At 63.1% G+C, this 48,760-nt stretch carries 42 protein-coding genes and 4 pseudogenes; 33 read left to right on the top strand and 13 right to left on the bottom strand.

What is annotated here, in order from left to right:
• From CAG31_RS28805 to CAG31_RS26790, 12 genes and pseudogenes are all read left to right on the top strand, one after another.
• Window positions 1–694: RHS repeat-associated core domain-containing protein (locus CAG31_RS28805; protein ID WP_256578079.1), on the top strand; the 694-nt coding region annotated here is incomplete at its 5' end.
• Window positions 691–1,311: a hypothetical protein gene (locus CAG31_RS26835; RefSeq protein ID WP_085586762.1), complete on the top strand. Its 621-nt coding sequence runs from the start codon at window positions 691–693 to the stop codon at window positions 1,309–1,311. The genes CAG31_RS28805 and CAG31_RS26835, both read left to right, overlap by 4 nt.
• 91 nt (window positions 1,312–1,402) lie before the next feature.
• Window positions 1,403–1,940, top strand: a pseudogene (locus tag CAG31_RS29135) (RHS repeat-associated core domain-containing protein); the annotation flags it as partial.
• Between the two features lie 889 nt (window positions 1,941–2,829).
• Window positions 2,830–3,648: pseudogene (locus tag CAG31_RS28800) on the top strand (RHS repeat-associated core domain-containing protein); the annotation flags it as partial.
• Between the two features lies 1 nt (window position 3,649).
• Window positions 3,650–4,012: a hypothetical protein gene (locus CAG31_RS28340; RefSeq protein ID WP_139831439.1), complete on the top strand. Its 363-nt coding sequence runs from the start codon at window positions 3,650–3,652 to the stop codon at window positions 4,010–4,012.
• Window positions 4,013–4,065: 53 nt separating this feature from the next.
• Window positions 4,066–4,491 (top strand): annotated as a pseudogene (locus CAG31_RS28610) (RHS repeat-associated core domain-containing protein); the annotation flags it as partial.
• A gap of 248 nt (window positions 4,492–4,739) precedes the next feature.
• Window positions 4,740–5,054 carry a hypothetical protein gene (locus CAG31_RS28605; protein ID WP_218189835.1) on the top strand — a complete coding sequence of 105 codons (315 nt, stop codon included), beginning with the start codon at window positions 4,740–4,742 and terminating at the stop codon, window positions 5,052–5,054.
• Complete coding sequence (locus CAG31_RS26810; protein ID WP_085586760.1) at window positions 5,051–5,521, top strand: hypothetical protein; 471 nt, start codon at window positions 5,051–5,053, stop codon at window positions 5,519–5,521. Before CAG31_RS28605 ends, CAG31_RS26810 begins: the two co-directional genes overlap by 4 nt.
• A gap of 159 nt (window positions 5,522–5,680) precedes the next feature.
• Complete coding sequence (locus CAG31_RS26805; protein ID WP_085586765.1) at window positions 5,681–5,902, top strand: hypothetical protein; 222 nt, start codon at window positions 5,681–5,683, stop codon at window positions 5,900–5,902.
• 215 nt (window positions 5,903–6,117) lie between these two features.
• Entirely contained in the window at window positions 6,118–6,543 is a 426-nt protein-coding gene (locus CAG31_RS28540) for a hypothetical protein (RefSeq protein ID WP_085586759.1), read from the top strand.
• A 46-nt stretch (window positions 6,544–6,589) separates the two neighbouring features.
• A pseudogene (locus CAG31_RS26795) lies at window positions 6,590–7,072 on the top strand (RHS repeat domain-containing protein); the annotation flags it as partial.
• Between the two features lie 5 nt (window positions 7,073–7,077).
• Window positions 7,078–7,704, top strand: a complete 627-nt coding sequence (locus CAG31_RS26790) for a hypothetical protein (protein WP_256575597.1) — start codon at window positions 7,078–7,080, stop codon at window positions 7,702–7,704.
• Window positions 7,705–7,760: 56 nt separating this feature from the next.
• Here the strand turns inward: CAG31_RS26790 and CAG31_RS26785 are convergent, their stop codons facing one another.
• Window positions 7,761–8,735 carry a tetratricopeptide repeat protein gene (locus CAG31_RS26785; protein WP_085586758.1) on the bottom strand — a complete coding sequence of 325 codons (975 nt, stop codon included), beginning with the start codon at window positions 8,733–8,735 and terminating at the stop codon, window positions 7,761–7,763.
• 52 nt (window positions 8,736–8,787) lie between these two features.
• Window positions 8,788–9,603 (bottom strand): VanW family protein, encoded by an 816-nt coding sequence (locus tag CAG31_RS26780; protein ID WP_085586757.1) that lies wholly within the window; start codon window positions 9,601–9,603, stop codon window positions 8,788–8,790.
• A gap of 231 nt (window positions 9,604–9,834) precedes the next feature.
• Here CAG31_RS26780 and CAG31_RS26775 point away from each other — a divergent pair, with 231 nt between their 5' ends.
• Window positions 9,835–10,656, top strand: coding sequence for a glycosyltransferase (locus CAG31_RS26775; RefSeq protein WP_085586764.1), 822 nt, complete (start codon window positions 9,835–9,837; stop codon window positions 10,654–10,656).
• A 330-nt stretch (window positions 10,657–10,986) separates the two neighbouring features.
• On the opposite strand, the gene CAG31_RS26770 is transcribed toward CAG31_RS26775, so the two are convergent.
• The 5 genes from CAG31_RS26770 to CAG31_RS26750 form a co-directional block, all read right to left on the bottom strand.
• Window positions 10,987–11,571 (bottom strand): hypothetical protein, encoded by a 585-nt coding sequence (locus CAG31_RS26770; protein ID WP_085586756.1) that lies wholly within the window; start codon window positions 11,569–11,571, stop codon window positions 10,987–10,989.
• A 179-nt stretch (window positions 11,572–11,750) separates the two neighbouring features.
• Window positions 11,751–12,821: a lipocalin-like domain-containing protein gene (locus tag CAG31_RS26765; protein WP_085586755.1), complete on the bottom strand. Its 1,071-nt coding sequence runs from the start codon at window positions 12,819–12,821 to the stop codon at window positions 11,751–11,753.
• Window positions 12,811–15,282, bottom strand: a complete 2,472-nt coding sequence (locus CAG31_RS26760) for an FtsX-like permease family protein (RefSeq protein WP_085586754.1) — start codon at window positions 15,280–15,282, stop codon at window positions 12,811–12,813. The genes CAG31_RS26765 and CAG31_RS26760 overlap by 11 nt, the downstream gene beginning before the upstream one ends.
• The gene (locus CAG31_RS26755) at window positions 15,279–15,932 is read right to left on the bottom strand and encodes an ABC transporter ATP-binding protein (protein ID WP_085586753.1); all 654 of its coding nucleotides are present in this window, start codon (window positions 15,930–15,932) and stop codon (window positions 15,279–15,281) included. Before CAG31_RS26755 ends, CAG31_RS26760 begins: the two co-directional genes overlap by 4 nt.
• A gap of 185 nt (window positions 15,933–16,117) precedes the next feature.
• On the bottom strand, window positions 16,118–17,815 hold the full coding sequence (locus CAG31_RS26750) for a sulfatase-like hydrolase/transferase (RefSeq protein WP_085586752.1): 1,698 nt from the start codon (window positions 17,813–17,815) through the stop codon (window positions 16,118–16,120).
• A 389-nt stretch (window positions 17,816–18,204) separates the two neighbouring features.
• Between CAG31_RS26750 and CAG31_RS26745 the strand changes: the two genes are divergently transcribed.
• The 19 genes from CAG31_RS26745 (at window position 18,205) to CAG31_RS26655 (ending at window position 37,679) form a co-directional block, all read left to right on the top strand.
• Complete coding sequence (locus CAG31_RS26745) at window positions 18,205–19,557, top strand: UDP-glucose/GDP-mannose dehydrogenase family protein (RefSeq protein WP_085586751.1); 1,353 nt, start codon at window positions 18,205–18,207, stop codon at window positions 19,555–19,557.
• Window positions 19,554–20,591, top strand: coding sequence for an NAD-dependent epimerase (locus CAG31_RS26740; RefSeq protein WP_085586750.1), 1,038 nt, complete (start codon window positions 19,554–19,556; stop codon window positions 20,589–20,591). The genes CAG31_RS26745 and CAG31_RS26740 overlap by 4 nt, the downstream gene beginning before the upstream one ends.
• A gap of 18 nt (window positions 20,592–20,609) precedes the next feature.
• A complete protein-coding gene (locus CAG31_RS26735; RefSeq protein ID WP_085586749.1) occupies window positions 20,610–21,356 on the top strand; it encodes a sugar transferase in 747 nt (248 codons plus the stop codon).
• The gene (locus CAG31_RS26730) at window positions 21,356–22,003 is read left to right on the top strand and encodes a CpsD/CapB family tyrosine-protein kinase (RefSeq protein ID WP_085586748.1); all 648 of its coding nucleotides are present in this window, start codon (window positions 21,356–21,358) and stop codon (window positions 22,001–22,003) included. Before CAG31_RS26735 ends, CAG31_RS26730 begins: the two co-directional genes overlap by 1 nt.
• 21 nt (window positions 22,004–22,024) lie before the next feature.
• On the top strand, window positions 22,025–23,047 hold the full coding sequence (locus CAG31_RS26725; protein ID WP_085586747.1) for a polysaccharide biosynthesis/export family protein: 1,023 nt from the start codon (window positions 22,025–22,027) through the stop codon (window positions 23,045–23,047).
• 17 nt (window positions 23,048–23,064) lie between these two features.
• A complete protein-coding gene (locus CAG31_RS26720) occupies window positions 23,065–24,657 on the top strand; it encodes a Wzz/FepE/Etk N-terminal domain-containing protein (RefSeq protein WP_085586746.1) in 1,593 nt (530 codons plus the stop codon).
• Window positions 24,654–25,748: a glycosyltransferase family 4 protein gene (locus CAG31_RS26715; protein WP_085586745.1), complete on the top strand. Its 1,095-nt coding sequence runs from the start codon at window positions 24,654–24,656 to the stop codon at window positions 25,746–25,748. The genes CAG31_RS26720 and CAG31_RS26715 overlap by 4 nt, the downstream gene beginning before the upstream one ends.
• Window positions 25,745–27,115: an O-antigen ligase gene (locus CAG31_RS26710; protein WP_085586744.1), complete on the top strand. Its 1,371-nt coding sequence runs from the start codon at window positions 25,745–25,747 to the stop codon at window positions 27,113–27,115. The genes CAG31_RS26715 and CAG31_RS26710 overlap by 4 nt, the downstream gene beginning before the upstream one ends.
• Window positions 27,112–28,080, top strand: coding sequence for a glycosyltransferase (locus CAG31_RS26705; protein WP_085586743.1), 969 nt, complete (start codon window positions 27,112–27,114; stop codon window positions 28,078–28,080). The genes CAG31_RS26710 and CAG31_RS26705 overlap by 4 nt, the downstream gene beginning before the upstream one ends.
• Entirely contained in the window at window positions 28,073–29,209 is a 1,137-nt protein-coding gene (locus CAG31_RS26700; RefSeq protein WP_085586742.1) for a glycosyltransferase, read from the top strand. Before CAG31_RS26705 ends, CAG31_RS26700 begins: the two co-directional genes overlap by 8 nt.
• 16 nt (window positions 29,210–29,225) lie before the next feature.
• Entirely contained in the window at window positions 29,226–30,227 is a 1,002-nt protein-coding gene (locus CAG31_RS26695) for a polysaccharide deacetylase family protein (protein ID WP_085586741.1), read from the top strand.
• Window positions 30,224–31,528: a lipopolysaccharide biosynthesis protein gene (locus tag CAG31_RS26690; RefSeq protein WP_085586763.1), complete on the top strand. Its 1,305-nt coding sequence runs from the start codon at window positions 30,224–30,226 to the stop codon at window positions 31,526–31,528. The genes CAG31_RS26695 and CAG31_RS26690 overlap by 4 nt, the downstream gene beginning before the upstream one ends.
• Window positions 31,525–33,444, top strand: a complete 1,920-nt coding sequence (locus tag CAG31_RS26685; protein ID WP_085586740.1) for a hypothetical protein — start codon at window positions 31,525–31,527, stop codon at window positions 33,442–33,444. Before CAG31_RS26690 ends, CAG31_RS26685 begins: the two co-directional genes overlap by 4 nt.
• Window positions 33,445–33,512: 68 nt before the next feature.
• Complete coding sequence (locus CAG31_RS26680) at window positions 33,513–34,202, top strand: GNAT family N-acetyltransferase (RefSeq protein WP_085586739.1); 690 nt, start codon at window positions 33,513–33,515, stop codon at window positions 34,200–34,202.
• A gap of 4 nt (window positions 34,203–34,206) precedes the next feature.
• A complete protein-coding gene (locus CAG31_RS26675; RefSeq protein ID WP_085586738.1) occupies window positions 34,207–35,391 on the top strand; it encodes a GNAT family N-acetyltransferase in 1,185 nt (394 codons plus the stop codon).
• A complete protein-coding gene (locus CAG31_RS26670; protein WP_085586737.1) occupies window positions 35,363–36,154 on the top strand; it encodes a ChbG/HpnK family deacetylase in 792 nt (263 codons plus the stop codon). The genes CAG31_RS26675 and CAG31_RS26670 overlap by 29 nt, the downstream gene beginning before the upstream one ends.
• A gap of 114 nt (window positions 36,155–36,268) precedes the next feature.
• A complete protein-coding gene (locus CAG31_RS26665) occupies window positions 36,269–36,961 on the top strand; it encodes a GNAT family N-acetyltransferase (RefSeq protein WP_085586736.1) in 693 nt (230 codons plus the stop codon).
• Window positions 36,962–37,074: 113 nt separating this feature from the next.
• A complete protein-coding gene (locus CAG31_RS26660) occupies window positions 37,075–37,368 on the top strand; it encodes a type II toxin-antitoxin system RelE/ParE family toxin (RefSeq protein ID WP_085586735.1) in 294 nt (97 codons plus the stop codon).
• 2 nt (window positions 37,369–37,370) lie between these two features.
• Complete coding sequence (locus CAG31_RS26655; RefSeq protein WP_085586734.1) at window positions 37,371–37,679, top strand: addiction module antidote protein; 309 nt, start codon at window positions 37,371–37,373, stop codon at window positions 37,677–37,679.
• 180 nt (window positions 37,680–37,859) lie between these two features.
• On the opposite strand, the gene CAG31_RS26650 is transcribed toward CAG31_RS26655, so the two are convergent.
• Complete coding sequence (locus tag CAG31_RS26650; RefSeq protein ID WP_085586733.1) at window positions 37,860–38,666, bottom strand: class I SAM-dependent methyltransferase; 807 nt, start codon at window positions 38,664–38,666, stop codon at window positions 37,860–37,862.
• Between the two features lie 137 nt (window positions 38,667–38,803).
• Here CAG31_RS26650 and CAG31_RS26645 point away from each other — a divergent pair, with 137 nt between their 5' ends.
• Window positions 38,804–39,151 carry a hypothetical protein gene (locus CAG31_RS26645; protein WP_085586732.1) on the top strand — a complete coding sequence of 116 codons (348 nt, stop codon included), beginning with the start codon at window positions 38,804–38,806 and terminating at the stop codon, window positions 39,149–39,151.
• A gap of 436 nt (window positions 39,152–39,587) precedes the next feature.
• On the opposite strand, the gene CAG31_RS26640 is transcribed toward CAG31_RS26645, so the two are convergent.
• The 5 genes from CAG31_RS26640 to CAG31_RS26620 all read right to left on the bottom strand — a co-directional run bounded on the left by CAG31_RS26640 (window position 39,588) and on the right by CAG31_RS26620 (window position 48,111).
• The gene (locus CAG31_RS26640; RefSeq protein ID WP_085586731.1) at window positions 39,588–41,015 is read right to left on the bottom strand and encodes a sigma-54 dependent transcriptional regulator; all 1,428 of its coding nucleotides are present in this window, start codon (window positions 41,013–41,015) and stop codon (window positions 39,588–39,590) included.
• Window positions 40,984–42,477, bottom strand: a complete 1,494-nt coding sequence (locus CAG31_RS26635) for a HAMP domain-containing sensor histidine kinase (protein WP_085586730.1) — start codon at window positions 42,475–42,477, stop codon at window positions 40,984–40,986. The genes CAG31_RS26640 and CAG31_RS26635 overlap by 32 nt, the downstream gene beginning before the upstream one ends.
• 104 nt (window positions 42,478–42,581) lie before the next feature.
• On the bottom strand, window positions 42,582–43,673 hold the full coding sequence (locus CAG31_RS26630; RefSeq protein WP_256575596.1) for an SCO family protein: 1,092 nt from the start codon (window positions 43,671–43,673) through the stop codon (window positions 42,582–42,584).
• Between the two features lie 17 nt (window positions 43,674–43,690).
• Window positions 43,691–46,495 carry a multicopper oxidase domain-containing protein gene (locus tag CAG31_RS26625; protein ID WP_085586728.1) on the bottom strand — a complete coding sequence of 935 codons (2,805 nt, stop codon included), beginning with the start codon at window positions 46,493–46,495 and terminating at the stop codon, window positions 43,691–43,693.
• A 167-nt stretch (window positions 46,496–46,662) separates the two neighbouring features.
• Entirely contained in the window at window positions 46,663–48,111 is a 1,449-nt protein-coding gene (locus CAG31_RS26620) for a sensor histidine kinase (protein ID WP_085586727.1), read from the bottom strand.
• Window positions 48,112–48,760: the final 649 nt, after the last annotated feature.

The following is a 48,760-nucleotide window of genomic DNA, read 5'->3' as shown; positions in this document are numbered from 1 at the left end:
CATGTGGTCGGCCAAGTACCGCGCCTACGGCAACCTCGCCGCCCTCGACGTGGCCGAAATCGACAACCCGCTGCGCTTCCAGGGCCAGTACTTCGACGCGGAGACGGGCCTACACTACAACCGCCATCGCTACTACAATCCGGGGACTGGACGGTTTTTGACGCCGGATCCGATCAAGCTGGCGGGTGGGTTGAACAACTACCAATATGTAACCAACCCCACAGGCTGGGTGGATCCTCTGGGACTAAACCAATGTCCTGGGGCATCCCGCAAATTTTTAGACAAACCGGCAGATGCTGATGGATCACTCAACATTGGGGCAGGAACAAACCCAATTGAAGGCTACTACAACATTGATATTGACCCTAAAGCACCTGGTGTCCACGCTGGAGATGCAACCGACTTATCAGGCATAAAGTCTGGATCGCAAAGCCACATCAACATGGATAACCCATACGGATTTGATCCTTTAAACTCAGAAATATTAAGAGTACTGTCTGAAAATGGACAAATAACCATCACTGGCAGCGCATATGCAAATAAATACATAAAAAAATCCCTGAGAAACATCGAAGAGCTAGGACTTAAAATCGTCTCGCACACAAAAGTTGATCCAAAAGGGTTCAAAACTGTCAGCGGCGAACAAATAGGATCAAAAACACTCGATCAATTTGTAATCGAGAGGGCAAAATGATTTTTTCAATTGATATTACAGAAGCTTTTGGCGCGCTCGATTTCGACAACGCCGGTGGAATTGTATCCTACATAGACATCCTGCCAACCGAAAACTTAAGCAAACAACTGAGTCTTACCCTATCAAATTTCGTTCTCAATCTGATCGACGAGCCCGTTACAAATTCGATAAATAGGCAAGATCCAGATTTCACTAAGCACATGACCGAAGATGGTTTCCTTATAATAAACAATGCAATCATCAACTTCAAAGAAACAAAAGGATACGAAAAACTACTGCGACTATCAAATCAAGATCATGGATATCTGATTCACGAGCGCCATGGTCAAACATTCAACTCCGGAGATAGAATCTACGACATCGGAGGAAGATCCTGCTCGACCCCCGAGCTACTAATCAACTTCGCCATCATTTCACCAAAATCTATATCACTTGAGTTCGACTCATCGAGCCACACATATATAGAAAACTACACCAAACTCAATGAATCCCTTATAACAATAAATTCAAGAGCAAAACCAGCCCAACCACCACTCACTGGACTGTTCGACACATCATTCAGCAACGTACATACCCGCAGCAACTTCGAAGCAGGCTACCGAACCTATATAAAATAAATAGCGAAGATGGCGATGCCACTATGTGAAATTTTCACGTGAACACTTTCCCTCGTCCAACGAACAAGACGATGGCTCCCTGCAGGTCAACCCGGACGGGAGCACCGCCAGCTACAGGTACGACGCCTTCGGCCGCCGCATTGAGAAGACCGTCGACGGCCACACCACCGAGTTCCTCTGGCAAGGCGAACGCCTGATCGCCGAAAGCGCCGACAACCGCTACCGCAGCTACATCTACGAACCGGGCAGCTTCCGCCCGCTGGCGATGCTCGACGGCGAAGGCCCGCGCCGGGCCACGCCGTTCTACTACCAGCTCGACCACCTCGGCACCCCGCAGGAACTCACCGACTACAGCGGCGAGATCATGTGGTCGGCCAGATACCGCGCCTACGGCAACCTCGCCGCCCTCGACGTGGCCGAAATCGACAACCCGCTGCGCTTCCAGGGCCAGTACTTCGACGCGAAGACAGGCCTACACTACAACCGCCATCGCTACTACAATCCGGGGACTGGACGGTTCCTGACGCCGGATCCGATCAAGCTGGCGGGTGGGTTGAACAACTACCAGTACGTGCCTAACCCTACGGGGTGGGTGGATCCGTTGGGGTTGAATGGGTGTCCAGGTTCTGAAGACAAGAAACCCTCCAAGAATCCTTCCGAGAGTACAAGAGCCAATACGGGAGAGTCGACACCTCCAGATATTGAATGGTCAAGCCCAAGCGTCAAGAGAGCTTCTGCGCAACTTGATAGCGGGGCCAAAGATGTAACCGTTAACAGCCGTGCGGAGGCAGAGGAATTGTTCAGAGGAAAGTATGCAGGTCAAGGGTATAGAAATGCCGAAGCCTTCAACTCTGTAACTGCAAAAGACTACTTCCAAACGCCTCAAGGAAAAGAATCATATTACCATTGGGACGACACACCAGTCTCCGACATCGAGACTAGGAAAGTTTACATGGCAAACCATAGCCCGACAGACCCACACGCAGCTATGCCACACCTTCAACTACATCCAAAAGATGGAAAAGTCATTCGAATCTACTGGCCAAACCAATTTGAGGGTCAAAAATGAGTGCCGATCTTACGATCCCACGCGCCGTCTGGTTCGGACTAGAGGGGAAAGGCTATGACAATATCGCGCAAGAGCTTAAATCTGAAGACCCACTACTTAGAGTGTGGGCTTCCATATATGCAATCTACAAGTACGAAATAACAACACCGCACCAATACTACGACTTTATACACAACACAAAGGACTCACGCTTTGCGATCGTAGTTTTTACAATCCCCCAAAAAACCATTGAAACTAGCGACGGAATCGATGACAGAGACATTACGATAGTCAATATAGAAAAAGCAGATTCAGAAATCGAATTATATAAACACCTAGAGCACCTGAACATAAATCCCACCCTTTTCACACCACCATGGAAATGTGATTACCCGCTATAGCCCACGACATGAGTTACAAAGCCCGCTTCCTCAGAGGAGAGCTCAAATATTTTTTGGCTTAGTACCTAACCGGGCAGCTTCCGCCCGCTCGCGATGCTCGACGGCGAAGGCCCGCGCCGGGCCACGCCGTTCTACTACCAACTCGACCACCTCGGCACCCCGCAGGAGCTCACCGACTACAGCGGCGAGATCATGTGGTCGGCCAAATACCGCGCCTACGGCAACCTCGCCGCCCTCGACGTGGCCGAAATCGACAACCCGCTGCGCTTCCAGGGCCAGTACTTCGACGCGGAGACAGGCCTACACTACAACCGGCATCGCTACTACAATCCGGGGACTGGACGGTTCCTGACGCCGGATCCGATCAAGCTGGCGGGTGGGTTGAACAACTACCAGTACGTGCCTAACCCTACGGGGTGGGTGGATCCGTTGGGGTTGAGTAGCAACAACTGCCCTGGAAAGAAGATTGACACAAGTGATTATCAGACCCGAAAGGAATTAAGGTCTGATATCTACGACGCGAAACGTCCGGAAGGCCGCCATGCAACAAAACACACCAATGCTCAATCAGCAGAGCAAGCGCGGTCAATGAGCCTCGGCAAAGGAACTAAGGACGGAAAGCCTGAAGCATCTTACTTGCCAGACATTGCAAACAATGTGAGTGGTTTTGAAAAGCAAGCTGCATATGCTGCAGTACGTGATGGAAACGTTTTTGACCATGGCGGCTCGAGATATATGTTTTATCGCTCAGAAACCCCGGTTGGCTACAATAACGGCGAATTAACAAACTGGGTCAGAATTGAATTGACCAAGGCTGGCGAACCCGTTATACATAGCTTCCCTGCGTCTCCTGAACAGGTTCAAAAATACATGGGGAAAACAAAATAGCATGAGCAATAAATTAGAATACGAACTCCATCCACTTCGAGTCCCAAGCGGCTGGACAATCACAATCAATAATCTATTTGAAGTTGAGCTTACCCCTAGCACTGCCGAATGGTTTAGCAGCTCTGTCTTACTAGGTGGAGTCCGACGTTCAACTGGACATTGCTTCGACTCCCGAGTTGAACCTGAAGGTGATCCAAATGGGGAATTTGTAATCGACTTCCTGACAATCAAGTACGACAACAAAGGAAAGCCTCTAAAAAACTCTGAAGAATCTCTAGGGGAATTTAGAACAAAAAACAAAGCTGAATTCATCAGCAAAATTGAGTCCTTTATGTTAGATACTCAAACTGTAAATTTAAAATAAGCAATGGAGGTGAATTGGTTCTGAATACTTGAAGAAACAATCTGCCTCCATTTCGTTACCGCAGCTACATCTACGAATCGGGCACCTTCCGCCCGCTCGCGATGCTCGACGGCGAAGGCCCGCGCCGGGCCACGCCGTTCTACTACCAGCTCGACCACCTCGGCACCCAGCAGGAACTCACCGACTACAGCGGCGAGATCATGTGGTCGGCCAAGTACCGCGCCTACGGCAACCTCGCCGCCCTCGACGTGGCCGAAATCGACAACCCCCTGCGCTTCCAGGGCCAGTACTTCGACGCGGAGACAGGCCTACACTACAACCGCCATCGCTACTACAATCCGGGGACTGGACGGTTCCTGACGCCGGACCCGATCAAGCTGGCGGGTGGGTTGAATAACTCCCAGTACGTGCCTAACCCTACGGGATGGGTGGATCCACTAGGATTGGACAACTGCCCTGGAGCAGATTGTAAACCCCCGAACAATACCGCAAATGCGACCAAGCCTGATCGCATCCCGATGACGCAATCTAAATATGATGAGATTATTAATTTAGAACGAGGCAATCGGCCTGGGAGTGCGCGTGAGTACTTGCCGGAGCAGTATGTGGACCTTCACGAAGAGGCTTTTAGACAACAAGGTGGCTCATTTGTTGGTATTGATCAGTGGATTGAGCGATCCTCCTATCCGACGTTACCCCTAGAAAATTTGTAGGCCTACCGTCCGAAATGGACAGTGTAGTTGCAAAATACAAAGCAAGTGGTGGAGACTGGGAGGTTCTAAACCGAGAGCTAAATCTGGGTTCGAACGACCTCTCGTCAGCTAAAATTTATCTAGTAAAAATTAAACCTGATGACCCACGATTCAAATACGAAATACCTAACGGGAACGAAGCCGGTGCTTACCCTAAAGAATGGGTTCCTGGTGGCGAGACCAAGAGCGGCACCAAAGAGGCAGCGCTCATCGGCTCCGAGAAAATCGATCACGGTGCCGACATGAAGAAACTTTTAAGCCAATTTGATGATTGGGAACAACTCCAATGACAACCAATTTTGAAACAGCCTTAAATAAAAATGAGTTTCCCGATTATTTTAGAGGAAATGGCGAATACTTCACACGAGACCCTGACTGGGGAACCCAGTTGCATATAATAAATTGGCAGGAGCTATGTGGTTATTTTAAAACATTGGATAACTCGACAGAGATATTGAAGGGGGCGTTTAGCGTCTACTTAAACTCGGTTGAGCTTACTAAAAATGACGCTAATGATCTGTTTGAGAACATTGGATGCTACTATTACCTGCGAAATAAGCATCCTTTTTTGTCGAAGCATGGATTCGACCTTGTGCGAAATGCCGCTGATAGTGAAAAACAGAAAATCTCGCTCGTCATGGCATTCCTAAGAAAGACTGTCGTAACCGACAACAACCCACAAGACATAGAGCTTTATAATCGTCGTATGAGCAAACTCATTGACGACGGTGGCCCAGCCAACATCGATAATCTTTAATTTATCTTTGACGACGGAGCCCATCAGCTTATTCCGCATTGATGGGCGCGTCACCTCCCGTGAACAAGGTGCACGTGGTGCGCATTTGCTGAGCCTCCGAAACCAGTCAATCCGACTTCATCTACGTGCAGAATGTCACTTTTATCCGGAGAAATGGCTGTGCTAACCGAGCTGCAGGCCCGTACAGCGCTCAAAGAATTAATTGAGAAATATCTCAAGGACAAATCTCTCGACTTCGACCGCCTAATCGAAATTGTTCAGAATCCTTCGCGACAAGTACCGATCAAAGGGGTGTTGGAAGATATTCGCCGCCACAACAAAATTGAGTACACGCTAGAAGAGCTTCAACTGTTCGACAACCTTCTATATATGTATGGGTAATTTGCTTGCTACTAATAACCGGAGACCCAAAAAAGAAGACGCCATGAATACCCCCTAAGCTTGACGACAAGCCAATATCGCGGCATGAAATGCATAGTCAGAGACAGACCTCGCAGCAATGATCGCTTGATGCTCGATGGTGTGCTTTGGGTGCTCTGCTCAGGCGAGATATGCCTGAGCGAAACAATAACTTTACTACGACCAGGAACGACTCCATGAGATTCACCTCAGAAAACGAAACAGTTAATCAACATCACATTGGATACCGAAGCCTTGGCTTCGGCGAACCAACAGACCTAAAAACAAAACAATACGAACTAATTATCGAGCTTAACAAACTGCCAAGCAGCTTCATAGAACACGCCAACACATTCATCCAACAATGCAGGCTTGACGATACTGAACAAGGCTTCTCTGACATCCAGGAACTACAAACTTTGCAGTATCCCGAGTTTTACGAGCTAACGAAAAAATCTCCAACCCTATCCGCATCCTTAATAAAGGACTACCTTTACTTCGACCTGCTTTTTGCACTATTCCCGCAAACTGAAAACCTAAAGCTTGTGATAAGCAATATAACGAGCATCCAAGTAAGTGATACCAGATTAAAAATAACAGGCGAAACCTTTCCTTTCAAATAAACACCAACACTAAAAATTTTTACCAGCCATAGTAAAACCCACCACGCTCGACTACCGCCACCTGCCCGGCGGCCAGCTCAGCGGCATCGACCTCAACGGCTCGCGCCTGACCCGCCACCAGTTCAGCGCCGGCCGCGAACAGCAGCGCCAGCAAGGCCTGCTGCTCAGCCAATACCAGTACGATGAACAAGGGCGGCTGCAGGCCCACAGCGTCAGCCAGCGCGACAAGAACCTGTTCCAGCGCCGCTACGCCTACGACGCCAACGGCAACCTCGCCGGCATCGACGACAGCCGCAAGGGCAACCGCAGCTTCCACTACGACCCGCTCGACCGCCTCATCAGCGTGCGCGGCGCCACCCCGGAAAGCTTCGCCCACGACCCCGCCGGCAACCTCCTCGGCCAGAACGACCTGCCCGTCGCCAACCTGGCCAACGTCAAGGGCAACCGCCTGCTGATGCAGGGCGACCGCCACTACGACTACGACGCCCACGGCAACCTGATCCGCGAACGCCGCGGCGCCGGCCCTCGGCCCTGGTGAACGGCCATTACACCGTCAAATCCAGTGAGGAACCGGTGACCTGCAACGATTTGCCTGACACCGTGCTGACGGTTTTCCAGCCCAAAGGCGCCAACAAGTCGGACGCTGAACCACTGATCGCCTGGAGCAAGCAGTTGCCGCGCCTGCTGGCAATCCGGGCCGAAAGCGACGATCCCGAGACGCGCGCCGCTGCGCAGAAGATCGCAACGGTTGAGTATGTTTCCACCGACCCGGAAAAAGGCGCCTGGAGCGCCGCGCAACTGCCCTCCGATTTTCCCAAGGCAATGCTTCCGATGCTTCCGAAGCGCGCTCACTTGATCGGCGCCGGCGCACACGGTGAGTTCACCACACCGGGCATGGAAGGCACGCCGATGGACGGTGACTGGGATAAGATGGCTGGCCGGCCTCGGCATGAGTTTGAGGTGATTCTGCGCACCTATTCCGACTATGCCGATGTCCTGGACTTCTATAAGCAACAGGCCAAAGACGCGCAGATCAGCGGCAACGAGAGGAAAGCCTTGGTTGAAGGCTACATCGGCGGCGGCACTTACAAAGTCGAGATCCGCAATCGAAAAGAGGAAGGAACTGTCATTACCTTGTCTGCCTGGCAACAAGAAGTCTGATTTGAGTACCGCATGCAGGGGCGAGAACTACCTCACCCTTGCATGTCGGCTTGGCCTCAAAGGTTATCCAACGCCTCTTCAGCCCCCGGTGCCGAGCGCTCATACGCCTTCAGCATCCAGAACTTGGCCTTGGACTTGCTCTTAGGCAACCCACCCCGCCCTTGCGCGTACATGCTCCCCAATGCCAATTGCGCTTTGCCGAAGTTGGCATCGGCCAACTTGCGATAGAGCTTGGCTGCTTCACGCTCGTTGCGCTTCGTTCCGGTTCCTTGCTCAAGCATTCGCGCCATTTCGTATTGGGCGTACTCGTTTCCTTGTGCGGCAGACTTGCCGTACCACTCAAAGGCACCGGCTTCATCCTTTTCAATACCCCGTCCCGCGGCCATCACTTCGGCAAAGTCGAACTGTCCAGAGTCATTCCCTGTCTCGGCGTACTTGCGAAGCCACTTGGCAGCGACGACATCATCCTGAGGAACCTCCGTTCCGCTTTGGTAAATCGCCCCCAACAACATGTATGCCGAGGGGTATCCGCTCTCCGCTGCCTGGTGGTAATACGCCAGAGCCTTGTCCATATCCTTGAGGTTCTTTATCGATCGGCCGCCCCGATGGTAAATCTGCGCCAGATTGAATTGGGCTTTCGCATTGCCTTGCTCCGCAGCCTTGAGATACCAGACAACTGCTGCGTCCTCACCTTCCACACTCCAGTCCGAGCTCAATTCGCGGCCCAGTTCAACTTGTGCTTCCGCAATGCCTTGTTCGGCGGGTTTACGGAACCACTGTTCGGGCATTCCCGGCGACCACCGTTCGACGACTTCGCAAAGATCTTCCTGAATGGCTTTGCCGAACTCCAGTTGCGCATTCAGATCGCCCGTGACGGCTTGTTCATGCAAACGCTCCGAGTGAGGCAGGCATTCACCCTTTTTCATTGCGTCATAAAGTTCACGCGGTTCCTGCGCCCACAGGCTGGAAGAGACGAACAATGTGAAAAGCGCGGAGCCAGCCACACTGAAAGCTTTGAAACTACGGTTCATTGATACTCCCTGTACATCGGTCAAATTCCATCAAACAAAACAACAAATGCAGCTAACTCACCTCAAACACCTCCCCCTCCACCGAATACTTCACCACCACCCGATTCCGATAAAGCCTTTCCCTCTCCACCAACACCCCCACCTGCCCTTTCTCCCGCACTTCCCGCCAGATCTCGTTCTCACGAAACACCCGCCCCCCCTCGCGCACAAACCGGTGCCCACGCTCGAACACGTGATACCGGTATGCCCGCTCCCGGTCGCACAGCAACTCCCCTTCCAATTGCTGTTCCCCCACGTTCAGCTTCAGCTGAAAGTGCCGGTCCGTGGGGTTGTGCAGCACCAGGTCGATGTAGTTGTAGAAGATGGCGGCGCCGGAGCCGAAGGGCAGGATGCGGCCGTCGTCCGGGAAGGGGTCGAAGCTATGGTTGGCACGTTCAGTGACCACCAGGGGCGAATGGATGGCCATCCAGTGGATCAGGTTGCTGAGTTGGCAGATGCCGCCGCCGACGCCTTGGCGGGCTTCGCCGAAGGACAGTTCCATGCCTTCGACGTAGCCGCGCCGGCGGGTCGGGCGGCCGACCAGGCGGCAGAAGGAGAAGTGTTCGCCGGGGGCGATGACGATGCCGTCGATGGACGCGACCGCCAATCTCAGGTTGATGACTTTGTTGTGTTGCAGGGCCAGGTCCGAATCACCGAGTTTGCGGATCAGTTTCGAGGTGTGCTTGAGGTAGCGAAACGGCAGGCGTTCAGCGGTGCGCCGCTGCGCATAGCGGCAGCTGGAGCAGTGCCAGGCGATGTGGCGGAACAGCCGTTTTTGCCACACCCGCAGCCAGTAGAGGACGGGGTGGTAGAGGGACAGTGGTTTCATCCGTGACGCAACGGCGTGGGCCGTTTTCTTCCTTGAGTTGAAATGGGGCGGCGCATCTTAACGCACCGCCCTGCCCGGCCGCCAAACGCCGTAACATCTGCGGCGCCCGCCGGCGCCGCAAAATTAAGTTTGAACTAAGGTTGCCCCGCTACCTTGCGTTCCAGAAAGCGGCGCCCATGTACGAATCGGCCGTCGCCCACCCTGCCATTGCCTTTCAAATGGGTCGTCATGATGAGCGCGTTGGATTTGCCCGCCGGACAGCATTCGGATTTCAGCCTTGTACTGGTGAACTACAAGACCCCGGACATCACCCGGATGTGCCTGGAGCTTCTGCGCCAGCACGTCGTTGAACATCGGATTCCGGTGTGGGTGGTCGATAACGACTCCGCGGACGAAAGCCTCGATTACTTGCGTTCGCTCGACTGGATCAACTTGATCGAACGCCCTGCCGTGCCGTCTGAACCAGGCCATATCGCCCATGGCAAGGCACTTGATCTCGCCTTGGCGCAAGTGCAGACCGACTATCTGTTCCTGTTGCACACCGACACTTTTGTCTACGACCCCGCCATCTTCCCGTTGATGATGCGCGAGTGCAGCAAGTTGCCGGAGATGGCGGCAGTCGGTTGCGTCGAGCAGATCGACCGCGGTGCGCTCAGGGATGCGTGGCGTTTATCGTCGCGTTACTTCAAGCATTACTTCCGCCGGGCCAAACAACGCATCGGTTTGCCTTCCAGAGAACCCAAGCCCTACCGGGAAACGCACTTGAAGAGTTTCTGCACCTTGTGGAATGCGCGTTTGATCAAAGCCAACGCACTGCACTTCTCAATGGATGACCGGGTGCCCGGATATACCCTGCAAGACCGCATGGTCGGCTTGGGGTACGGAGTGAAGTTTCTGTCGCCGCGCACGGTCTTCCGCTATCTGGATCATATCCAGGCCGGTACGGTGGCGGCTTCGGGCCGCTACGGCGACGGCCACCGGCGCACCAGGATGTATCACAGCGCGCTCAGTCGGTTTGAGTTGCGACAAGGTTTGGAGACAGCCAAAAGTTGAGGTCAATAAAAAGGGCGACTGTTCAGTCGCCCTTTTTTGTATACAAAATTCCTGACGGTCAATGCCGGTCGAGGTGTTCGCCCAGTGTAATGGCCTGGCAATCCTTGCACCGGTAAAGAGCCCTGACACTGGGCGAACGGGAAGGATTTTAATGGAATTTGGCGGATATGTCGTGCTGATTGAACATGAATTTTATGTACGAAAAAGTTAACGGAGTTCAATCGTCGATATTTACCGGCAAACTTGCCTAACTCACCGGTTGGAACATTTTCATATGACTGTTCTCATACCATTACTTGTACAAGAACAGTCATCTTGTAGAGTCAATACTCAACTTTCATGTTCGGTGGTCACTTTTAATACATCGGTGTAAGTGACCACGACGCTTTGCCCGACTTTGAGGTTTTTAAGTTTGGCCCGGATCTCAGGCTTTTCGACACTGAGGGTTTTCGACTGGCCGGACGGGTTTTCCAGGGTGACCTGATTTTTCGCCAAATCAATTTTGGTGATTTTCAGTTCCACCTGCACCTGCCGGAACGCCTCGCCGCCGGGGTTGGGGGTGCCCGGGGCGTTGCGCAGTTCGCCGGTGCGCTCGGTGGCGCCAGGCAGACCTTTATCCACGTCGGTATCCAGATAAGCGGCGACGGAATGGGTGACTTCGAGCTTCACCTGATCGCCGACCTTGAGGTTGCCGAGGTTTTTCGCGTTGTCGCTGAGCTGGATGTGGACCTCGCGGCCTCGGGCGCCTTCCAGGACCACCTGATGCTTGGCCGCATCGACCGCCAGCACTTTGGTGGTGACCTGATCGTCTTCGACCGTGGCGGACAGCGGAATGTCGGCGGCGTGTACCGTCAGACCAGCGGTGGACAGGACGGCAGCGAGGGCCATGGCTTGGGTGAGTGCGCGGAGCTTCATAGGCGGTACGTTCCCTGTGATGGATGGCAGCGCCCGGCGTCGGGCGTGGGGTTGAGCATAGACGCTGTCCCTGCCGACGCCATCGCCAGCAGGCGGGCTCCCACAGGTTGCGGGGCGCTCACAGAGGTTGTGTTTAACTCGGACACTGTGGGCGTCGACTTGCCCGCTCTCACATCGCATCAGTACCCGGTCATTTCGAGATAGCCTTGCCCGCCGTGGCTGCCGCTCAGGCGTACCGGGCCTTCCCAGTACGGAATGCGCAGGTTCATCCAGGCGTCGGGGTTGAGGGCGTCGAGGGTGAGGTCGAGGCGCTTGTCGGGAATGGCCACCGTCCAACGCACCGGCATCGCCCGGCCGGCGACCTTCGCTGTGTCTTTGGGGGTCAGGACGATCTGCGCGGCGGACAGCGTCTGCGGCTGGCCGTCGGCGCCGATCCACGTTCCGGTGAGGTACGGCGCGCCGTCCTTCTGGCGCATGCGGTACAGCATCACCTGCTCGCCGCTGTCCAGGTGCAGGGAGAACCAGTCCCAGCCGGTCTGGTCGGCAGTCAGGGGCTGGCTGCTCCATTCGCGGTCGAGCCAGGCCGGGCCGCTGACGGTGTAGCGCTGGCCGTCGATCTGCAGCGTGCCTTCGGCCCGGAAGAACGGCTGGCTGTAGTAGTACGACGCCTGGCCTTGCTCAGACTTGCGGCTATAACCGTGATCGCCCTGCAACACCAACGGACGATCCGTGGTGAGGTGCAACCGGTAGCTGAAGGATTGGTCCTGGGCGCTGAGCTGCAGGTCGTTCAACGCCTCCCCCGCTTGCTCGGCGAAACGCCACTCGTCGATCCACGCTTCGAACGGCGCCAGGCGCACCCCGGCCTGCCCGGTGCCGCCGCGGGCGTAGCGCTCGGCGGCATGGTGGACGTTGGCGGACGTCACCGCCGCATGGCCGAGCCAGATGGTCTGGTTGGCCCAACCCGGCTGCGGCGCAGCGGCGTTCAGGGCGCTGCGGAACAAGGTCCATTGCACGCCGAATTCGTTGCCCTGGCCGTCCTTGAGGTTGGCGGTGACGTACCACCATTCGATGCGAAACCCTTCGTGGGGGCCATGATCCACCGGGAAGCTGAACACTCGCCCCGGCACCACCGGCGTGAACCCCTGCGCCTGGTTGCCAAGGCCAGCGAAGCCCTTTTGCTTCGGCGCGGGCTCGCCGCAGCCGGCGAGCAGCGACACCACGAACAGCAGAACCGCCACCTCAATCCTCATGGGCAAAGGTCCTCAGCAGGTCCGCCGGCTGCGTGCGGTACAACGCGTACAACGGCCACGCCGATGCCAACAGCGTCGCCAGTAGCGCCAGCCCCGTCAGTTGCAGCAACTGCAGCGGAAACACCCGCAGCGGCAGGCGCCAGCCGAACGCCTGCACGTTGATCACCGCGTCCAGGCACCACGCCAGCCCGATGCCCAGCGGCAACGCCACCAGCAGCGTCAACACCGCCAGCAGCCAGGTCTGGCCGAGGTTGAGCAGCATCAGCCCGCGCCGCGTCACGCCCAGCGCCCACAGCGGTGCGAGCTGGCCGAGGCGGCTCTGGCTCTGGGTCAGCAGGCTGATGAACAGCGCCACCCCGGCCACCGCCAGCGTCAAGCTGTTGAGCGCCGCCGTCGCGGCGAAGGTGCGCTCAAAGACCTGCACCGACCAACCTTTCAGCCGCGCCTGATCGACGATGCGGGAATCGTCGAGCCGGAACCGCGCCTGCAAGGCGTCGAGCAACGCCGGAATCTTCGCCGGATCGATCCGCAGGTTGAAGCGGTTCGGCGTCAGTTGCGGCCAGTTGCGCAGCAAGTGAGCGCTGTTGACCAGCACATGGCCCTTGGGGTTGCCGTAGTCGGCATAGATGCCCACCACCCTCGGCGACCACGGCCCGCCCGACGTCGGGATCGTCAGGCGATCCCCCGGGCGCACCTTGAGGCGGCGGGCCAGCTGCTCGCTGAGCATCACCGCGTCGTCCGCCGCCAGCGATGCCCAGGGATCGTCGCCCCTGGCCTCCAGCAACGGCCAATGCTGGCGGTAGTGCGGATGGTCGATCACGCCGAACACCTCCGTCGGCCAGCCTTGCAGCGTCACCGCCACCTGCCAGTTGGGCAGCACTGCCGTCACCTCCGCTCGCTGGCGCAGCCAACTGTAGAGCTCCCGGGACTGGGCCGGATTGGTCGGGCTCAAGTACAGCTCGGCTGTCAGGCGCTGTTCGAGCCAGTCGTTGAACGTTTGGCGGAACCCGGCCGTCATGCTGCCGGCGCCGATGTTCGCGGCCATGGCCAACAGCAAGGCCATCAGGGCCAGGCTCAGCGCCGGCAACTGCTGCCGGCAATCGGCGACGAACCATTGGCCCAGCACCGAACGGCTGCGCGCGGACAAACCGTTGAGCAGCGCACTGAGCAACACCGGCAGCGCCAACGCGGCACCGAGCAGCAGACCGGCCAGCACCGCGAAGCCGCTGGCCAGGCTGTCGCCCCACAGCAATGCGCCGAGCGCCACCGCCCCCAGCACGAACGCCACCCGGCCCTGACGCCGCAACCAGCGCGCATGCTGCTGATGCCAGGCCTGGGGATCGGCCACCGCCAGCAACGGCAGGCGCGCCGCCCGCAGCAGGCTGCTGGCCCCGGCCAACAGCGCGCCGAGCAGGCTCAGGCCGATCCCGCTGAGCCACCACCAGGGGCTGAGCCGCAACTGCCCGGCCACTTCCGCCCCGTACAATCCGCGCAGGCTGGCCGCCACATCCGGCAGCAACACACTCGCCAGCCAATAGCCGCTGACCACGCCCAACACCCCGCCCGCCAGCGCCAACGCGCCCAGTTCGATGACCAGGCCGGCGATCAGCAGCCGCGCGCTGACCCCGCAGGCACGCAGGGTGCGCAGCAGCCCACGGCGCTGCTCCAACGCCAGGCCGATGGCGGCATGCACGATGAACAGGCCGACGACGAACGACAGGAACCCCAACGCGTCGAGGTTCAGGTGAAAGCTGTCAGTGAGCCGCGCCAAGTTGTTTTCTTCGCCGCTGCCCTTGAGCTGCAGCAGGCCCTTGAAGCCGGCCGGCAGATCGCCCTGGAAACCGGCGGGCAACCACAGGCGCGTCAGTTGCTCGGGCTGGTCGAGGACGGTTTGCGCGACGCCGATGTCCACCAGCAGCATGCCGGGGGCCATGTCCGACTGGGCTTGCAGCGGCGGCAAGGCCCGACCGTTCTCGGCCTGGGGCGTGTCGCCTTCTTGCAGGTTCAGCGCGTGCAGGGTTTCAGGCGCGATCCAGGTGCTTCCCGGCGGGCTCAAGAATCCGACGATGCGCTCGATCGGCATCGCCTGCCCCGCCACGGCGCTGTCCGCCGGCAACGACACCGGCTCGATGCCCATCAATTGCAGGCGCTGGCTGTCGTGGCCCTTGAGGATCAGCCTGCCTTGCAGCACCGGCGACACCGGCCAGCCCTGGCGGCGCAGGTCGACGAACCATTGCTGCGGGAACGGCGCGCCGTTCGGCGAGACAAGGCTGGCCTGGGGTTCGCCGCCGATCAGTCGGCTGGCTCGGGCGTAGCTGTCGCGGGCCTGGCTGTTGAGCGCTTCGACGCCGGTCAGCAGCCCGGTGGCCAGCCACAGGCCGGTCAACACACTGAAGAACTGCACCGGGTGGCGCCGCCAATGGCTGAGCAGCGCGGCCAGCGTGTACCGCAGCACCGTCACGTCAAGCGACCGTTGGACAGCACCGCCCGTTCGGCCAGCCGGGCCGCCACGCGTGAACTGTGGGTGACCATCAGCAAGGTGGTGGGGGTGTCGTCGAGCAGTTCCAGCAGCAGGCGCAGCACCTCGTCGCTGGTGGTTTCGTCGAGGCTGCCGGTGGGCTCGTCGGCCAGCAGCAGGGTCGGCTGCGCCGCCAGCGCCCGGCCCAACGCCACCCGCTGCTGCTGGCCGCCGGACAGTTGCTCCGGATAGCGCTGCAGCAGCCCGCCCAGGCCCAGGCGTTGTACCAAGTGATTCTGCCAGCGCGGGTCATGCCGCCCGGCCAGCCGCGCCTGGAACGCCAGGTTGTCTTCGATCCGCAGGCTGCCGATCAAGTTGTACTGCTGAAACACCAGGCCGATTTCCGTGCGCCGCCAGCGGGCCAGCTGTGCCTCGTTCATCTCGTCGAGCCGGTGGCCGCCGCTGCGGATGCGGCCGCGATCGACCTTGTCGAGCCCGGCGATCAGGTGCAGCAACGTGCTTTTGCCGCTGCCGGACTCGCCCATCAGCGCCAGGCTGGTGCCGGGCCTGAGCGACAGGTCGACGCCTTGCAGCACGGGCAACAGGCCCTGGGGCGTGGGATAACTTTTGAAGACGTCTTGAACTTCGAGCATGCCGGCATCCGGGCGGTCCGTGTGGGGCAAGGATAGCGGATCTGCATCCGGCGGCGACCGGGCCGGCCTCATCGCCAGCAGGCTGGCTCCCACAAGGGTTGCGGTTGCCCACCGCTTTTGTGAGCGTCACTGAATCCTGTGGGAGCCAGCCTGCTGGCGATAGGGCCGACACAGCCCCAAAGGCCCTACTGCCCCGCCGCCACGCTGGTGCCCGCCTCCCCCGGCGTCACGATGCTGCCCAGATCGATGTGCTTCCACTCGGGCTTGGCCCCCAGCCGCGCGTTGAAGCGGTAATTGAAGGTGAAGTCATCCGCTGTCGGCACGCTCAGCGGCTTGCCGTAAACCGCTTCGATGCCCGCCAGGTCGTAGCCCATCAACTGCAGCAGCGTCGGGAAAATGTTGTAGTGGCTGGAACGGTCCTTGTTCGCCGCCAGTTGGGCCGGCCAGTCCAGGGTCTGCAGGCGCTCGCCCTGGATCACCACCAGCGGCACCAACCCTTCTTCCTCCACCGGGTCGCCGCCGCAATGGGTGTTGAGGCCGGGGTTGCCGCGCTCGTGCAGGTCCTGGCCGTGGTCGGAGGTGTAGATCAGCACCGCGTTGTTCAGGTCGGCCTGGGCGAACACCCGCGAAAAGAACTCGCCGACATTCCACAGCACGGTGTTCTTGTAGGCGTTGCGGTACAGCGCCCAGTCGTCCGGCTGGCCGTTGAAGCCGTCGCGTTTGCCGGTGTCGGCGATGTCGGTGAACTGGCCCCGCGGCAACGCCGGACGGTAGGCCATGAACGCATCGGGGTATTTGTCGTGCACTGGGAAGTGCGCGCCGACCTTGTTGATCACCACCAATTGCGGCGTGCCGTCGTTGAGCAGTTCGACCAGTTTGGCGGCCGCCGCCATGTCACGGTCGCGCACGCTGGTCTGGTCGAACTGGACGAATTCGTCGATGTCCTTTTTCTCGGCGCCGTCCATCAGGTTCTGCAGGTTGCCGCCGGTGCGCTGGGCGTCGATGTACACCGTGCGCAACCCCGCGCCTTTGGCGTACTGCCAGATCGACGGCAGGGTGCTGTTGATCCGCCGGTAGTCGGCGCGGGTGCCGCCGTAGCGCAGGGTGACGTTGGTGTCGGCGCTGCAGTTGGCGATGGACGCGGCGTAGCCGTAGTTGAAGACCGCGACGCCGGGATGCGCCTCCTTGAGGTTGCTGTGCACGCCGAACGGCGCGTTGATGTCCAGGTAGTTGCCGGAAATGCTCTCGTCGATGATCAGCACGATGTCGTGGCCGACCGCCGCCCCATTGCGCGCCAAAGACACCGGCTCCCGCGGCCCGACCGTGTTGTGCAACGCCTCGTAGGCGAACAGGTTGAGGTAGGCCAACGGCGTGTACATCACCGGCAGCCCCCGGGCGCCCTCCCCGGCACGCACGAACAGCACGGCGCTGAGCAGCATCACCCCGCACAGCGGCGCCGCCACCCGCAACGCATTCGGCAGCGGGAACGGACGCCGTGGCTTGAGGCCGATGCCGAGCAACAGCGGCACGCCGTTCAGCAGGCCGTGCACGATCGCATCCCGGTACTGGTACGCCGCTTCCTGGATGAAGCCGCCGGAGTACACCAGCGACACGAAACCGCTGTAGGTCAGGTAGTCGGCGGTCACCCGCATGTACACATCGAAGAACACCGCCGAGATGAACATCGCCAATGCGAACAAATGGCGAATGAAAGACTGACGTATATAGGCCGTAAGTAGTAATGCGAAAGTAAGCGCCAAAAACATAACGCCAAAAAGAACTACCGCAAAACCGACCCCGATAGCACTTAACCGATCCAGGTAATAATCGGAATAAAGCAGCAGATAGATAATTAAAAGCAGTTCTTTCAAATATCTGAACATGGCATTTCCGGGGGATATCGGCGGGCACCGGTCAATAGTTTGTCGGTCAATTTCTGACACTAGCAGCAGGCCATCAAAGCGCAAGAAGTGCCGGACTTTTGCTCAAAGCGTCAAAAAAACATTGACTCAAAACTGACACACCCAAGTCGTTACAGGCCTTGAATTTTGTGGCCTACGACCGTTTATCGTTTTCTTTGAAATGTGAAAAACATGTCAAGGACGGGACAAACCCAGATACAGCAAGTACTTGATGGCCTTTAGCCCCCAAAACTGGGGGTGTTATACACGTGCAACATGTCATTTTGCTGACATGCTTTTCCAACGCTGCGCTATACCCCTTTTGACAGTTCCAATTCGATCTTCCCCAGCGTCTTGCGAGGCACGCCAATATGGACGTGAGCGTATTCGGTACGGGCTATGTCGGCCTGATTCAAGCAGCGGCATTGGCCGATGTCGGACATCGAGTTTTGTGCATCGATATTGACCCGAACAAAATTAAACAACTTCAACAGGCGGTGCCGCCCATCAGCGAACCGGGCCTGTCGGCGACCCTGGAAGAGAACATCAAGGGCGGTCGCCTGTTGTTCAGCACCCAGGCCAGCGATGCGGTGGAACATGCCGAACTGATCTTCATCGCCGTCGGCACCCCGGCCGACGAAGACGGCTCCGCCGACCTCAGCCATGTGCTCAATGTGGCACGGCAGATCGCCGGTGTGATGGAGGCCGACCGCACGCTGATCATCAAGTCCACGGTGCCGGTCGGCACGGCGGATCAGGTGGCGGCCACCGCCGCCGAAGAGCTGCAGCGGCGCGGCAAGGGCAGCCTCAAGGTGCGGATGGTGTCCAACCCCGAGTTCCTCAAGGAAGGCAGCGCCCTGGCCGACTGCATGCGCCCGGACCGGATCATCATCGGCACCCGCGACGCCCAGGCCCGCGAGCAGATGAGCGAGCTGTACGCACCGTTCTGCCGCAACCACGAAAAACTGATGTTCATGGACAACCGCAGCGCCGAGCTGACCAAGTACGCGGCCAACGCGATGCTCGCCACCCGCATCAGCTTCATGAACGAACTCGCCAACCTCACCGAACGGCTGGGCGCCGACATCGAAGCGGTGCGCAAGGGCATCGGCTCCGACCCGCGCATCGGCTACCACTTCATCTACCCCGGCTGCGGCTTCGGCGGCTCGTGCTTTCCCAAGGACCTGCGCGCCCTGCTGCACACCGCCGAGCACAACGGCATGCCGCTCAAACTGCTGCGCAGCGTCACCGACGTCAACGACCGCCAGCGGCACATCCTGTTCAGCAAGCTCAAGGCGCAGTTCCCCGAAGGCCTGGCCGGCAAGTCCGTCGCCATCTGGGGCCTGGCGTTCAAGCCCAACACCGACGACATGCGCGAAGCGCCCAGCCGCTACCTGATGGAAGCGCTGTGGGCCGAAGGCGCCAGCGTGCAGGCCTACGATCCGGAAGCCATGGCCGAGTGCCGGCGCCTTTACGGCTTCCGCGACGACCTGCACCTGTGCGCCACCCGCGACGACACCCTGGAAGACGCCGATGCCCTGGTGATCTGCACCGAGTGGAAAAACTTCCGCGTGGTGGACTTCGACCTGCTGGCCGAGAAGCTGAGGGCGAAAGTCATCGTCGACGGCCGCAACCTCTACAACCCCGAACACGTGGCGGCGGCCGGCCTGCACTACAGCGGCATCGGCCTGCGCCACATCGCCCCCGAAGGCTTGCAGCCATGAAGGTCCTGGTCACCGGCGCGGCCGGTTTCATCGGTGCCCACTGCGTGCTGCGGCTGATCCGCGACGGGCACGACGTGCTCGGCCTGGACAACTTCAACGGCTACTACGACCCGCAGCTCAAGCACGACCGCGTGCGCTGGGTGCGCCACGAGGCCGGGGATTTTCCCCTGGTGACGACTGACCTGGCCGACGCTCCGGCCATCGAAGCGCTGTTCGCCCGCGAACGGCCGCAGGTGGTGGTGCACCTCGCTGCGCAGGCCGGGGTGCGCTACTCGCTGGAGAACCCGCGGGCGTACCTGGACAGCAACCTGGAAGGTTTCCTGAACATTCTGGAAAGCTGCCGGCGCCACCCGGTCGAGCACCTGATCTACGCCTCCTCCAGCTCGGTGTACGGCGCCAACCAGCACACGCCCTACTCGGTGCAGGACGGCGTCAACCACCCGCTGTCGCTGTACGCCGCCACCAAGAAGGCCAACGAACTGATGGCCCACAGCTACAGCCACCTGTTCGGCATCGCCTGCACCGGCCTGCGCTTTTTCACCGTGTACGGTCCCTGGGGCCGGCCGGACATGTCGCCGATCCAGTTCGCCCGGGCGATCAGCGAAGGCCTGCCGCTGAAGCTGTTCAACTACGGCCGGCACCAGCGCGACTTCACCTACATCGACGACATCGTCGAGAGCATCGCCCGCCTGATCGACCGCGCGCCCCACGCCAACGGCGCCTGGGACCGCGAGCAACCCGACCCCGCCAGCAGCATGGCGCCCTGGCGCCTGTTCAACATCGGCGGCCAGCACCCGGTGGAGCTCAAGACCTACCTGGCGCTGCTGGAAAAGCATCTCGGCCAGAAGGCCGTGGTCGAGCTATTGCCCCTGCAACCGGGCGACGTGCTCAACACCTGCGCCGAGGCCAGCGACCTGGCCCGGGCCACCGGGTTCCAGCCCCGGATAGAGCTGGATGAGGGACTGGGGCGCTTCATCGCCTGGTTCCGCGAGTACTACCCCACAGCCTATCGCCCACGCGCCGCGCGCGGCTGATCATCCGCGGAGGAATCCATGACTGGACATGAGAAAGGTGTGCCGATCCAACAGCTCTACCGCGACAAACGCATGGATCCGGAACAGCGAATGCGCCTGGACAGCGCGATCCACCGCCAGGGGCGCGGCTGGGTCACCGGCCGCGAGGGCGGACGGCCCTGGACGCTGTCGCGCACCAACCGCGTGGTCGCCTGCCTCGGCGCCCTGGTCATCCTGCTGCTGATTTCCCCGCTGCTGCTGGGCCTGGCCCTGACCATCAAACTCACCAGCCCAGGGCCTGTGATGTTCGTGCAGAAGCGCACCGGCTACCGCGGCCGCAAGTTCGGCATGTACAAGTTCCGCACCATGGTGGCCAACGCCGAAGAGCTCAAGGAGTCGCTGCGCCACCTGAACAAGCACGGCGCCGACGCCATCGACTTCAAGATCGACAAGGATCCGCGCATCACCGGCATCGGCGGCTTCCTGCGCCGCAGCAGCCTCGACGAGCTGCCCAACCTGTTCAATGTGGTGACCGGCGACATGCGCCTGGTCGGCCCCCGTCCGACCTCCTTCAACGCCTACCGCTACAAGGACAGCCACCTGGCGCGCCTGAGCATCTACCCCGGCATGACCGGCCTGTGGCAGATCTCCGGGCGCAGCGACGTCGACTTCGACCAACGTGTGGAGATGGATCTGAGCTACATCGCCGAGCAGAGCCTTTTGCTTGACCTGAAGATCCTGGTGAAAACCCCCTTCAAAGTATTCAGCGGCCACGGAGCAAGCTAATGGACGGTTCAACCAACAAAAGCCTGAGCATTGCCAGCCCCAGCGAGTCGAACCTGACCTCGACCGTGCTGGACCTGGATCTGCGGATCCTGTTCCTGACCGCCGCCAACCCCGGTGCGGGCACCACCACCAGCGCCCTGGCGCTGGCCAGCCAACTGGCGCAGATGAGCAGCGGCCTGGTGCTGCTGGTGGACGCCAGCCAGTCGGCGACCAATCTCACCCAGCAACTGAACCTGGGCAAGGAGCGCGGCCTGCGCGAACTGCTGTTCAACGAAGAGAACCCGCCGCTGCTGCAGGACTGCGTGGTGCAGGTGTCGAGCCTGCCGTTCCACGTCCTGCCCAACGGCCGGCCGATCCGCACCATGGAGCGCCTGACCCCCGAGCGCCTCGGCCCGCTGCTCGATCAGTTGGGCAGCCAGTACCGCTTCGTGGTGATCGACGGCGACGCGGTGTACTCGGCCGCCGACACCCTGGTGCTGGGCACCCAGGCCGACGGCGTGGTGTTTGTGGTGCGGGCCGAAGACACCCGCTGGGAAGTGGCCCAGGCCGCCGTGCAGCGGCTGACCCAGGCCGGGGCGAAAGTGGTCGGCAGCGTGTTCAACCGCCGCAAGTACTACATGCCCAAATGGCTGTACAAAAACCTGTGAGCCACTGCGAGGGATGACGCCATGAACGCAAAAATGCTTGTGCTGCTGTTGCTCCCGCTCGCCGGCTGCTCCAGCACCTCCGACACCCTGACCATGCCGGTGAACATCCTCACCGCGCCGCCGGCCAACGCCCAGGCCACCGACATGCCCAAGGTCGAGCAGACCCTGCGCCCGCAAGATGTGCTGGACGTGATCTTCCACATCAGCACCAGCGGCTCGGACGCCTACCGCATCCAGTCCGGTGACCAGATCGGCCTGAACTTCACCGCCGCCAGCCAGCTCAACGGCAACCAACTGGTGCTGCCCGACGGCACCATCGAACTGCCGGGCGCCAACACCCAGGTGAAAATCGCCGGCCTGACCAGCGACGAGGCCCGCCAGGAAATCCAGCGCGCCTACAACCGCAAGGCGCTGTTCCAGCCCAACCGCAACCAGTTGACGGTGCAGGTCATCAGCCCGCTGACCAACGAGCAGAACCTCAAGAGCGCCCTCAACCACCCGGCCACCGGCATGAGCCGCGAGATCACCGTGGGCACCGACGGCTACGCCAGCTTCCCGGAGATCGGCGCCGTGCCGCTGCAAGGCATGACCGTCAACCAACTGGAGACCTTCCTCAACCAGAAGTACGCGCAACTGCCGGGCCGGATGACCGTGGACGTGCTGCTCAAGTCCACCGCCGGCAACGAGATCTACGTGCTGGGCGAAGTCGGCCAGCCGGGTTCCTACCCGATCCGCCGGCCGGTCTCGGTGCTTGAGGCCCTGACCCTGGCCCGCGGCACCAACGTCAAGGCGCGCCTGGACTCGGTGATGATCATGCGCCGCAACGGCAACCAGGTGCAGGCCGTGCGCTACGACGTCGAGAAGGCGCTGGCCGGCGACGCGTCGCAGATCGCCTACCTGCAGCCCGACGACATGCTCTACGTGCCCAAGACCAAACTGGCCAGCGCCGGCGAACTCGCCCGGCAACTGGCCGACGTGGTGCTGTTCCAGGGCGTGGGGTTCAGCTTCGGCTACCGCGTCGACAACAAAAACAGCAACAACTGACCCTCGGGTGACCGGCCATGAATCCAAAGGAAAACTACCTGCATGAGTTCTTCAGGATCTTCTTCGCCAACAAGCGGCTGGTGAAGCGTGTCTTCCTGATCTTCGCGGTGATCGCCCTGGCGCTGCCCCTGGTGCTCAAACAGAGTTTCGACATCACGGCCCAAGTGATCGTGCAGTCCAAGAAGCTCTCCCAGGGCGACGCCTCCACATCGCTGACCGTGGACAACGCCACGTTCATTCCGCCGTCGCTGGCGGACATGGAGACCGAGAGCAACATCCTGCGCTCCCCGGCGCTGATCCGTCAGACCATCGGCGAACTGCGGGACAAGGGCGAGTACACCCCGTCGCCGGGGATGTTCAACCGCCTGGTGAGCGAGCCGTTCAAGCGCTACGTCAGCTCGCCGCTGCGCGAACATGTGATCAACCCGCTGCGCGGCCTGCTCGGGCTTGAGACCGATCCGGTGCGCGACACCGCGCTCGACGCGCTCACCCAGCAAGCCATCGATAGCCTGAAGATCGAGACCCTGCCCGGCTCCAACGTGATCTCGGTCATCTACAGCTTCCCGGATCCGCACCAAGGCACGACCTTCGTCGCCGCCCTGCTGCAGAACTATCTGGTCAGCCGTCAGGCCTTGCAGTCGATCGACCTGCCGCAATCGTTCTACGAGTCCAAGAAGCACCTGTACCAGGTGCGCCTGGACGGCCTCGAAGGCACCCGCCAGGCGTTGCTGGAAAGCGTCGGCTCGTCGGACCCGAAGGAGGAAATCACCTTCCGCCTCAACGCGATCAACACCGAAGAGCAAGCGCTGAACCTCTACCAGGACCGCCTGCTGCAAAGCCAGCGCTGGCTCGAATACCTCAAGACCGCCCTGGCCGCCGCCAGCAGCAACAAGCTGGATGACTACTCGTTCCCCTACACCTTCACCACCACTGTGGACAACGTGGCGTTCGAGGATCGCGAGATCAAACAGCTGGGCGAGCAACTGACCACCCAGGTCAGCCGCTACATGAACGACCTGGCGGTGTTCCGCCCCGGCAGCGAACCGATGCTGCTGACCCGCGAGCAGATCGCCCGCACCCGCGCGCAGTTCCTCAAGATCGTCAGCAACCGCATCCAGGAGCGCACCAACGACCTGGCGGTGGTCACTCAGGTCATCAATCAGAAGACCGAGCGCATCGCCCAGTTCAAGGAACGCATCCGCCAGTTGCAGCAGACCCAGAGCAAGCTGCGCCAGATGGACACCGAGATCGACGCGCTGCACGCTGCGTTCTCGACCTACGCCCAGCGCTTCGCCGAGAGCAGCACCACCCGCTCGCTCAACGACGACCTGTCCAACGCCCGGGTGCTCAGCCCGCCGTTCGAGCCGACCGAGCCGGCCTTCCCCAAGCCGCTGCTGATCATTCCGTTCGGCCTGTTCACCGGCCTGCTGCTGGCGATCGCCCTGGTCTATGTGCGTGAGTTCTTCGACCACCGCTTCAAGCACCCTGCACAGATCAGCCACGAACTGGGCGTGCCGGTGCTGCTGGTGATCAACGACCAGAACGCGCTGCCGGGCAACCCGCACAAGAACTGGACCGTGCCGAGCTTCCTGCATTGGGTGCGCAATTGAACGCGCCGTCCTCAGCCAACACCGCCCTGCCGATCATTCACTTGCTCAGCAGCGGCGGGTTCTACGGCGCCGAGCGGATGCTGCTCGACCACTGCGTGGCCACGCCGGGTCGGCATCAGGTGATGTTCCTCGACGCGCCGCCGGAGCTGATCACGCGCTTTCGCCAGGCCGGGGTCGATGCGCAGGGCTGCGCGGGTTTCACCGCCCTGCTGCGGCACCTGCGCCAGCGGCGCGGCGAATACCCGCTGATCAACACCCACAACTTCAAGGGGCTGCTGTTCGGCTGGCTCGCCGCGACCCTGCTGCGCCTGCCGCTGGTGATCACCCAGCACGGCTTCACCCCGCGCAGCCGCAAGCAGAAGTTCTACACCTGGCTGAGCCTGCAACTGTGCCGCACCGCCTCGGTGAACCGGGTGGTGTGCGTGGCCGAAAGCATCGCGGCCCTGCACCGTCAGGCCAGCGTGCGCGCCGAGAAGCTGCAGGTGATCCCCAACGGCCTGCCGGCGGCAGAGGCCGCCGGCAAGGCACGGGCCGGCCGCCAGCGCCAGCTCGCCGGCTACGTGGGTCGGTTGAGCAGCGAGAAAGGCCCGGACCTGTTCCTCGACGCGCTGATCCCGCTGTGCCTGCACCACCCGCAGCTCGACGCGGTGATGCTCGGCGAAGGCCCGGAACGTGAGGCGCTGCAAGCGCGGATCGATGCCGCCGGCCTGCACCAGCGCATCCGTCTGCCGGGCTATCAGACCGACATGCGCCGCTGGTGGCGGCTGCTCGACGCGCTGGTGATCAGCTCACGCACCGAAGGCACGCCGATGATCCTGCTGGAGGCGATGCAGAGCGGCGTGCCGGTGGTGGCGTTCGGCGTCGGCGGGATCCCCGATGTGCTGGAGCACCGGCACAACGGCCTGATGGCGGCCCCCACCGACACCGCCGCCCTCGCCCGCCAGCTCGACAGCCTGCTGACCGACCCGGTGCTGGCCCGGCAGCTGCGCGACAACGCACGGCGCACGCAACAGGACCGCTACGACCTCAAGGCCCTGGCCGAACGCTGGTCGCAGCTGTACATCCGCACGGCACGGGAGGCACGCGCATGATTGTCCCGCTCTCGATCGTCAGTCTGCTCGGTCTGGTCTGCGTCGCCCTGCTGGCCAGCCCTTATCCGTACCTGGCGCCGGGCGCGGTGCTCGGCCTGGTGGGCGTGGCGGTGCTGTACCGCAAGCCGGCCTGGGGCCTGCTCGGCATCGCCGCGCTGGTGCCGTTCGAGGGTTTCTTCAAGGACAGTTCGCTGTCGGGCAGCAAGCTGCTCGGCGCTTCGCTGGCGCTGATCCTGATGCTGCAACTGGCGCTGCACCAGCTGCCGTCCGAGCGCCTGCGCAGCAATGTCTGGCGGTTCCTGATCGGCTTCATGGCCCTGTACCTGCTGAGCCTGCTCGACACCGACGACATGGGCATGTCCCTGGGGCACCTGCGCGAGCTGAGCGTCGGCCTGATCCTGTTCGTCATCACCCTGCTGATCGGCCGCGAGCTGAACCTGGACCTGTTCGCCCGACTGGTGACCCTGAGCGTCAGCGCCACGTGCGCCATGGCGATGTTCTCCACGAAGTTCCAGGACCAGGGCCGCGCCGCCGGCCTGCTCGAAGACCCCAACGCTTTCGCCCTGCTGATCGCGTTCGCCGTGCCCTTGGGCCTGCTGCTGGTGATCCGCAGCCCGAACCTGCTGCACCGGCTGTTCTGGGGCGGCTGCTGCCTGCTGTTGCTGGGCGGCATGACCAAGACCGAATCCCGTTCCGGGCTGGTGGTGCTGGCCCTGAGTCTGGTGATCGGCTGCTGGCATTACCGTGCGCAGCTGTCGCGCATCCGCCCGCGTCACCTGGGCTTCGCCATGCTCGGCGCGGCCATCGTGATTCCGCTGGCGATCTACGCGATGCCCGCCGGCTACCTGGCGCGCATCCAGTCCTTGAGCGTGCTCAGCGCCGGGGCCCGCGGCCACGACGACGAATCCCTGGGCCGGCGCGCCTCGTACATCGTGGTCGGCGGCCAGATGATCCGCGAGAACCCATTGCTCGGCTCCGGCCCCGGCACGTTCCCGCTGCACTACGCCACCACCGGCTACGCCAAGGCGTTTTCCGCCAACCGCAAGATCGGCGACCTCTACCGCCGTGCGCACAACACTTACCTTGAGATCTTCAGTGAACTGGGGATCCCGGCGGGCCTGCTGTTCGTCGGCATGCTCGCCCAGGGCCTGTACAACCTGATCCGCGCGCGGCGGGCGTGGATGCAGCGGCGCGACTGGGAGCAGGCTGACCTGATGACCCACCTGGGGATGAGCTTCCTGTCGCTGACCCTGTTCCTGATGTTCCTCAGCGCACCGAACCAGAAGTACGTGTGGATCATGCTGGCGCTCGCCAGCGTCCTGCGCCTGAAAGCCGAACAGGCGCCGCCGAGGGAGGCCCGCCCATGACCCGGATCAGCATCGTCATTCCCATGTTCAACGAGGCGCGGCACATCGGCCGCACGCTGCTCGCGGCACAGAAGGCCGCGCAGGCGGCCGGCGTCGAGTGCGAGCTGATCGTGGTCGACAATGGCTCCACCGATGACGGCCCGCAGATCGCCCGGCGGTTCGGCGCCCAGGTGCTGGTGCTGCCGGGGCTGATGATCGGCGCCCTGCGCAACCGCGGCACCGCCCGCGCCACCGGCGAATGGCTGGCGTTCATCGACGCCGACATCGAAATGCCCGAAGACTGGCTCGGCCCGCTGTTCGCCACCGAAGCCGTGGGCAGCGCCGACGTGTTCGGGCTGGACCTGCACACCCCCGCCGCCGCGCCGTGGTACGCCGTGGCCTGGCAGCGCCGCACCCTGCGCCCGCAGACCCACATCGCCCATGCCGTGGACTGGCTGCCCAGCGCCAACCTGCTGATGCGCCGGCGCTGGTTCGACAAGGTCGGCGGGTTCGACGAGAACCTGCGCACCGGCGAAGACAAGGAATTCACCCTGCGCCTGAACGAACAAGGTGCGCGGCTGCTGTCGGTCAACGAAAGCGTGGCCCTGCACTGGGGCTACGAAATGAACTGGCGCGAGTGGATGGGCAAGGAAATGTGGCGCCAGGGCAGCCACCTGCAATTGCTGCGCACCCACGGCATGAGCCTGCGCCTGCTGCGCTTCCCGTTGCTGTCGCTGGTCGCGTGGCTGCTGGATCTGTTGGCGGTGTCCGCCCTGCTCAACGGCTTTCCCCATCACGCGGCGATCATGGTGATGCTGACCACCCTGCCGGCGCTGGCGCTCAGCGTGCGCCAGAGCAGCCGCCACCGCCACATCGGCCTGACCCTGCAACTGTGGGGGCTGCACTGGGTGCGCCTGCACCTGGCCGGGGCCGCGTTCATTCTCAGTCTGTGTCATTGGACCGCCAGGAGGCCTGCCCGTGGCTGAATTCATTTTCTGGACCTGCCTGCTGCTGCCGGTGTACGCCTACCTCGGCTATCCGCTGCTGCTGACCCTGCTCGCGCCGCTGTTCCCGGCCTGGCGCCACACCCCGGCGCCGCCGCTGAACGTCAGCGTGGTGATCGCCGCCCACAACGAGGCGCGGCACATCGAGCACAAGCTGCGCACCCTGCTGGCCCAGGACTACCGGCCGGCCACGCTGCAGATCATCCTGGCCAGCGACGGCTCCACCGACGACACCGTGGCCCGCGCCCGTACGGTCGACGACCCGCGCATCACCGTGCTCGACCTGCCGCGCCAGGGCAAGGCCGCCACCCTCAACGCCGGCGTGGCGCAGAGCAGCGGCGACATCCTGGTGTTCACCGACGCCGACAACCAATGGTCGCTCGACACCCTCGGCCACCTGCTCGCGCCCCTGAACGACCCGCAGGTCGGCGCCTGCGCGGGGCACATGGTGATTCCGGTCACCGGCGGCGGCCTGAGCGTCGGCGACAGCCTCTACCGGCATTACGAAGGCTGGCTGCGCCGGGTCGAGAACCGCACCGGCTGCATGGTCTCGGCCGACGGCGCGCTGCTGGCCCTGCGCCGCGAGCTGTTTGAGAACGTGCCGGCGGAGGTCAACGACGACTTCTTCCTCAGCACCTGCGCACCGGCGAAGTTCAAGCGCATCGTCTACGTGCCCGAGGCCCAGGTGATCGACCACGGCGTGGACGATGCGGACAAACAGTTCCGCCGCCGCCAGCGCGTCACCGTCGGCGGCCTGCAGAGCCTGGCCCAGCGCCGCGAGCTGCTCAACCCGCTCAAGCACGGCCTGTACGCGCTGGCCCTGATCAGCCACAAGCTGATCCGCCGCCTGGCGCCGGTCCTGCTGCTGCCGTTGCTGCTGAGCAATTTCTGGCTGTGGGACGACCACGGTTTCTATCGCCTGAGCCTGCTGGCGCAGCTGCTCGGCTATGCCGCCGCCGTCGCCGGCCTGCTGGATTCGCAACACCGCCTCCCCAAACCGTTCCGCCTCGCGGCGTTCCTGCTGGTGACCCTGGCAGGCATGAGCATCGGCCTGTGGCAGTTCTTGCGCGGCCAACGCTACGCCCAGTGGAACCCTGAACAAAACCGATAAGAGAGAGGGCACAGCCATGGCGATCAAACAACTGATAAAACGCACCAGTGGCTGGCTGTACCTCAATTCGTCCGTGGGACGAAACCAACTGCACGGCGCCGGGGTGATCCTGATGCTCCACCGGGTGCTGGCCAACGACCGCGCCGCCGACCTGCCGCACCGCAACGAACTGTGCGTGGGGCCCAAGGCGTTCGAGCACCTGTTGGTGTGGCTTCGGCGCCATTTCGATTGCGTGCCGCTGATGGAGATCCTGCAGCCCAACGCGCTGCGCACCGAGCGCCCGCAAGTGGCGCTGACCTTCGACGACGGCTGGCGCGACAACGCGGTCAACGCCTTCGCGCTTTTGCAGAAGCACCAGGTGCCGGCCAGCGTGTTCCTGTCCACCGACTTCATCGGCAGCCGCCAGCGCTTCTGGTGGGAAAGCGTCGGCGAAACCCTGTGGGGCAGTCACGGCGAGAAGCCGCGCCAGCACCTGATCGAATGCCTGCATGCCATCGGCCATCCGCTGCCGGTGCTGGTGGACGACATCGACGTGAACCGGCGCAGCCTGTCGTTGCTGCATTACCTGCAAGACCTCAAGACCCTCGACCCGGCCATCCTCGAACGCCTGACCGACGAGTGCCCGCAAGAGGCGCTGCCCCAGGCGCTGGACTGGCACCAGGTGCGCGCGATGGAGGCGTCCGGGCTGGTGCGCTTCGGCCCCCACGGCGCCAGCCACGCCATCCTCACCGGCCTGGACGACGTGCGCCTGAACGAAGAGATCAGCCGCAGCCGCACCGCCCTGCACAACGGCTGCAACCGGCCGTTGCCGGTGTACTGCTACCCCAACGGCGACAACGATGCGCGGGTGCGCGAACACATCGCCAACCACGACTTCCCGTTTGCCCTGGGCACCGGCACCGGCATCTACCGCGGCACGGGCGATCCGCTGAACCTGCCGCGCTTCGGCGTCAGCCAGCGCACCGCGCGCAATCCTGAGCTGCTGTCGTGGCGGATCTTCCGTGGGGCGCGGCCATGAGCCGAGGCAACTACCTGCGCCACCTGGCCCTGAGCATGGGCACCAAACTGGCGATGATCGGCCTGCGCCTTTTGCGCAACGTGCTGCTGGCGCGGATCCTGGGCCCCAGCGAGCGCGGGCTGTTCGCACTGCTCAGTACCCTGCCGGACCTGATCAGCGCGGCCACCAGCGGCGGGCTCAATTCGGCGGTGGGCTATCAAGCGGCCAAACAGCGGCCGATGGGCCTTTTGCTCAGTCAGGTGCTGGTGTTCGGTTGCCTGCTGGCGGGGCTGCTGACCTTGCTGGTGGTGGCGCTGGTGCGCGAATTCGGCGCTGATCTGGACGTGACGGTGCAGTTGGGCCTGCTGGCTTGGCTGTTGCTGCTGGCGGTGCCGCTGACGGTGCTCAAGAGCGGCCTGCTGACCCTGCACAACGCCTCCGGCGGCGTGGTGGCGTTCAACGCCTTGCGCCTGGTGGAATCGCTGGCGCCGCTGCTGCTGTTCCTGGCGCTGTTCTGGATGTGGAAGGAATCGGCGCTGGAAGCGGCGCTGATCAGCTGGCTGACCGGCATAAGCCTGGTGGTGCTGGCCGGCTGGGTGTGGCTTGGTCGCGCGCAGCCCGTGCGCCTGCAATGGGACCGCGCCAGCCAGAACGAACTGCTGCGCTACAGCGCCCGCAGCCATCCGGACCTGTTGTTCCAGCAGGTGATCCTGCGCTCGGACTACCTGTTCATCGGCGCCCTGCTCGGCAGCGCCGCGCTGGGCCATTACGCCATGGCCAGCGCCGCCGCCGAACTGCTGCTGATCGTCCCGGAAGCGGTGACCACGCCGCTGATGAAACGCCTGCTGCAGCAGGACGAAGGCATGGATCGGCTCACCCCGCTGGCCCTGCGCCTGACCGCCACGGTGATGCTCGGCGCCTGCCTGACGATGGCGCTGATCGGCCAGTGGCTGATCGTCACCCTGTTCGGCGCCGCCTACCAGCCGGCCTACCCGGCCCTGTTGGCGTTGCTGCCGGGCCTGCTGGGGTTGTGCTACGCGAGCATCCTGCGCCTGGACCTGCTGGGCAAGAACCGCCCCGGCACGGTGTCGCTGCTGATGGGCCTGGGCGCGTTGCTCAACCTGGCGCTGAACCTGCTGCTGATCCCCGCCTACGGCATCGTCGGCGCGGCGGCGGCCTCGTCCATCGCCTACCTGGCGGTGACGGTGGCGATGCTGGTGCTGTACTGCCGGCTGAGCGGCGTGCCGTTCTGGAAGACCCTGATCATCCTGCCCAGCGACGTCGCGCCGATGTGGCTGATGCTGCACAGGAAAACCGCATGAGAAGCCTGGCCCTGCTGCTCGGCCTCGGCCTGTCGCTGGACGCCTTCGCGGCGGCGATGCGCTGGGGCGACATCCGCGACGGCAGCCTGTACCTGCAGGCGGACCGCCCGGACACGCTGACCGTGCGCTGGGCGCCGGCCTGGCAGGCCGACGCCAACGAAGAGCACCTGTACCTGCTCGACGGCCAGGGCAAGCTGCAAGGCGAGCGGCTGATCGCCGCCAGCGAAACCCGCGGCAGCCAGAGCTGGCCCCTGGCGCCGGGCGCGGCCAGTTACCGGTTGGAGATCCCCGGCTACAGTTTCCGCAATTACCGGGTCGAGCACGACGAGCGCACCGTTGCGCTGTTCGCCCCGGCCAAGGTGCATTTCTGCGCCGAGACCCGGGACGGCGACACCCTGTACTTCAAGGTCGCGCCGGGCGAACGCGCGGTGCTGGCGGGCAAGTTCCACGGCGGCGTCGACGCCCTGCAGGCGCAGCGGGTCGGCGACGGGCAGGCCCTCACACTGAAACTGGTGCCCTACCCGGCCTATTGGCAGTTCGACCAGGTGAGCCTGCCGGTCAGCGAGCGCGAACAGGTCTGGCGCCTGCGCCTGCACGGCGGCGGCAAGGCGGCGTTCTGGCTCGACGGCACGGCCAACCTGTTCGCGCAGGCGCCCGAGCAGCTCAAGCCGCTGCGCGAAGACGACGGCCAGACCCGCCTCACCCTGCACGACAAAGTCCTGGGCCGCACGCCGGACCTGGGCGTCGCCCTGCCCTACGTGCTGCCGCCGCCCGCCAGCCATGCCGTGCTCGATGCGCTGAAGCCGGCGGCGGCCAGTTATTACAGCTTCGTCGACGTGACGACGAAGAACCCGCATTTCGAAGACGCGTTCCGCCAGGCCTATCAGGAACGCTTCGGCATCCGCCAAGACATCACCCTGCTCGCCGGCAGCCAACGCCAGGCCGACCTGCGCGCCGACACGCAAAGCAACGGCGGCCTCGACGCCTGGCTCGCCGGCACCCGTGCGCTGGGGGGCAAGGGCACCCACTACATCGGTTTTGCCGACGAGCCGAACCTCAACTACGCCAGCTACGAGCAGTACCGGGCGATCTTCGCCAGCATGGCCCGCCAGGTGCGCAGCGACCCGGCCAACGCCGCAGCCGGCGTGCGCATCGCGATGCCGGCTAGCGCGAGGCTGGTCAACGGGCCGTTCGCCGACCACGCGGCGGACAAGCGCGGCCTCGACTGGGCGCGCCGGCTGCTGGACGAATCCGCCGCCCAGGTCGATGCCCTGGCCTGGCACGAATGGATGGTCCGCGACCTGCTCGCCACCCGCACCTACCGCGACAGCGTGCAGCGGGCCGCGCAGTTGGTGGGGCTGGACGCCCACGGCGCGCCGCGCAAGGCGCTGCTGCTGGACCAGACCAACCTGTCCAGCGGCTCCAGCCTGAGCCCCTACGACCAGGACACCCACTACGCTTCGCTGTGGTGGGCGTCGGTGGTGATCAACGCCTCCCAGGACGGCCTGCTGACGATGCTCAACTGGTTCCAGGCCGCCGACGAGCCGCAGTACCCCAAAGGCATGATCCGGGTGCTGGGCGATGACCGTTTCGAACTCAAGCCGGTGGGCCTGGCCCAGCAGTTCATCCGCCAGCACTGGCTGCACCAGGTGCTGTGGCTGGACAACGACGCCTTCGAGGTCGATGCGCTGGCGATGGCCGGCGACGACCAACGCTCGCTGCTGGGCGTGAACAAAGGCACGCGCCTGCAACGGGTGGACCTGGGCGGCGCCAAGTGCCCGCTGAACAACGGCGCCCTGCGCTACTTCGGCGCCGACAACCGCAGCCGCGACGCACCCTTTCGCTGCCAGGACGGCCGCGTGCGCTTCGACCTGCCGGGACAGACCCTGTTCGCCCTGCGCTGGAGCGCCTCATGACCGCCCTTGTGATGTTCTGCCGCGCAGGCCTTCGGCCGCGCCCTGCACCGTCATCAGGAGTGAACACCATGAATGCCCTGAAAAAACTCAGCGAGCGGATCCACCAGAAAGGCCTCAAGGCCACCTTCAAGACCCTGTGGAAGCGCTACGTGTTCTTCCACTGGGAACTGCTGTGGATGGAGCGCGACCTGGTCAGCCCGGTGCCGCCCCACAGCCTCAAGCCCTACCCGGCGCTGAGGGTGGTGAAGATCACCCCGACCAACACCGGTGCCTTCGCCCGCTACTTCGGCGACCGTGTCGGCACCATGGCGGAACTGGCCGCCGAAGGCCACACCGGGCACATGCACCTGGACGACCAGGGCGATGCCGTGGCGTTCATCTGGGGCTGCGCGCACAACTACTACGACCGCCATTACTACGGCTGCGAATTCCCGGTCAAACCCGGCGAGTTCTTCGAGTTCGGCGGCGAACTGACCCGCGCCTACTGGGGCACCGAACTGTCGGTGGATCTGCAGCTGGAGCTGTGGAAAGCCATGGCCGCCCAGGGCTGCGACAAAGTGGTGGACGTCTGCGAGTTCCACAACATCCCGGCGCTCAAGCTGCACCTGCGCATGGGCTACACCGAGCAGGGCCGGATCATGAACGTCTACGGCCTGTTCGGCCGCTGGCGCTTCTACCGCGAAACCCGCTACAGCGGCTCGCGCCTGGATGCGCTGCGCAAGCCTTCCCGTCCACCTGTCACCGCACCGGCGACCTGACCCTATGGCGCAATTCGAATGGCGCACCTCGCTGTGCGCACCCGACTTCCCGGCCGCGCAATACGAAGCGCTGCGCCTGCGGGTGACGGACCACACGCCGTTCAACAGCCTGGCTTGGCTGTGCGCGGCCGAACAGGCGCTGGGCGAGGACGAACGCCTGCACATTCTGCTGGGCTGGGAAGCGGACGAATTGCGCCTGTGCCTGCCCCTGGTGGCCGGGCGCGAACGGTTCGGCGGCTGGCCCTTCCGGGTCGTGCATCACCTGGGGCATCCGCTGGCCGACCGCCTCGCGCTGCTTTCGCAACTGGACGCCGCCGGCATGTGCCGGGCGCTGGCGCTGATCCGCCGGCGGATGCCCCACGCGCTGCTGCAACTCAACGAACTCACGGAGCCGGTGGGCGAGCCGAGCGCCCTCACCCACTGGATGGCCGTCAGCTCTACCGGCGAGCGGCGGCTGAGCTGCCGGGTGCCGGTGCACCTGATCAGCGACGCCGACCGCCAGGAAGTCTCCGGCGATCCGCGCTACAAGCTGCGCCGGGCGCGCAAACGGATCGCCGCCTGCGGCGCGGTGGTGCGGCGCATCGTGCCCGACGCCGACAGCATGGGCCCGCTGCTGCAGGCCATCGGCGAAGTCGAAGCGGTGAGCTGGAAAGGCGACGAAGGCGTCGGCATCTTCGCCACCGAGCGCAGCCGCCGCTGGATGCACAGCGCCTTCACCGCCCTCGCCGCCCAAGGCCGGGTGCGGGTGGTGACGCTGGAACTGGACGGGCGCTGCCTCAGCTACCGCCTGGGCCTGCTCGAACAGGGCCGGCTCTATGACTACAACCTCGCCTTCCTGCCGCAGCACGCGGACCTCGGCAGCGGCCGGGTGCTGCTGGAGGAATGGATCCGCTGGGGACTGGACGAGCACTGGCACTGGATCGACGCTTCACGGGTGAGCCTGGAGAACTCCAGCCACCAACTGCACGAACGCATGACCGGGCAACTGGAGCACTGGCGCTGGAGCTTCTACTCCTGGCGCCCCAGTGGCCTGCTGCTGGGCCTGGCGCTGCGGCTCTGGCAGCGGCTCAAGCCGGCGCTGCAGCGATGGCGGGCGCAGCGGGCGACGCCTGACGCCAAGCCTGCGCCGCACACCACCCCAACGACCACGGAGGGCGAACATGCCACGCCAAGTCATAGTCAACGCTGACGATTTCGGCCTCAGCCCGAACGAAAACTCGGTGATCTTCGGCGCCTTCAAGGCCGGGGTCATCAGCTCCGCCACCGCCATGGCCAACATGCCGGCCTTCGAGGCGGCCTGCGCCCTGGCCCGCCATCCGTTGCTCGAAGGCAGGGTCGGCCTGCACTTCAACCTGACCTACGGACGGCCCCTGAGCCAGGCCATCCTGGCCCGCCGCACCTTCTGCGACAGCCACGGCGTGTTCGACCTCAACCTGCCGCGCCACAGCCTGTGGCTGGGCCGTGAGGACCGCGAGGCGGTGCAGCAGGAATTGCAGGCGCAATGGCAGCGCTGCGTCGACCACGGCCTGCGTCCCAGCCATCTGGACTCCCACCAGCACGTGCACAACATCTGGCCGATCGGCGAGATCGTCGCCCGCTTCGCTGCCCGCCAAGGCGTGCCGGTGCGCCTGGCGCGCAACCTGGGGCAGAACCTCAACCTGCCCAAACGCCTGTTCAAGGGCCTGCTCAACCGTCGCCTGCAAAACCTGGCCGGCGCCACGGCGGACTACGTCTGCACGCCAGTGGATCTGCGCGAGGCGCCCGCGCCGACCGACGGCGTGCTGGAGATCGTCGCCCACCCGACGCAGCTGACCGGCGACTTCGGCGACGCCTACCTGCAACCGGGCGAGTCCCTGAGCCACGTTCTAGAGCGTCGTCTGACGGGGGTTCCACGGATTTCCTACGCCGACCTGAACAAGGAACTGCTGCGCGGCACCGCTGTGCCTGAATGACTTACATACCTTGCAATACATTCGAAGATGGCACTTCGCAATGACTTTGCAGGCGTGATCTATACCCACAAAAAGCGTCATCCACCGCACCGGGCCTAGGCCACGGAGGGCAACATGAGCGTCATCGAAAAGCTGCGTGAGCGCATCAGACAAAAGGGCCTGGGCCGCACATTCACCACCCTGTGGAAACGCTATGTGTTCTTCCACTGGGAACTGCTGTGGATGGAGCGCGACCTGGTCAGCCCGGTGCCGCCGCACAAGCTGCGCCCCTACGAAGGCCTGCGCCGGGTGGACATCACGCCGGAGAACGCCACGGCGTTCGCCAAGCATTTCGGCGACCGCGTGCAGACCATGGCCGAACTGGCCGCCGAGGGCCATACCGGGCACATGTACCTCGACGCCGACGGCCACGCGGTGGCGTTCATCTGGGGCAGCGTGCGCGACTACCACGACCGCCACTACTACGGCTGCGAATTTCCGGTCAAACCCGGCGAGTTCTTCGAGTTCGGCGGCGAAATGACCCGGGCGTACTTCGGCAGCAGCCTGTCGGTGGACGTCCAGGTCGCCCTCTGGGAAGCCATGGCCGCCCAGGGCTGCCACAAGGTGGTGGACGTCTGCGAGACCCACAACATCCCGGCGCTCAAGCTGCACATCCGCATGGGTTACCACGAACAGGGCCGCGTGACCCACGTCTACGGCCTGTTCGGCCGCTGGCGCCTGTTCCGCGAGACCCGCTACCAAGGGTCGAGGCTGGAGCCCCTGCGCAAGCCGGGCCGGCCGGTGGTGACGGCGGCGGCGCGGGCTTGACCGAGGCCTCCTACGACTCAAAGAAGCACTGCCTACATGAATTGATGAATGCTCAACGCATTGTGGCGAATGGGCTGACTGCCTGACCGTATCCATCTGGATACAGTCAGGCCATGACCTATCTCATCAAGCAAACACCGACTTTTGCGACATGGCACGCCTCAATCCGGGATCTCCGGGCCAAGATTGCTGTTGCCCGTCGCATTGATCGCGCCTCAGCAGGTAATCTAGGCGACATCAAGTCAGTAGGAGACGGCGTGTCCGAAATGCGTGTAGATGTCGGCTCCGGCTATCGGGTGTATTTCACCCTTCGAGATCGCATCTGCATCATTCTGCTGGCAGGAGGAGACAAATCATCGCAAGGCGCGGACATCAAGCGTGCCAAGAGAATGGCAAAGGAGGTTTGACCGTGAGTCAGGCTTTGACGGTTTTTGATATGGCATCACTGTTGAACAGTGACGAGGCCATCAGCGAATACCTTTCACAGGTGCTGGCTGACGGTGACAACGAAGAGTTTCTTCGCGCCATCGGTCATGTGGTCAAGGCGCGGGGCATGACCCAAGTCGCCAGGGATTCGGGAATGGGCCGTGAAAGCCTGCACAGAGCTTTCGCGCCTGGCGCAAAACCTCGATTCGATACGGTGCTCAGGGTCATTCATGCCCTTGGCATTGATCTGTGCGCCCAGCCGGGGCATGTGATCGATCACACCACTCACTGAATATCGGCTGGGGTTAGGGTGACCGCACATTTTGCGGGCACCTCGACTCACGAAGGGGCTACTGTCTTGATCTTGCCCCGCAGCGCCTTGACTGACGCCATCGCCAGCAGGCTGACTCCCACAAGATCTTGTGGAAGCGGGCTTGCCCCGGGCGGCGATCCGAAGAAGGAGCCGGGACATTCAGCGCTTTTCCGCCACCAAGGTGAAGCACATCGGCACCTGCGCCGTCTGCCCTTCGTAGCGGTCGTACAGTTCTTCGCGGTTGGAGTGCGGGTATTCCTTGAAGTGCGCGATGTTCAGCCCTGCGCCGATGGCGCCGCTGAAGATCGCGCCCAGGGTGTGCACGAACCAGTAGGACGGCGCGGCCTTCTGTTCGACCTTGCCGGCGTAGACGATCGGTTCTTCCTGCACGAACGGCGCTTCACGGAAGTAGGACGCGGCGAGGCGGTACGGATCTTCGGCCTCGGGGTCGAGCATTTCCAGGAACGGGTGGGTTTCGTAGATCACCAGGCGTGCGCCGGGCTTGAGCACCCGGGCGACATGACGCAAGAACGCGCCGATGTCGGGCATCCAGTTGAGGACGCCGATGGTGATCAGCGCCACGTCGAAGCGGCCGTCCAGCTCGGCCGGCAGACGGTGGATGTCGGCCTCGATGAATTGCGCGTCGTGAGGCGAACGTGCGTTCAGCGCCCGGGCCTGTTCGAGGAACGCCGTCGACTGGTCGATCCCCGTGACCCGCCGCGCGCCCAGCGCGAACAGCGACAGGCTCTCCCGGCCGTTGTTGCAGCCCAGCTGCACCACGTCCTTGCCGTCGACGCCGACCTGTTCCAGCAGGCCGCGCAGGGTGTCGTCCAGGCAGGAGAAGTCCGCTTGGGCGACGTCGGCCAGCAGGGCTTGCCAATCGGGCGTGTCGCGGTGGTGGCGGGCAGAATCGTTCCAGGCCTGACGGTTGCTGGCGACGGCGTCTTGAGGGTTCGGCACTTCCATGGCGCTCTCCGGGTGGTGCTCGTGATTGAGCGGCCCGAGTCTAGGTCAGCCTGACGGCGCCAGTTGTTGGGAACATGTAACCGGCGGCGCGGCTATAGTTAACAGCCTTGGGGAAAACCGTTTCCACAGGTGCCGCCATGCGAACGCTCATTTGGTCGCTGTTGCCGGGCTGTCTGCTCGCCGCCGCTCAGGCCCAGGCGCTGGACAGCAACTTCAATTACTACGGGGCGGACCAGCCCTTCGCCCACCCCGCGCCGCCGTCGCTGTCGGCTGCGCCGCCGCGGACCTTCGATGACACGTCGCCGCAGGACTTCATCGTCATCCCGGACCGCCACGTGTTCCACGACTCGCAATTGCCGACGGTGGCCGACGCCACGGTGCGGGTGTTCGTGCGCACCTACGATGCCGAGCGCGGCATCTACGTCAACGACGAGGTGCTGGATCCCACTTGCCTGCTGGAGTGCCTCAGCCCTCAGACACAGTGATGGCCTCCTTGGAGGGCGGAGGGTCAGGCAGCAGAGCTGCCGGATGTGCCGGCCTCATCGCTTGCAGGCAAGCTCCTACAGGTTTTGGTGGTGTACATGAATCTTGCGAACACCCGGGATACCTGTGGGAGCCAGCCTGCTGGCGATGGCGGTGGGGCAGGCAGCAGAGATGCCGGATGTGCCGGCCTCATCGCTGGCAAGCCAGCTCCCACAGGTTTTGGTGGTGTACATGAATCTTGCGGGCACCGGGGATCCCCTGTGGGAGCCAGCCTGCTGGCGATGGCGGTGGGGCAGGCAGCAGAGATGCCGGATGTGCCGGCCTCATCGCTGGCAAGCCAGCTCCCACAGGTTTTAGCGGTGTGCCTAGATCCTGCAAACACCCGGGATACCTGTGGGAGCCAGCCTGCTGGCGATGGCGGCGACGCGGGTTCTGCGTTCACCACTGACGCTTGTCCGGCCGGGCCAGGCCCAGCTTTTCGATGCGGTAGCGCAGCATGTCGCGGCTCAGGCCCAGCAGGCGGGCGGATTTGGTGACGTTCCAGTCGGTCTTGTCGAGCATCTTGCGCACCATGTCGCGTTCGACCTCCGGCAGGTTCATCGATTCGGTGTTGCTCGCCGGGCGCGGCTCGAAGTGCGGCATCTCGTGCTGGTGCAGCGCCGGCTCGTCCACCAGGCTCATGCACACGTTCAACTGGTGGGCGGCGATGGTGTCGGCCGGCGCCAGCAGCACGGTCTGCTCCAGCATGTTGCGCAGCTCGCGCACGTTGCCGGGCCAGGTGTAGCCGAGCAGCAGTTCTTCGGCCTGCTGGCTGAAATGCAGGTTCGGCTTGCCGTAGCGCTTGCCGTGGCTGGCGAGGAAGTGCCGGGCCAGCAGCAGGACATCGTCGCCCCGGGCATACAGGCGCGGCACCTTGATCGAAATGATCCGCAGGCGGAAGAACAGGTCCCGGCGGAACTTGCCCTGCTGCACCATCTGCTCAAGGTTGCAGTTGGTGGCGCTGATCACCCGCAGGTTGACCTTGCGCTCCTTGACCGAGCCGACCCGACGGATCGTGCGATCCTCCAACAACTTGAGCAGCTTGGCCTGGAGCACCAGATCCATTTCGCCGATCTCGTCGAGAAACAGCGTGCCGCCGTCCGCCGCTTCCACCAGCCCGACCCGGCGGTCCTTGGCGTCGGTGAATGCGCCCTTCTCGTGGCCGAACAGCTCCGATTCCACCAGGTTGGAGGGAATCGACGCACAGTTGAACTCAATGAACGGGCCCTTGCTGCGCGAGCCGTCGAAATGCAGCGCGCGGGCCACCAGTTCCTTGCCCGTGCCGGTCTCGCCTTCCACCAGCACCGGCGGCAGGTCGCCGCCGGTCATGCGCCGCTCGGCTTCAAGCAACTGGCCGAGGGTGTGCTTGAGGTGGTGCATCGGCGCCGATTCGCCGATCAGCGCCTGCACCCCGGACTTCTGCGCCTCGCGCTCCTGGTAGAACGACAGCGTGCGCTCCATCCGTTCGGTGGCCAGGGCCTTGTCCAGCAACAGTTTGAGCTCCGGCAACGCGACCGGTTTGGTGACGTAATGAAAGGCGCCCTCCTTCATCGCCACCACCGCATCTTCGACGTTGCCGTAGCCGGTCATCATGATCACTTTCAGATCCGGCGCGCTGATGCGCAGCTTCTGGATCAGATCGTGACCGCTCATGCCCGGCAGCGAATTGTCGGTCAGCACGACGTCCGGCATGAAGCTGCCCAAGTGCTCCAGCGCGTCTTCGGCCGAATGGCAGACCGTCACCTCGAAGTCCTTGCGCTCCAGGTAGGTCTGAATATTCTCGGCCAACAGTTCGTCATCCTCGACCAGCAGAATGCTGTGTTCCATATTCCCCTCCCGATGCCACTTTGAAGTTGAGACTGACGCGGGTTCCCTCCTGCTCTTTGCTGGTCAGGACGACCGAGCCCTGAAAACGCTCCATGATTCGCTTGACCAGCGCCAGGCCGACCCCGAGACCGCCCTGCTTGGTGGTGAAAAACGGCTTGAACACCAGCAACTGCTGCTGGGTGCTCATGCCTTTGCCGGTGTCGGCCAGGGTCATGCGCACGCAGTCGGCCTGGGGCGCGTCGATGTCGATGCTCAGCACGCCGCCCTTGGGCATCGCCTCCAGGGCATTGGCGAACAGGCTATTGAGAATTTGCGTCAGCAGCACCCTTTGGCTGACGACCGGCGGGCAGCCGTCGGGCGTGAACCGCACCTCGACCCCGTTGCGCCGGATCAGCGCCTCGAACGCGCCGAGGGTGTCCTCGACCGCCGGCAGCAGGTCCACCGCCTCGCCGTCGTCGTGCATCGGCCGCAGCGACACCAGCAATTCGCGCACCCAGCGCGACATGCGGTCGACCTGGCTGATGATGTCGCCGATGTTGCGCTGCGCCCCTTGGCTGGCGACCTCCTGAGCGAGTTCGGCGCTGGAGCGGATGGTCGCCAGCGGATTGCGCAGGCTGTGGGCCACCGCCGAGGACATCTCGCCCAGGGCGACAAAGGTCTCGTTGCTGATCAACTGCTGTTGCTGGGTCTGCAGCAGGGCTGCGGCCCGGCGCACGATCCAGAACAGCCCCAGGTAGATCGCCGTCCCGCCCAACAGGGTCGCGACCCAGATCGAGGCGAAGCCGCGGTCGATGCGCTCCACCAGGTCCGCCGGCTCCTTGTAGATCTCGACCATGGCCACGACCTTGCTTTTGTCGGCGTTGAACATCGGGATGTAATTCTCGATGAACAGGTACTTGGGTTCCCGGGACAGCTTCTGCTCGGGCTTCTCGTCGTCGATCTTGTGGTAGCTGGACGACACCGGCACCTGCATCTCGAAGGACTCGTCCAGTTCGTCGTCATCCTCGAACTTCACCCCGATCAGGTCCGGGTTGGTCGACCAGATCACCGTGCGGTCCAAGGCGTAGACCGTGGCCAGCAGGCCGTCCGGCAGGTGTTCGACGTGGTCGAGGAACTCCGCCCGGGCGGCGACGTGGGCCACCGGGTCGACATCCGGATAGTTCTCGTCCTGGCGCGGGTCGAGCATCTCGCCCATGGTGCGTTGCGCGCTGATGCCGGCGTGGCGCATTTCGGCGTCGCCGATGGCCTGGACGAACTGCGCGGTGAGCAGCGCATCGCGCTCCACGCTTTCGGTGACCACGAACCGCGTGGAGACATAGCCCAGGCCCAGCGCCACCGACGCGATGATGAAAAAACTGGCCAGCGAGAACCAGCGCAGCAGATTGAACTGTCCGCCCCAGAACCTGCCGGCGGCGGCCGTTTCCTTCGGCGCCGATGTTGTCTGTTCTTCCAGTCGCTGCATGGGGATGCCCTGGTGGTGTTGTATCAGGCCGGTTACAGCCGCCGTCACGACTGAGTGTAGGTGGCAATGGCTGCGGTACACGATCCGTTGATGCTATTTGGCCGCTATTGCATCCGGCTCACCGTTTCGCTGGCGGGGCCCGTGCCAATCGGCGCCGCGGCGCCGTCGGCCAGCGGTTGCGCAGAAGGATGCTGACGCTCGGTCTCGTCGCGCAGGAACTCGATGACCGATTGCGCCGACGCCTCGTCCAGGCGCAGGTTGGGCATCGGTATGCGTTCGTACTGTTCGAACAGCTGCACCGCGATCGGATCCTTTTCCGCCAGCATGCGGTCCGGTTCGCGGATCCAGCGGTTGAGCCACGCGGCGTCGCGCTGGCGGGTCACGCCGATCAGATCCGGGCCGATGCTGCGCATGCCGATGCCCTGGCCGTCCAGCGGGCCGAGGCTGTGGCACGAGGCGCAGCGGGTGCGGAACAGCTCCTCGCCGTTGCTCGGCGGACGGATTTGCGGGGCTTCGGCGTAGCTTTGCTCGGTGCTGGGCTCTTTCCAGTTGTGCAAGGTGTTGGCCAGTTGATCGGCGAGGATCCACGGGTTCTCGAACGGCGAGGCCTTCATCCAGCGTCCGGTGCTCTGGTTGCCGACGATCAGGCTCAGGTTGTGGTCCTTGTTGCGGCCATTGTCGACGCCTTCGATGAACAACCCCAATTTTTTGCGCAGGTCGGTCACGTCTTCGAATTCGCCGGTGAGGAATTGCCAGCCCGGCCCCACCTTGAACCGCTGGGCGTACGCCTTGAGCACTGCCGGCGTGTCGCTCAGCGGGTCGATGCTGATCGAGTAGAAGAAGATGTCCTGCCCGACCCGGTCCCCCAGCAGTTTCTGCACCTGGCGCAGGCGTGCGGTCTCCAGCGGGCAGGAATCGCTGCACGAGGTAAAGATGAAGTTGATCACCACCACCTTGCCTTTGATCAGGTCGTCGAAAAAACGCACCTGCCGACCGTCCTGGTCGGTCAGCAGGGTGTTGGGGAAATAGTCGCCGCCCCACGGGGTGGCGGCTTCGCTGGCCGGGGCCGGCGGCGCGGTGCCGGCTCCGGTGTCCGCCTGGTGCGCCACCAGCGCCTGCGCGCCGAGCAGGCAGGCCACCAGGGCCAGCACCCGATGCATGCCCCAGGCCTGGGAGCGCAGTGTCGACCGTTTCATCTTCGCTCCCTCCCGGTTCATGGCTTGACCACCACTTGCGGGCCGAAGCCGTCACCGCTGCGGAAGGTCGGCAGCGCGGCGGAGTTGACGTAGCGCACCCCGTCCCAGCTCGGCAGCGGCGTCGGCATCAGCTGCAGTTGCCCCGGTTTCTCGAGGTCCCAGCGCAGCAGCATCGAGTTGTCTTCGTGCTGGGTGTTGTGGCAGTGCTCCATGTAGGTGCCGGCGAACTCGCGGAAGTTGATCGCCATCTCCACACTGTCCAGCCCGTCGGCTTCGGAGCCGATGCGGTAGACGTCCTTGCGCGCCCATTTTTCCCACTCAGGCGGAGCCTTGCCGCCACGGCTGAGGATGATCCCCTCCTCGAAGTGCACGTGCACCGGATGGCTCCAGCCCTTGCCGCCGGCCTTGATGTTCCACACTTCCAGGGTGCCGATGCCGCTGACGCCGGCATCGGTCGGGCCGCTGGCCAGTTTGGTCGACGCATTGAGACGACGCGGATCCATGTGGAAGCCGAAGCCGCCGTCGGTCTTGATCGTCCACGGCGCCTCGTCGGTGCCGTCGGAGCGGCCGAAGGTGAAGGTGCGGTGCAGGGCCTTGGCCAGCAGGGCCTTGTCGGCGGCGTTGTCGCGGTGGATCTTCAGCGGGATCATCGTCAGCCCTTCGGCCTTGCCAGGCTTGGCCGGTTCATAGGCCGCCGGATCCATGGCCAGGTCCTGGCCGCTGTAGGACTTGACGTTGAGCTGCAAGACCTTGCCCACCGCCGGGTCGCCCCGGTCCCACTGCGGGCCCTTGCTGGTCTGCTTGATCACCGCCAGGTATTTCTCCGACAGCACGTCGGCCAGCGAGATGACCTCTTTGGGCCCCTTGCCGTCGTCCTGGGCCTGCAGGTTGACCATGAACAGCTTGTCGCCGGGCTTGATGCCGTTCTTCGCGAAGTTGACGATGATGTCGAACCGTTCGGCGATGCCCTGGGTCGGCAGGATCGCGTTGTGGTTCTGCTTGTCGCCGTCGGCGTCCAGGTCCATGGAGCCGTCGAACGGCACGCTGTGCTCCATGATGTTGCCGTCGTTGGCGATCATGTGGAACGGCACGCGGCTGTAGGACACGCCCGAGTTCTTCGGCCCCTGGAACTCGCCGCCGGAGCCTTTGACCTCACGCACGATGGCCAGCTTGAAGTAGCGCGACACCGAACCGTTGAGGATCCGGAACCGGTAGCTGCGCGCCCGCACGTCGAGGATCGGCCGCCATTGCCAGTTGACCAGCACCTGATCGCCGATGAAGCCGTCGGTGTTGAACGGGTTGAACCACAACTGGCCTTCCTGGTCCCAGGCCTTGTCGGCGAACACCAGGTTGATGTCGTAATCGCGGTTGCCCCACGGCAAGGCGCTGCCGCTGGGCAGGCGCAGGTTGACGCCGTCGTTCACCGATTCGTTGCCCCGGTCGATGGCGCTGTAGTAGTTCATCATCGCCGCGTTGCCCTTGTAGACGTTCTGCGCGGTGAAATCGAGCATGTGGTCGTGGAACCAGTGGGTGCTCATGGTTTCCCGGTAGTCGCCGCGGATCTTGATGGTGCCGTGGTCGCAGGTCTTGAGGCCTGGCGTCATGTCGTTGACCCACAGGGTTTCGCCCGGGGCGCAGGGGAACGCGGCGCGCGGATCCTGGGCCTTGGTGTTGATGCTGTCGTAGCCGGCGAGCTGGATCGGCCAGCGGTAGTCGTAGAACTGGCCGGGGAAGAAGAACGCGTTGGCGTAGCCGTCGCTCTCCGCCGGGGCGTGGCCGTTGTGTTCGTGGGTGGTGATGGTGTGCAGGCCGAAGCCGCGGTTGGCCGACGGGTCGATCGGCAGGCCGTTGTAGTGACGCATCAGCACCGGCTGGCCGTAGCGCACCATCAGCAGTTTGGGCGGCAAGGTGCCGTCGAAGGTCCACACCGAGTTGTGGTTCTGCGCCGGCATGGCCGGGTGGAACCGCGCGTCGACGCCCTTGGCGGTGCCGTCGGTCGCCGGCACGCCGGCCACGTTGTGGTACAGCCCGCCCGGCCCGAATTCGCCGACCGCGTAGCCGTGCATCTGCCGGCCGTCACGCAGCCCGCCGTTCAGGCGCGCGCCGGTCTGCACGGTCTTGTAGGCCACCTGCGGGTAGAACTCGTTCCAGCGCTGATGGGCCCAGCCTTTTCCCGGCGGACGGCCCTCGGCGGAGGAGCCGATGTGGCGGTTGAGGAACAGTTCGATCTGCGCCTGCCACGGATTGCGGTCCACCACGTTGGCGAACTGGCTGGGGAACGGCGTCAGCCCGGGCTGACGCAAGAACGCATCCAGCGCGGTGCCGGGCGGTGCGCTGCGGGCGACGCTGTTCGGATCCTGCGCCGGCGCAGATCCAATGGCCGCCGGCGGAAAGCCCAACGGCCCGGCAGGGGTGGTCGGGTCGAGTTTTTCCGGGCCGAACTCCTCGAACAGGGTCAACTGCTGGGTGAACGGCTGGGCGCCGTACAGCGGGCTCGGCTTGCCGTTGGTGGGGTAGTTGAAACTGGTCTGCACCCGCGGCGGCAAGATGTTCTCGGTGCGGGTCGAGTCGCGCGTGCCTTTGACGCCGTTGGGCAGGTCGAAGGAATCGACGTTGGCCTCGGGCATGGTCAGGATGGCGTTCAGCGCCGTCGGCTCGTCCGCCGGCTCGTCGTAGTAGGCGGAAGGGTCGGAGGTCTCCGGCTGGCTTTCGTCGTCGATGGGGCTGGCCCGGACGGCCATGGTGCCGAGGGTCAATGCCAGAAAGACGCTCAGCGGCGTCAGCAGAAATGGCTTGCAGGGGTAACGCGTTGTTCTGTCCATCACCAGCCGCCTCGTCAAAAGGAAGGGGTGATGGTGTTTTGCAATTACCTCGCCAAAGTATTAATGCCTTTTTAAACAACGAGTTAGAGACGCCGTTGAATTCCCCACTCCCCGGTGACCGGGGCCTGACACCCAGTGATGGGGAAAGTTCAGATTGTTTTTTGCGGTCATTGGATGAGCTGGAACGCCAGACAGACAGTGGTACCCTCGCCCTCGCGGCTGTCCAGGGTCACGCCGCCGCCGAAACGCTCCATGATCCGCTTCACCAGCACCAGGCCCACGCCGAGACCGCCCTGCTTGGTGGTGAAGAACGGCCGGAACGCCATGCTGCGCTGCTCCTCGTTCATGCCCTTGCCGGTGTCGCTGAGCATCACCGTCACCCTGCGGCCGTCGCCGGTCTCCAGGCTGACGGTCAGCGTGCCGCCCTTGTCCATCGCCTCCAGGGCATTGGCCAACAGGCTGTTGAGGATCTGCGTCAGCTGCACCGGTTGGCTGAGCACCATCGGCGTCTCCTGCGGGTGGAACACCACATGGACGCCGGCCTTGGCGATCTGCTGCTCGAACGCCATGAGGCTATCGTGCAGCGCCGCCACCAAGTTCACCGGCTCCGGGTCATCGTTGAGCGGGCGCAGCGATTGCAGCAGCTCGCGCACCCATTTGGACATGCGGTCGACCTGGCCGATGATGTCCTTGATGTTCTTGTGCGCAGGCCCCGCATCGAATTCCAGCGCCAGCTCGGCGCTGGAACGGATGGTCGCCAACGGGTTGCGCAGGCTGTGGGCCACTGCCGAGGACATCTCCCCCAGCGCGACGAAGGTTTCGTTGGCGATCAGTTGCTTTTGCTGCGCCGCCAGCAGGATCGCCGCCCGCCGCACGATCCAGAACAGCCCCAGGTAGATCAGACCGCCGCCGAGCGCGGTGGCCAGCCAGATCAGCACCAGCCCGCGCTCCATGCGGCTGATCAGGTCCTTGGGTTCCTTGTAGATTTCCACCATCGCCGTCACATGCTCGCCCTCGGCATCGAACAGCGGGATGTAGTTCTCGATGAAGATGTACTCCGGCGGCACGACGAACTTCTGCTCTTCGCGGCCCTTGTCCACGTCGTGGTAGCTGGCGGACACCGGGATCTTCTCGTCGAAGGCCCGGTCCAGGTCTTCGTCGGCATGGATGCGCGTGCCGATCAGGGCCGGGTTGGTCGACCAGATCACCTGCCGGTCGGGGGCGTAGATGTTGGCCAGGATCACGTCCGGCAAGTGCGCGACGTGGTCGAGGAATTCGTCGCGGGCATTGGCCCGGGCGGCGGGATCGACATCGGGAAAATCGTTGTCATGGCGCGAGTCGAGCAGATCGCCCATGGTGCGGATGTTGGGGATCGAGACATGCCGCACTTCCGCCGAGGCGATGGCCTGGATGAACTGCGCGGTCAGCAGCGCATCGCGCTGAACGCTTTCATCGATCACGAAACGCGTCGACACCGCCCCCAGCGCCACGGCCACCGTGCCGATCACGGCCATGCTGATCAGCGAAAACCAGCGCAACAGGTTGAACGGCTGCTTGCGCGAGCTCAGGCGAAGGCTGCCCTCCTCGGTCGGAAGCGATGGTGACTGCATGTTCATGGCGGCGACTTCCCGATACGTCCCTATAGGTTTATAGCCCACGGTTGGGGGATTGCCCGAAAGCGGGTGCCCACCGCAAACCGCGACCCATGGGGCATTCACCGACAGTCGGCCTTGCGCCATTCACTGTGGGAGCCGGCTTGCCGGCGATGAGGCCGGCACACCCGGCATCCTCATCGCCTGACCCACCGCCATCGCTTGCAGGCAAGCTCCTACACAGTTCGGCGGTGTTCGCGGAACTGGCCGACCACCGCAAAACCTGTGGGAGCCATCGCAGAACTGGCAGACCACCGCCAATCCTGTGGGAGCTAGCTTGCTAGCGATGAGGCCGGCACACCCGGCATCCTCATCGCCTGACCCACCGCCATCGCTGGCAAGCCAGCTCCCACAGGGTTCGATGGTGTTCGCAGAATTGGCAGACCACCGCAAACCTGTGGGAGCCAGCCTGCTGGCGATGAGGCCGGTACAGCCACCATCTTCATCGCCTGACGCGCCGCCATCGCTTGCAGGCAAGCTCCTACACAGTTCGGCGGTGTTCGCGGAACTGGCAGACCACCGCAAAACCTGTGGGAGCCATCGCAGAACTGGCAGACCACCGCCAATCCTGTGGGAGCTAGCTTGCTAGCGATGAGGCCGGCACACCCGGCAT

Source organism: Pseudomonas sp. R25(2017) (assembly GCF_002112565.1).
Classification (GTDB): Bacteria; Pseudomonadota; Gammaproteobacteria; order Pseudomonadales; family Pseudomonadaceae; genus Aquipseudomonas; species Aquipseudomonas ekonensis.
The sequence above is the reverse complement of the archived record's forward strand: the minus strand, read 5'-3'. Positions and strand labels throughout refer to the sequence as shown.

What these genes read in the sequence shown, in the direction of transcription:
- CAG31_RS28540 (WP_085586759.1), top strand. Translation starts at nt 6,118, where the DNA reads ATGAGATTCACCTCAGAAAACGAAACAGTTAATCAACATCACATTGGA.
- CAG31_RS26630 (WP_256575596.1), bottom strand. Translation starts at nt 43,673, where the DNA reads ATGAAACGGTCGACACTGCGCTCCCAGGCCTGGGGCATGCATCGGGTG.
- CAG31_RS26765 (WP_085586755.1), bottom strand. Translation starts at nt 12,821, where the DNA reads ATGAGGATTGAGGTGGCGGTTCTGCTGTTCGTGGTGTCGCTGCTCGCC.
- CAG31_RS26770 (WP_085586756.1), bottom strand. Translation starts at nt 11,571, where the DNA reads ATGAAGCTCCGCGCACTCACCCAAGCCATGGCCCTCGCTGCCGTCCTG.
- CAG31_RS26835 (WP_085586762.1), top strand. Translation starts at nt 691, where the DNA reads ATGATTTTTTCAATTGATATTACAGAAGCTTTTGGCGCGCTCGATTTC.
- CAG31_RS26755 (WP_085586753.1), bottom strand. Translation starts at nt 15,932, where the DNA reads ATGCTCGAAGTTCAAGACGTCTTCAAAAGTTATCCCACGCCCCAGGGC.
- CAG31_RS26695 (WP_085586741.1), top strand. Translation starts at nt 29,226, where the DNA reads ATGGCGATCAAACAACTGATAAAACGCACCAGTGGCTGGCTGTACCTC.
- CAG31_RS26635 (WP_085586730.1), bottom strand. Translation starts at nt 42,477, where the DNA reads ATGCAGCGACTGGAAGAACAGACAACATCGGCGCCGAAGGAAACGGCC.
- CAG31_RS26690 (WP_085586763.1), top strand. Translation starts at nt 30,224, where the DNA reads ATGAGCCGAGGCAACTACCTGCGCCACCTGGCCCTGAGCATGGGCACC.
- CAG31_RS28605 (WP_218189835.1), top strand. Translation starts at nt 4,740, where the DNA reads ATGGACAGTGTAGTTGCAAAATACAAAGCAAGTGGTGGAGACTGGGAG.
- CAG31_RS26735 (WP_085586749.1), top strand. Translation starts at nt 20,610, where the DNA reads ATGACTGGACATGAGAAAGGTGTGCCGATCCAACAGCTCTACCGCGAC.
- CAG31_RS26720 (WP_085586746.1), top strand. Translation starts at nt 23,065, where the DNA reads ATGAATCCAAAGGAAAACTACCTGCATGAGTTCTTCAGGATCTTCTTC.
- CAG31_RS26680 (WP_085586739.1), top strand. Translation starts at nt 33,513, where the DNA reads ATGAATGCCCTGAAAAAACTCAGCGAGCGGATCCACCAGAAAGGCCTC.
- CAG31_RS26685 (WP_085586740.1), top strand. Translation starts at nt 31,525, where the DNA reads ATGAGAAGCCTGGCCCTGCTGCTCGGCCTCGGCCTGTCGCTGGACGCC.
- CAG31_RS26750 (WP_085586752.1), bottom strand. Translation starts at nt 17,815, where the DNA reads ATGTTCAGATATTTGAAAGAACTGCTTTTAATTATCTATCTGCTGCTT.
- CAG31_RS26810 (WP_085586760.1), top strand. Translation starts at nt 5,051, where the DNA reads ATGACAACCAATTTTGAAACAGCCTTAAATAAAAATGAGTTTCCCGAT.
- CAG31_RS26640 (WP_085586731.1), bottom strand. Translation starts at nt 41,015, where the DNA reads ATGGAACACAGCATTCTGCTGGTCGAGGATGACGAACTGTTGGCCGAG.
- CAG31_RS26665 (WP_085586736.1), top strand. Translation starts at nt 36,269, where the DNA reads ATGAGCGTCATCGAAAAGCTGCGTGAGCGCATCAGACAAAAGGGCCTG.
- CAG31_RS26725 (WP_085586747.1), top strand. Translation starts at nt 22,025, where the DNA reads ATGAACGCAAAAATGCTTGTGCTGCTGTTGCTCCCGCTCGCCGGCTGC.
- CAG31_RS26745 (WP_085586751.1), top strand. Translation starts at nt 18,205, where the DNA reads ATGGACGTGAGCGTATTCGGTACGGGCTATGTCGGCCTGATTCAAGCA.
- CAG31_RS26645 (WP_085586732.1), top strand. Translation starts at nt 38,804, where the DNA reads ATGCGAACGCTCATTTGGTCGCTGTTGCCGGGCTGTCTGCTCGCCGCC.
- CAG31_RS26650 (WP_085586733.1), bottom strand. Translation starts at nt 38,666, where the DNA reads ATGGAAGTGCCGAACCCTCAAGACGCCGTCGCCAGCAACCGTCAGGCC.
- CAG31_RS26705 (WP_085586743.1), top strand. Translation starts at nt 27,112, where the DNA reads ATGACCCGGATCAGCATCGTCATTCCCATGTTCAACGAGGCGCGGCAC.
- CAG31_RS26625 (WP_085586728.1), bottom strand. Translation starts at nt 46,495, where the DNA reads ATGGACAGAACAACGCGTTACCCCTGCAAGCCATTTCTGCTGACGCCG.
- CAG31_RS26675 (WP_085586738.1), top strand. Translation starts at nt 34,207, where the DNA reads ATGGCGCAATTCGAATGGCGCACCTCGCTGTGCGCACCCGACTTCCCG.
- CAG31_RS26620 (WP_085586727.1), bottom strand. Translation starts at nt 48,111, where the DNA reads ATGAACATGCAGTCACCATCGCTTCCGACCGAGGAGGGCAGCCTTCGC.
- CAG31_RS26785 (WP_085586758.1), bottom strand. Translation starts at nt 8,735, where the DNA reads ATGAACCGTAGTTTCAAAGCTTTCAGTGTGGCTGGCTCCGCGCTTTTC.
- CAG31_RS26780 (WP_085586757.1), bottom strand. Translation starts at nt 9,603, where the DNA reads ATGAAACCACTGTCCCTCTACCACCCCGTCCTCTACTGGCTGCGGGTG.
- CAG31_RS28340 (WP_139831439.1), top strand. Translation starts at nt 3,650, where the DNA reads ATGAGCAATAAATTAGAATACGAACTCCATCCACTTCGAGTCCCAAGC.
- CAG31_RS26775 (WP_085586764.1), top strand. Translation starts at nt 9,835, where the DNA reads ATGAGCGCGTTGGATTTGCCCGCCGGACAGCATTCGGATTTCAGCCTT.
- CAG31_RS26730 (WP_085586748.1), top strand. Translation starts at nt 21,356, where the DNA reads ATGGACGGTTCAACCAACAAAAGCCTGAGCATTGCCAGCCCCAGCGAG.
- CAG31_RS26670 (WP_085586737.1), top strand. Translation starts at nt 35,363, where the DNA reads ATGCCACGCCAAGTCATAGTCAACGCTGACGATTTCGGCCTCAGCCCG.
- CAG31_RS26660 (WP_085586735.1), top strand. Translation starts at nt 37,075, where the DNA reads ATGACCTATCTCATCAAGCAAACACCGACTTTTGCGACATGGCACGCC.
- CAG31_RS26710 (WP_085586744.1), top strand. Translation starts at nt 25,745, where the DNA reads ATGATTGTCCCGCTCTCGATCGTCAGTCTGCTCGGTCTGGTCTGCGTC.
- CAG31_RS26740 (WP_085586750.1), top strand. Translation starts at nt 19,554, where the DNA reads ATGAAGGTCCTGGTCACCGGCGCGGCCGGTTTCATCGGTGCCCACTGC.